The sequence below is a fragment of the Nocardiopsis sp. CC223A genome (assembly GCF_030766825.1).
Classification (GTDB): domain Bacteria; phylum Actinomycetota; class Actinomycetes; order Streptosporangiales; family Streptosporangiaceae; genus Nocardiopsis.
Genome location: NZ_JASFDV010000015.1, coordinates 57,488 through 100,342, shown reverse-complemented (window position 1 = coordinate 100,342; position 42,855 = coordinate 57,488). Strand labels below are relative to the sequence as shown.

At 71.5% G+C, this 42,855-nt stretch carries 37 protein-coding genes (1 of these 37 running past the window's edge); 25 read left to right on the top strand and 12 right to left on the bottom strand.

The genetic code is table 11. The annotated features are described in order from the left end of the window. A partial coding sequence (locus QJS33_RS08700) for a glutamate racemase (protein ID WP_306367359.1) occupies positions 1-662 on the bottom strand: 662 nt, incomplete at its 3' end. Between the two features lie 227 nt (positions 663-889). Between QJS33_RS08700 and QJS33_RS08695 the strand changes: the two genes are divergently transcribed. From QJS33_RS08695 to QJS33_RS08670, 6 genes are all read left to right on the top strand, one after another. Beyond that, positions 890-2,341: an FAD-binding oxidoreductase gene (locus QJS33_RS08695; RefSeq protein WP_306367358.1), complete on the top strand. Its 1,452-nt coding sequence runs from the start codon at positions 890-892 to the stop codon at positions 2,339-2,341. A 67-nt stretch (positions 2,342-2,408) separates the two neighbouring features. Further along, complete coding sequence (locus tag QJS33_RS08690) at positions 2,409-3,698, top strand: cyclopropane-fatty-acyl-phospholipid synthase family protein (RefSeq protein WP_306367357.1); 1,290 nt, start codon at positions 2,409-2,411, stop codon at positions 3,696-3,698. 101 nt (positions 3,699-3,799) lie between these two features. Next, positions 3,800-4,282: a hypothetical protein gene (locus tag QJS33_RS08685; RefSeq protein ID WP_372339617.1), complete on the top strand. Its 483-nt coding sequence runs from the start codon at positions 3,800-3,802 to the stop codon at positions 4,280-4,282. 251 nt (positions 4,283-4,533) lie between these two features. Next, the gene (locus QJS33_RS08680; protein ID WP_306367355.1) at positions 4,534-5,820 is read left to right on the top strand and encodes a sugar ABC transporter substrate-binding protein; all 1,287 of its coding nucleotides are present in this window, start codon (positions 4,534-4,536) and stop codon (positions 5,818-5,820) included. A 104-nt stretch (positions 5,821-5,924) separates the two neighbouring features. Beyond that, positions 5,925-6,824 (top strand): carbohydrate ABC transporter permease, encoded by a 900-nt coding sequence (locus tag QJS33_RS08675; protein WP_306367367.1) that lies wholly within the window; start codon positions 5,925-5,927, stop codon positions 6,822-6,824. Positions 6,825-6,979: 155 nt separating this feature from the next. Continuing rightward, the gene (locus QJS33_RS08670; protein ID WP_306367366.1) at positions 6,980-7,720 is read left to right on the top strand and encodes a carbohydrate ABC transporter permease; all 741 of its coding nucleotides are present in this window, start codon (positions 6,980-6,982) and stop codon (positions 7,718-7,720) included. Positions 7,721-7,805: 85 nt separating this feature from the next. Here the strand turns inward: QJS33_RS08670 and QJS33_RS08665 are convergent, their stop codons facing one another. Beyond that, on the bottom strand, positions 7,806-9,383 hold the full coding sequence (locus QJS33_RS08665) for a long-chain fatty acid--CoA ligase (protein ID WP_306367354.1): 1,578 nt from the start codon (positions 9,381-9,383) through the stop codon (positions 7,806-7,808). Positions 9,384-9,716: 333 nt separating this feature from the next. Here QJS33_RS08665 and leuS point away from each other — a divergent pair, with 333 nt between their 5' ends. The 3 genes from leuS (at position 9,717) to QJS33_RS08650 (ending at position 13,538) form a co-directional block, all read left to right on the top strand. Next, the gene (leuS, locus tag QJS33_RS08660) at positions 9,717-12,212 is read left to right on the top strand and encodes a leucine--tRNA ligase (protein WP_306367353.1); all 2,496 of its coding nucleotides are present in this window, start codon (positions 9,717-9,719) and stop codon (positions 12,210-12,212) included. Between the two features lie 79 nt (positions 12,213-12,291). After that, complete coding sequence (locus tag QJS33_RS08655) at positions 12,292-12,879, top strand: hypothetical protein (protein WP_306367352.1); 588 nt, start codon at positions 12,292-12,294, stop codon at positions 12,877-12,879. After that, a complete protein-coding gene (locus QJS33_RS08650) occupies positions 12,879-13,538 on the top strand; it encodes a hypothetical protein (protein ID WP_306367351.1) in 660 nt (219 codons plus the stop codon). Before QJS33_RS08655 ends, QJS33_RS08650 begins: the two co-directional genes overlap by 1 nt. 204 nt (positions 13,539-13,742) lie before the next feature. Here QJS33_RS08650 and QJS33_RS08645 read toward each other — a convergent pair whose 3' ends face one another. Both QJS33_RS08645 and lexA read right to left on the bottom strand, forming a co-directional pair. Further along, on the bottom strand, positions 13,743-14,819 hold the full coding sequence (locus tag QJS33_RS08645; RefSeq protein WP_372339616.1) for an alpha/beta hydrolase family protein: 1,077 nt from the start codon (positions 14,817-14,819) through the stop codon (positions 13,743-13,745). A 244-nt stretch (positions 14,820-15,063) separates the two neighbouring features. Then, on the bottom strand, positions 15,064-15,798 hold the full coding sequence (gene lexA, locus QJS33_RS08640; RefSeq protein ID WP_306367349.1) for a transcriptional repressor LexA: 735 nt from the start codon (positions 15,796-15,798) through the stop codon (positions 15,064-15,066). Positions 15,799-16,337: 539 nt separating this feature from the next. On the opposite strand from lexA, the gene nrdR reads away from it, so the two are divergent. From nrdR to QJS33_RS08610, 6 genes are all read left to right on the top strand, one after another. Next, positions 16,338-16,826 (top strand): transcriptional regulator NrdR, encoded by a 489-nt coding sequence (gene nrdR / locus QJS33_RS08635; protein ID WP_306367348.1) that lies wholly within the window; start codon positions 16,338-16,340, stop codon positions 16,824-16,826. Positions 16,827-16,918: 92 nt separating this feature from the next. Then, on the top strand, positions 16,919-19,714 hold the full coding sequence (locus tag QJS33_RS08630; RefSeq protein WP_306367347.1) for a vitamin B12-dependent ribonucleotide reductase: 2,796 nt from the start codon (positions 16,919-16,921) through the stop codon (positions 19,712-19,714). A gap of 49 nt (positions 19,715-19,763) precedes the next feature. Then, positions 19,764-20,075, top strand: a complete 312-nt coding sequence (locus tag QJS33_RS08625; RefSeq protein WP_306367346.1) for a hypothetical protein — start codon at positions 19,764-19,766, stop codon at positions 20,073-20,075. Positions 20,076-20,144: 69 nt separating this feature from the next. Beyond that, positions 20,145-20,561: a prevent-host-death protein gene (locus tag QJS33_RS08620; protein WP_306367345.1), complete on the top strand. Its 417-nt coding sequence runs from the start codon at positions 20,145-20,147 to the stop codon at positions 20,559-20,561. Beyond that, positions 20,558-20,983: a cytotoxic translational repressor of toxin-antitoxin stability system gene (locus tag QJS33_RS08615; RefSeq protein ID WP_306367344.1), complete on the top strand. Its 426-nt coding sequence runs from the start codon at positions 20,558-20,560 to the stop codon at positions 20,981-20,983. Before QJS33_RS08620 ends, QJS33_RS08615 begins: the two co-directional genes overlap by 4 nt. 256 nt (positions 20,984-21,239) lie before the next feature. Beyond that, positions 21,240-21,668, top strand: coding sequence for a CBS domain-containing protein (locus QJS33_RS08610; RefSeq protein WP_306367343.1), 429 nt, complete (start codon positions 21,240-21,242; stop codon positions 21,666-21,668). A gap of 14 nt (positions 21,669-21,682) precedes the next feature. Here QJS33_RS08610 and QJS33_RS08605 read toward each other — a convergent pair whose 3' ends face one another. Further along, positions 21,683-21,979 carry a hypothetical protein gene (locus QJS33_RS08605; RefSeq protein WP_306367342.1) on the bottom strand — a complete coding sequence of 99 codons (297 nt, stop codon included), beginning with the start codon at positions 21,977-21,979 and terminating at the stop codon, positions 21,683-21,685. Positions 21,980-22,253: 274 nt separating this feature from the next. Here QJS33_RS08605 and QJS33_RS08600 point away from each other — a divergent pair, with 274 nt between their 5' ends. Then, positions 22,254-24,020 carry an SPFH domain-containing protein gene (locus QJS33_RS08600; RefSeq protein ID WP_306367341.1) on the top strand — a complete coding sequence of 589 codons (1,767 nt, stop codon included), beginning with the start codon at positions 22,254-22,256 and terminating at the stop codon, positions 24,018-24,020. Beyond that, positions 24,021-25,463: an SPFH domain-containing protein gene (locus QJS33_RS08595; protein WP_306367340.1), complete on the top strand. Its 1,443-nt coding sequence runs from the start codon at positions 24,021-24,023 to the stop codon at positions 25,461-25,463. It abuts the gene before it with no gap. A 70-nt stretch (positions 25,464-25,533) separates the two neighbouring features. On the opposite strand, the gene QJS33_RS08590 is transcribed toward QJS33_RS08595, so the two are convergent. From QJS33_RS08590 to QJS33_RS08580, 3 genes are all read right to left on the bottom strand, one after another. Next, positions 25,534-25,725: a hypothetical protein gene (locus QJS33_RS08590; RefSeq protein ID WP_306367339.1), complete on the bottom strand. Its 192-nt coding sequence runs from the start codon at positions 25,723-25,725 to the stop codon at positions 25,534-25,536. A gap of 181 nt (positions 25,726-25,906) precedes the next feature. Continuing rightward, a complete protein-coding gene (locus QJS33_RS08585) occupies positions 25,907-26,563 on the bottom strand; it encodes a hypothetical protein (RefSeq protein ID WP_306367338.1) in 657 nt (218 codons plus the stop codon). Between the two features lie 81 nt (positions 26,564-26,644). Further along, positions 26,645-27,253 (bottom strand): DoxX family protein, encoded by a 609-nt coding sequence (locus QJS33_RS08580; RefSeq protein ID WP_306367337.1) that lies wholly within the window; start codon positions 27,251-27,253, stop codon positions 26,645-26,647. 185 nt (positions 27,254-27,438) lie between these two features. On the opposite strand from QJS33_RS08580, the gene QJS33_RS08575 reads away from it, so the two are divergent. The 4 genes from QJS33_RS08575 (at position 27,439) to QJS33_RS08560 (ending at position 32,379) form a co-directional block, all read left to right on the top strand. Further along, on the top strand, positions 27,439-28,149 hold the full coding sequence (locus QJS33_RS08575; RefSeq protein ID WP_306367336.1) for a ribonuclease HII: 711 nt from the start codon (positions 27,439-27,441) through the stop codon (positions 28,147-28,149). Between the two features lie 168 nt (positions 28,150-28,317). Further along, positions 28,318-30,759, top strand: coding sequence for an AAA family ATPase (locus QJS33_RS08570; RefSeq protein WP_306367335.1), 2,442 nt, complete (start codon positions 28,318-28,320; stop codon positions 30,757-30,759). A 58-nt stretch (positions 30,760-30,817) separates the two neighbouring features. After that, positions 30,818-31,549, top strand: coding sequence for a nucleotidyltransferase family protein (locus QJS33_RS08565; RefSeq protein ID WP_306367334.1), 732 nt, complete (start codon positions 30,818-30,820; stop codon positions 31,547-31,549). A gap of 50 nt (positions 31,550-31,599) precedes the next feature. Next, positions 31,600-32,379 carry a tyrosine-protein phosphatase gene (locus QJS33_RS08560; protein ID WP_306367333.1) on the top strand — a complete coding sequence of 260 codons (780 nt, stop codon included), beginning with the start codon at positions 31,600-31,602 and terminating at the stop codon, positions 32,377-32,379. Positions 32,380-32,429: 50 nt separating this feature from the next. Here the strand turns inward: QJS33_RS08560 and QJS33_RS08555 are convergent, their stop codons facing one another. Continuing rightward, a complete protein-coding gene (locus QJS33_RS08555) occupies positions 32,430-34,022 on the bottom strand; it encodes a hypothetical protein (protein ID WP_306367365.1) in 1,593 nt (530 codons plus the stop codon). A gap of 209 nt (positions 34,023-34,231) precedes the next feature. After that, positions 34,232-34,531: a hypothetical protein gene (locus QJS33_RS08550; protein ID WP_306367332.1), complete on the bottom strand. Its 300-nt coding sequence runs from the start codon at positions 34,529-34,531 to the stop codon at positions 34,232-34,234. A gap of 564 nt (positions 34,532-35,095) precedes the next feature. Here QJS33_RS08550 and QJS33_RS08545 point away from each other — a divergent pair. Together QJS33_RS08545 and QJS33_RS08540 are read left to right on the top strand one after the other, a co-directional pair. Then, the gene (locus tag QJS33_RS08545) at positions 35,096-37,135 is read left to right on the top strand and encodes a SpoIIE family protein phosphatase (protein WP_306367331.1); all 2,040 of its coding nucleotides are present in this window, start codon (positions 35,096-35,098) and stop codon (positions 37,133-37,135) included. Positions 37,136-37,450: 315 nt separating this feature from the next. After that, positions 37,451-39,172 carry an RNA polymerase sigma factor gene (locus QJS33_RS08540; RefSeq protein ID WP_306367330.1) on the top strand — a complete coding sequence of 574 codons (1,722 nt, stop codon included), beginning with the start codon at positions 37,451-37,453 and terminating at the stop codon, positions 39,170-39,172. Between the two features lie 280 nt (positions 39,173-39,452). Here QJS33_RS08540 and yaaA read toward each other — a convergent pair whose 3' ends face one another. After that, on the bottom strand, positions 39,453-40,277 hold the full coding sequence (gene yaaA / locus QJS33_RS08535; protein ID WP_306367329.1) for a peroxide stress protein YaaA: 825 nt from the start codon (positions 40,275-40,277) through the stop codon (positions 39,453-39,455). 129 nt (positions 40,278-40,406) lie between these two features. Between yaaA and QJS33_RS08530 the strand changes: the two genes are divergently transcribed. Beyond that, entirely contained in the window at positions 40,407-41,078 is a 672-nt protein-coding gene (locus QJS33_RS08530; protein WP_306367328.1) for a GNAT family N-acetyltransferase, read from the top strand. 81 nt (positions 41,079-41,159) lie between these two features. Here the strand turns inward: QJS33_RS08530 and QJS33_RS08525 are convergent, their stop codons facing one another. Beyond that, a complete protein-coding gene (locus QJS33_RS08525; RefSeq protein ID WP_306367327.1) occupies positions 41,160-41,366 on the bottom strand; it encodes a hypothetical protein in 207 nt (68 codons plus the stop codon). Between the two features lie 487 nt (positions 41,367-41,853). On the opposite strand from QJS33_RS08525, the gene QJS33_RS08520 reads away from it, so the two are divergent. After that, a protein-coding gene (locus QJS33_RS08520; RefSeq protein WP_306367326.1) for a type IIA DNA topoisomerase subunit B crosses the window boundary here: on the top strand, positions 41,854-42,855 show its 5' end (the start). The gene runs 1,107 nt beyond the window's last position; the window shows 1,002 of its 2,109 coding nt (coding positions 1-1,002); its start codon is at positions 41,854-41,856; its stop codon lies off the right edge, out of view.

Sequence of the window (42,855 nt, the reverse complement as noted above, 5' to 3'; positions counted from 1 at the left end):
ATGCGGCGCAGCGTCTGCGCGGCCACCGCGTCCGCCGCGGTGAACAGCTCCACCCCGCCCGCGGCGTCCGGCCGGGCCCGCAGGGCCTCGGTGATCGCAGCGCCGACCAGGTCGTAGTGAGTACACCCCAGCACGATCCCGCGCACCCGGCCCGGAGTGCGCTCCGCCGCGTAGGCGACCGCCTCGGCGATCCGCCCCGGGTCGGCCGACTCCACCGCCTCCGCCAGCCCGACGCACGCCACCGGGGTCACGTCCACTCCCCGGGCGAAGGTCTCCACCAGCCGCCGCTGGTACTCGCTGCGGGTGGTCGCCTCGGTCGACCACACCGCGATCGGCGTGCCCGCGGTCGCCGCCGGTTTGATCGCCGGGACCGTCCCCACCACCGGCACACCCGGCTCGAACCGCTCCCGCAACTCCGCCAGCCCGTGCACCGACGCCGTGTTGCACGGCACCACCACCGCGTCCACCTCGCCCCCCGCCGCGTGCACGGCGGCCCGCGCACCGGCCAGGGCGCGCTCGACGATCTCGTCGTGGGTACGCGGCCCCCACGGCATGTGGTCCGGATCCATGGACAGGTACAGCTCGGCGTCCGGCCGGGCGGCGAACAGCGCCGCGGCGGTGGACAGCATGCCGATTCCGGAATCTACGACAGCGATGCGCATGAACCCCGATCCTATCCGCGGGCCCCGCCCCCACCCGAGCCGCAGCTCGGGCCGGGGTCGCGGCCCCGGCCCGGACCGCTTCTGCGACGACACGACATAAATGGGGTGGTTTCCTTCGTTACCGCTAGGTAGAACTGAGGGGATCGGTCCCCTCCGGCCCACCACGACCGGATTCGACCGGTCCACGCTGTGCCTCACTCGCGCCACGACCGGGAACGGGATCAGGGATGAGTCCTCAACGGCAGGGAACGAACAGCGACACCGCCTCCGGCGGCGACACCGGCCTGGCCCGGCACATCGCGGCGGTCAACCGGTTGCGCCGCGACTACCGGTCCCTGCCGCCCGACGCGCCGGTCCGGCTCGCCAAACCCACCTCCAACCTGTTCCGGTTCCGCGAGCCCACCTCAGCGCCCACCCTCGACGTCTCCGCCTTCACCGGCGTCATCTCCATCGACCCGGTCGAGCGCCTGGCCGACGTCGGCGGCATGACCACCTACGAGGACCTGGTCGCCGCCACCCTCCCGCACGGGCTCATGCCCACCGTCGTCCCCCAGCTGCGCACCATCACCCTGGGCGGCGCCGTCACCGGGATGGGCATCGAGTCCTCCTCCTTCCGCAACGGCCTGCCGCACGAGGCCGTCCAGGAGATGGAGATCCTCACCGGTTCCGGCGACATCGTCACCGCCACCCGCGACAACGCCCACGCCGATCTCTTCCACGGCTTTCCCAACTCCTACGGCACCCTCGGCTACAGCCTGCGCCTGCGCATCGAACTGGAACCCGTCTCCCCGTACGTGCACCTGCGCCACCTGCGCTTCCACGACGCCGCCGAGGCCATGGACGCCCTGGCCCGGATCTGCGCCGACCACTCCCACGACGGCCGACCGGTCGACTTCGTCGACGGGGTGGCCTTCTCCCGTGACGAGCTGTACCTGACGGTGGCCCGCTTCACCGACCGGGCGCCCTGGGCGAGCGACTACACCGGGCAGGAGATCTACTACCGCTCCATCCGGGACAACGCCGACAACGGTCCGGGCGACTACCTCACCGTCCACGACTACCTGTGGCGCTGGGACACCGACTGGTTCTGGTGCTCGCGCGCCTTCGGCGTGCAGAACCCGGTGGTGCGCTCCCTGTGGCCGCGCTCCCTCAAACGCTCGGACGTCTACCGCAGGCTGGTGGCCTGGGACCGGCGCACCGCCTTCTCCCGGCTGCTCAACCACTACCGGGGCCGCCGCCCCCAGGAACCCCTCATCCAGGACATCGAGGTGGGTGTGGAGCGCGGGGCCGAGTTCCTCGACTTCTTCCACGGTGAGATCGGCATGACCCCGGTGTGGATGTGCCCGCTGCGCCTGAAGGAACCGCGCCGGCCCGACCTGGCCCCCGGCGACCACGTGTGGCCGCTCTACCCGCTGGAGAGCGACCGCCTCTACGTCAACTTCGGCTTCTGGGGCCTGGTCGACATGAAGCCCGGCCAGCGCCGAGCCCACCACAACCGGCGGGTGGAGGAGCGCGTCGCCGAACTCGACGGCCACAAGTCGCTGTACTCCGACTCCTTCTACACCGAGGAGGAGTTCTGGCGCCTCTACAACGGCTCCGCCTACGCCGATCTCAAGGAGACCTACGACCCGCAGGGGAGGCTGCTGGACCTGTACGCCAAGTGCGTACGCAACGGATGACACCACGCAGAAACGGGAGGCGACCCGTGGAGCGGGCCGCATCCGCGAGAGGAAGGGAAAGAAGAACATGCGGCTCGCCGAGATCTTCGAGCGCGTCGTGGGACCCGACGCGCCCATCCGCTTCACGGCCTACGACGGCAGTGCCTCCGGAGACCCGAACAGCGACGTCCACCTGCACGTGCGCACCCCGGTCGCGGTCAACTACCTGGCCCAGTCGCCCAACGCCCTGGGCCTGACCCGCGCCTACGTCTCCGGGCACCTGGAGGTGGAGGGCGACATGTACACCGTCCTGCGGCGGATGACCGACTTCGTCTTCGCGGAGGGGATCAACGTGTCCGCCCGCGACCTGGCGGCCATCGTCCGCTCCGTGGGCTGGGTCAAGTTCGTCAACCGGGTCGCCCCGCCGCCCCAGGAGGTGACGCGCGGCCGTCTGGCCGGGCTGGGCTGGCGCCACTCCAAGCAGCGCGACGCCGAGGCCATCCACCACCACTACGACGTCTCCAACGCCTTCTACGAGCTGGTGCTGGGCCCGTCCATGACCTATACCTGTGCGGTCTTCGACGACGCCGACGGAGCACCGGGCCGGGCGGAGGCGAACGACGGCGCCCTGGAGAGCGCCCAGTTCCGCAAGTACGAGCTGGTCGCGAACAAGCTCGGCCTGGAACCGGGCATGCGCCTGCTCGACGTGGGCTGCGGCTGGGGCGGCATGGTCATGCACGCCGCCCGCGAGTACAAGGTCAAGGTGCTGGGCGTCACCCTGTCCAAGGAACAGGCCGAGTGGGCGGCCAAGCGCATCGCCCAGGAGGGGCTGTCGGACCTGGCCGAGGTCCGCCACATGGACTACCGGGACGTCCCCGACGGCGGCTTCGACCGGATCAGCTCCATCGGCCTGACCGAGCACATCGGCGCCCGCAACCTTCCCGCCTACTTCTCGTCGCTGAACGACAAGCTGGTGCCGGGCGGCCGACTGCTCAACCACTGCATCACCCGGCCCCGCAACGACCTGCGCCCGATGGACACCGACGGGGTCATCAACCGTTACGTGTTCCCCGACGGCGAGCTGGAGGGGCCCGGCGAGATCCAGACGGCCATGAACGACGCCGGGTTCGAGATCCGCCACCAGGAGAACCTGCGCGAGCACTACGCGCTCACCCTGCGCCACTGGGGCGCCAACCTGGAGCGGAACTGGGACGCGGCGGTCGCCGAGGTCGGCGAGGGCACCGCCCGGGTCTGGCGGCTGTACATGGCCGGGTGCGTGCTCGGCTTCGAGAGGAACGTGGTGCAGCTCCACCAGATCCTGGGCGTCAAGCTCGACGGCACCGACGCCCACATGCCGCTGCGCCCGCGGTTCCAGTAGGAGACGGAGCCGGGAACGCCGTTCGCCCGCGGCGATCCCGGCCTGTCCGCGCCCCGCTGGGGCCCGCGGCACGGCATCATGGACACGAGACCTTACGAGGAGTGCCCGTGACCGAGAACGCCGAGGGGGAAGGCCCCCTCGTCCCGGACCAGCCGGACCACGTCAAGCGCACCGCGATCGACCTGATCGCGGCCTACGCCGACCGCAACCGGGACGAGCTGGAGCGGGTGATCCCGCGGGCGGCCGACGACGCCGATGCGGTGCAGTCGGAGCTGCGCGTCATCTCCGCGTTCCTGGGCCGCCGGGTCCAGGAGACCGGGGTGGTGTGGAAGCCCGCCGACTCCCGGGAGGCCGTGGCCCGCACCGTCGCGGAGATGCTCCCGCCGGAGCTGGAGTTCGCGGTCTCCACCGCCTGGGAGGCGCACACCGTGGGCGAGGAGGAGGCCGCCGAGCGCTTCACCCGCGGCGACCCCATGGTCTACGTCCACATGCTCGCCGCGTTCTCCGCCGCCATCGGCCTGGCGGTGTACAAGCGGGCCGAGCTCATCGCCATCCTGCGACAGGTGACCGGCCTGTCCGACTGACCGGTCGGCGAGGGCGCCCACGGGGTTCCACGGGTCCGGGGCGGAGGGGCCGGGGGAGGTGGACGATCACCTGTCGCACACCTCCCGCGGAGCCCGGAAACCCCTGCGGCCACGGGGGCCCGGGCCCGTCCGGCGGTGTCCTCTAACAGCTCAGACACAAAATGGAGTGGTTTACTTCACTCCTCGCCGTTCTTTACGTAGGTTTCCTACCAACCCCGAGGGGACCCACGACAGGAACGGGAGGCGAGCCGATGGCCCGCACACGAACCCGCAAGTACGTTCCGCTCCCCGCAGCCGCACTTGCCCTGACCCTGGCCGCGACCGCGTGCGCGGGGGGAGGCGGCACCGGCGGCGGTGACACCGACGGCCTCACCGTGTGGATCATGGAGGGCACCAACCCCGACGCCACCGGTTTCTTCGACGAGGCCAACGCCGCCTTCACCGAGGAGACCGGGACCGAGGTGGTGGTCGAGTTCGTCCCGTGGGACGGCGCCCAGGACAAGATCTCCACCGCCATCGCCGGCGGCACCATGCCCGACGTCATCGAGCTCGGCAACACCTTCGTCCCCGGCTTCGCCGACTCCGGGGCCCTGCACGACCTGTCCGCCTACGGGGTCGACACCTCCCTCTACGTACCCGGCCTCATGGACATGGGAGCCCTCGGCGAAGGGGTCTACGGGGTCCCCTGGTACGCCTCCATCCGCTCCATGGTCTACCGCACCGACGTGTTCGAGGAGCACGACCTGGAGGTCCCCGAGACCTGGGACGAGCTCCGCGAGACCGCACTGGAGATCAAGGAGGCCGAGCCGGACATGATCGCCCTGCCGGTGCCGGGCGACGCCCAGTACTCGGTCATGCCGTGGATCTGGGGCGGCGGGGCCGAGATCGCCGTCCAGGAGGACGGCGGCACGTGGGTGTCCGGGGTGGACTCCCCCGAGGCGCGCGAGGGCCTCGAATTCTTCACCGGCCTGGCCCTGGAGGACGGCACCTCCACCACCGGCGCCGTCAACTGGAACGAGATCAACATCATGGAGTCGTTCTCCGAGGGCGACGCCGCCATCGCGCTGCTCGGCAGCGCCAACCCCAAGGCCATCGTGGAGAACAACCCCGACCTGGAGGGCCTGCTGGGCTCCTTCCCCATCCCGGGCCCGGAGGCCGGCACCTACACGCCGTCGTTCGCCGGCGGCTCGCTGCTGTCGGTGTTCGAGGGCACCGGCAACGAGGAGGCCGCGTGGAGCTACGTGGAGCACCTCACCGGTGAGGACAACATGATGCTCTGGGCCGAGCAGACCGGGTTCTTCCCCGGCCTCACCGGGAGCATCGACCCGTTCACCGCCTCCGCCGACCCCGTCCTGGAGGCCTACGCCGTCCAGCTCGCAGAGGCGAGCAAGGGCGTGCCCACCGCCCCCGCCTGGAGCCAGGTCGAGGCCGAGAAGGTCCTGGTCGGCATGCAGCAGTCCATCCTCAACGGCACCTCGGTGGAGGACGCCACCACCCGGGCCGCCGACGACATCGAACGCATCCTCAACGGAGGTTGACACACGTGGGAACACCGGTCGGGCAGGCGCTCGGCGGCACGGCACCGGGGCTCCGGGCGCCGACCGGCCCGCCCGGCCGGGGGCGGCGCGCTCCCGCCCTCGGCCTGAGGCGGCGCCGCGCACTGCTGCCCTGGGTGCTGCTCGCCCCCGCCCTGGCGGTCATCGCCGCCCTGCTGCTCTTCCCGCTCGCCCGGATCGTGTGGCTGTCGTTCCGCGACTACAAGCTGCGCAACCTGGTGTCGGGGGAGTCGGACTTCATCGGTCCGGCCAACTACATCACCCTGTTCACGGACTCCTACCTGTGGCGGGTCGCCCTGCCCAACACCGTGGGGTTCGCCGTGGTCGCGGTGGTCTCCACCGTGGTGCTGGGCACCCTCGTGGCGCTGCTGCTGTCCCGGCTGCGCCCGGTCACCCGGGTCGTCGTGGTCTCGTGCATCATGGTCGCCTGGGCCATGCCCGCCGTGAGCGGCACCTACGTGTGGCTGTGGATCTTCGACGTCGACGACGGCGTCGTCGCCCAGGTCCTCAAGAGCGCGGGCCTGCTGGGCCCCGAGGGGTACAACTGGTTCGCCGACCGGCTGTTCTTCTACGCGATCGTCGTCCTCAACGTGGTCCACGGCGGGTTCCCGTTCGTGGCCGTCACCGTCCTGGCCGGGCTGCTCACCGTGCCCCGCGAACTGCACGAGGCCGCCCTGTTGGACGGCGCCGGGGCGTGGAAGCGGTTCTGGCACGTCACCTTCCCGGTCCTGCGCCCGGTGTTCGCCGTCGTCACCATCTTGTCCACCATCTGGGACTTCAAGGTCTTCGCCCAGGTCTACCTGATGCCCGGCGGCGGGGTCGGCGGCTCGGAGATGCTCAACCTGGGCGTGTGGACCTACGTGAGCTCCTTCGGGCAGAGGGACTACGGGACGGGGTCGGCCATCGCCGTGATCCTCACCCTGCTCCTGTTGGCGGTCACCGCGGTCTACCTGCGGGCCCTGTTCCGAGAGGACGAACTGCGTTGAGCGCCCCCGCCGACACCACGTCCGCCACCGCCGCCTGGGAGCGCCGGGTCCGCCGGGCCCGCCGCCGCGGCGACGCCCTGCGCCTGACCCGGTTCGGCGGGCGGGCCGCCGGGGTGACCGCGATCCTGCTGTTCACCCTGTTCCCCGTCTACTTCATGCTCTCCAGCGCGTTCTCCGACCGGATGACCTCCGCCGTCGGAACACTGGTGCCCCGCGACCCCACCCTGGACAACTTCGTCCACGTCCTGACCGAGGGCGACTTCGGGACGTACATGCTCAACTCGCTGGCGGTCGCCGGCATCACCGTCGCCGGGGCGTGCGTGCTGTCGCTGCTGGCCGCCGTGGCCGTGGCGCGTTTCCGGTTCCGTTTCCGCACCGCGATCCTGGTGCTGATCCTCATCGTCCAGATGGTCCCGCTGGAGGCGCTGGTCATCCCGCTCTTCCTCCAGGTCCGGGACCTCCACCTGCTCAACACCGTGCTGGGCCTGGGCGTCGTCTACATCGCCCTGTCGCTGCCGCTGGCGGTGTGGATGATGCGCGGGTTCGTGGCCGCGGTCCCCAAGGAGGTCGAGGAGGCCGCCTACATCGACGGCGCCTCCTGGCCGGTCATGTTCTGGAAGGTGCTGTTCCCGCTGGTCGCGCCCGGCCTGGTGGCGACCGCGATCTTCTCGTTCATCATCGCCTGGAACGAGTTCGTGCTGGCCCTGACGTTCATGCAGCAGAGCGACAAGTACACGGTCGCGGTGGGCCTGCGGCAGTTCTTCGGCGAGTACGCCAACGAGTGGGGGCACGTCATGGCCGCGTCCACCCTCATCACCCTGCCGGTCATGGTCTTCTTCGTCATCGTGCAGCGCTGGCTGGCCTCCGGGCTGGTCCAGGGCGCCGTCAAGGGCTGACCGCGTTCACCGAAGGACCCGGGGAGGGGAACGAGGGGGGCGGGGCCCGGCCGGGCCCCGCCCCCTCCGTGGGCCCCGCAAGGGGTCAGTCGCGCAGCTCGCGCTTGAGGATCTTGCCGGTGGCGGTCATCGGCAGGCTCTCGCGGAACTCGATCTCACGCGGGTACTTGTACGCGGCCAGACGCTCCTTGGACCACTCGGTCAGCGCCTCGGCGGTGAGTTCGGCGCCCTCCTTGAGGATCACGAACGCCTTGATCTCCTCGCCGTGGGTGTCGTGGGGGACGCCGACGACCGCCGCGAGGCTGACCGCCTCGTGCCCCATCAGGACCTCCTCGACCTCGCGCGGGTACACGTTGTAGCCGCCGCGGATGATCATGTCCTTGGACCGGTCGATGATGAAGTAGAAGCCCTCGTCGTCGCGGCGGGCGATGTCGCCGGTGCGGAACCAGCCGTCCCTGATCACCTCGGCGTTCACCTCGGGCCGGTTGTGGTAGCCCTTCATCACCAGGTGGCCGCGGACGGCGATCTCGCCGACCGGGTCCTCGTCGCCGGTCTTGACGACCTCGTTCCACTCCGGGTCGATCAGCTTCATCTCCACGCCCCACACCGGCTTGCCGATCGAGCCGGTCTTGGCCTTGACGTTGGGGTTGTTGAACGAGGCCACCGGGGAGGTCTCGGACAGGCCGTAGCCCTCCTTGATGCCGACGCCGAAGGTGTCCTGGAAGTCCTGGGCGAGCTGGGCCGGGAGCGCCGCACCGCCGGAGACCGCGTCGACGATGTTGTCCGCGATCGCCTTGAGGTCGTACTTCCCCTCACCGGCGGAGCGCACCGCGTTGAGCAGGCCCCAGTACATGGTGGGCACGCCCGCGAAACCGGTGACGCCCTCCTTCTCCATCAGGCGCAGGGCCTCGTCGCCGTCGAAGCGCGGCATCAGCACCAGGGTCGCGTGCCGGTACAGGGCGGCGTTGAGCATGACGGTCTGGCCGAAGATGTGGAACAGCGGCAGCACCACCAGGGCCACGTCGCGGCCGTCCGGGTGGGGGTTGACCAGGCTGGAGGAGCCGATCGCGTTCATCATCAGGTTGTTGTGGCTCAGCTCGGCGCCCTTGGGCTTGCCGGTGGTGCCGCTGGTGTAGATGATGACGGCGGTGTCGTCGGAGTTGGCCTGGACGGTCTCGAACTCGCCGGGCTGGCCCTCCAGGGCCTTCCAGAGGGTCTGGGCGCCCTCGATGGCGGACTCGGTCGCCCCCGGGGAGGCGGGCAGGTCGATGTAGGTCTCGCAGGTGTCCACCTGGTTGAACGCCTCGAAGGCGCGCTCGCCCAGCGGCAGTTCCGGGCTGCCGGTGAACGCGAAGATCGCCTTGGCGCCGGAGTCCTCCAGGTGGTAGGCGATCTCACGCGGGGTGAGCAGGACGTTGAGGGGGACGACCACCGCGCCCGCCTTGAGCGCGCCGTAGTAGACGAAGGGGAAGTACGGCAGGTTGGGGCTGGCCAGGGCCACCCGGTCACCGGGCCGGACACCTCGGGAGACGAGGAGGTTGGCGACCTGGTTGGCGATCATGTCGGTGATCGCGTAGTTCAGACGCAGATCGCCGAAGACCAGGCAGTCCTTCTCCGGGACGGATCGGGCACCGTCCTCCAGGACCACGGACAGGTTGAGCATGGGGCCTCCCGCAGGCAGATGTGTCCGGAGACGACAAGGCAACGGGACCCGGGTGTGACCCGGGTCGCGTGTTCTGCGCCACTCTCGGACTGAGTTGACGGCAGAGTAACAAACCGGGCGGTCGGTGTGGAGGGGAAAGGGGTCCGTAATCTCACGCAACGCGCGGTGACGCACGGTGACGAACGCGGGGCGTTCCGGTCGGCCGGGGGCGTCGTCCACAGGCGGGGAATCCCGTCCGCGCCCCGGCCCGCCAGCCGATAACCTGAGGGGGAATGGATCTTGCACACGGGTCCGCGGATCCCGTGTACGACCGAACCGAGGGAACAAGCAGCGATGACAGCGGTAGACGGCGACCAGACGACGGGCGACACCTACGACGCCCGCGCCCTCCAGGACAAATGGCAGGCGCGCTGGGCCGCCGAACTCCCGTTCCAGGCCGACGAGGACCCGGGTGACACCCGGCCCCGCAGCTACATCGTCGACATGTTCGCCTACCCCTCCGGCGACCTGCACATGGGCCACGCCGAGGCCTACGCCATCGGCGACGTCATCGGCCGCTACCGCTTCCAGCGCGGCGACAACGTGCTGCACCCCGTCGGCTGGGACTCCTTCGGCCTGCCCGCCGAGAACGCCGCCATCAAGAACAACTCGCACCCCGCCGAGTGGACCTACGCCAACATCGAGACCCAGGCGGCCTCCTTCCGCCGCTACGGCATCGCCGTCGACTGGTCCCGGCGCATCCACACCAGCGACCCCGAGTACTACAAGTGGAACCAGTGGCTGTTCACCCGGTTCTTCGACCGCGGCCTGGCCTACCGCAAGGACGGCCAGGTCAACTGGTGCCCCAAGGACCAGACCGTGCTGGCCAACGAGCAGGTCGTCCAGGGCCGCTGTGAGCGCTGCGGCACCGAGGTCGTGCGCCGCAGCCTCAACCAGTGGTACTTCAAGATCACCGACTACGCGCAGCGCCTGCTGGACGACATGGACCAGCTGGAGGGCGGCAACTGGCCGGACGAGATCCTGGCCATGCAGCGCAACTGGATCGGCCGTTCCACCGGCGCCGACGTCGACTTCGCCATCGAGGGGCGCGACGAGCCGGTCACCGTCTTCACCACCCGGCCCGACACCCTGTACGGCGCCACCTTCTTCGTGGTGGCCGCCGACGCCGACCTGGCCGACGAGCTGTGCGCCCCCGAGCAGCGCGAGGCCTTCGAGGCCTACCGCTCCGAGGTCGCCAAGCTCTCCGACATCGAGCGCCAGACCACCGAGCGCCCCAAGACCGGCGTGTTCCTGGGCCGCTACGCGGTCAACCCGGTCAACGGCGAGCGCATGCCCGTCTGGGCCGCCGACTACGTCCTGGCCGACTACGGCCACGGCGCCATCATGGCGGTCCCCGCCCACGACCAGCGCGACCTGGACTTCGCCCTGGCCTTCGACCTGCCCGTGCGCGTCGTCGTCGAGACCGGCGAGCCCGACCCCGCCGAGACCGGCGTCGCCACCACCGGCGAGGGCAGCCTGCGCGACTCCGGCCCCCTGGACGGCCTGTCCAAGGCCGAGGCCATCGAGCGCATCATCGGCGTCCTTCAGGAGCGCGGCACCGGCAAGGGCACCGTCAACTACCGTCTGCGCGACTGGCTGCTGTCCCGTCAGCGCTACTGGGGCACGCCCATCCCGATCATCCACTGCCCCGCCTGCGGCCAGGTGCCCGTCCCCGACGAGCAGCTGCCCGTCACCCTGCCCGAGCTCAAGGGCGCCGAGCTGGCCCCCAAGGGCGTGTCCCCGCTGGCCTCCGCCACCGACTGGGTCAACGTCGACTGCCCGTCCTGCGGCGGCCCCGCCCAGCGCGACACCGACACCATGGACACCTTCGTGGACTCGTCCTGGTACTTCCTGCGGTACATCTCGCCGCACCTGGACACCGCGCCCTTCGACTCCGACCTGGTCAACGAGTGGGGCCCCGTCGACCACTACATCGGCGGCAAGGAGCACGCGACGCTGCACCTGATGTACGCGCGCTTCTTCACCAAGGTCCTGTACGACATGGGCATGCTGTCCTTCACCGAGCCCTTCCGCCGCCTGACCAACCAGGGCCAGGTCATCAACCAGGGCCGGGCCATGTCCAAGTCCCTGGGCAACGGTGTCGACCTGGGCAAGGAGATCGACGCCTACGGTGTCGACGCGGTCCGGCTGACCATGCTGTTCGCCAGCCCGCCGGAGGAGGACGTCGACTGGGCCGACGTGTCCGTCGTCGCCGCACAGAAGTTCCTCAACCGGGCCTACCGGGTGATGAACGAGGCCGGTGCGGCCTCCAAGCCCGGCACCGACCCGGCCACCGGCGACGCCGCGCTGCGCCGCGCCACCCACCACGCCATCGACCAGGTCACGAACCTGATCGAGGCCAAGCGGTTCAACGTGGCCATCGCCCGTGTCATGGAACTGGTCTCCGCCGCCCGCAAGGCCATCGACTCCGGCCCCGGCGCCGCCGACCCGGCGGTGCGCGAGGCCGCCGAGTTCGTGGCCGTCTCCCTGTCCCTGTTCGCCCCCTACGTGGCCGAGGAGGGCTGGGAGCGACTGGGCCACGTCGGCACCGTCGCCGTCGGGAACTGGCCGCAGGCCGACCCCGCCCTGCTGGTCCAGGAGACCGTGACCTGTGTCGTTCAGGTGCAGAGCAAGGTCCGTGACAAGCTGTCCGTTGCGCCCGACATCGACCCGGCCGAACTGGAACGGCTCGCGCTGGCGTCAGAGAAGGCGCAGGGCTTCATCGGCGACAAGCAGATCCGCAAGGTGATCGTGCGCGCGCCGAAACTGGTGAACATCGTCGTCGGCTGACCACCGCGACGGCGGCCGCGGGTAGCGGCCGCCGTCGCACCTCGGCCGATCGGCGACCGGACAGGGAGGCGGTGACCGGTTGGGTCCCCTCGCACGGGCGGGTGTGATCGCGGTGGGCGCGGTGGTGGTGTCCGCGTTGGCGATCGGCGGCGGCCTGTGGGCCGCACAGGACGACCCGGACCGACCCCACCCGGGGGACGTCCACACCGCCGCACCCGAGTGCGGCGACCCCGGGGAGCTGCTCGACGAGCACCTGCCCGGCGCGGTCCGCGACCTCGCCGACCGCGGGCCGCTCACCGGCGGTGCGGGCACCGTGTGCCGGTGGACCTCCGCCGGGACCTCCGACACCCCCCGCCAGGGCGTCCTGCGGGTGGAGTACTCCGCCCTGTTCACCGACCCCACCGCCGAGGAGCCCGTCCCCGGTGCGGACCGGGCGAGCGCGGCCGCCACCGCGCTGGCCCCCGCCACCGCCGAGACCGTGGACCTGTCCACCGGCCGGGGACTGGTGTGGCGCGGCGGGCCCGGCGGCACCGAACTCGCCTTCTGGGCCGACAATCTCCTGGTCCGGGTCTCCTACACGGCCGTGACCGGTGGCGAACCCGTCTCCCCTGACGAGGGACGGGCCACCGCCGTCGCCTTCGCCGAGCGGATCGGAGCCTCCCTGTGATGCCCCCCGGGCACCCGCCCGAGACCGTGCCCTCCAGCCAGCCGCAGAGCCGGGGCTGCGCCACCGTCGGCGTGATCGCCCTCGCCCTGCTGCTGCTCTCCGCCGCGGGCGGCGCCGTCTGGTACGTGCTGACCCGCGAGGACCCCGAGACCGGCGTGTACGACGCGGCCCCGGGCTGCGAGGTCGGCGAGACCGAGGCCCTGGACGCGCGGGTGCCCGAACGCGAGCTCACCCTGGAGGAACCCATCGGCGGCGCCGCCGACCCCTTCGGCCAGGGCTGGCAGTGCCGCTGGGCCACACCCGGCGGCGACGGCGACTCCGTCCCCGCCACCGCCACCCTCGTCATGGTGGCGGCGCCCAACCCGGGCGGGGTGGTCACCGCTCAGGAGAGCTTCGCCGAGACCACCGGCGCCCACCGCACCTCCCCGGTCGACGACCTGGGGGAGCAGGCCGCGACCTGGATCGACGAGACCGGCTACACCGCTTCCTGCGTCGCGGTGCGGGTGTCCAACCTCTACCTGGAGACCTGCTACTCGGCCGCCGCCGGGTACGACGGCCGCGAACCCGCCGACGAGGAGCGCCTCGCCGCCGGAGCCGAGGAGATCGCCCGCGCCACCGTGGACGCCCTCCCCGCGGAGATCGTCCTGGAGGACGACTGACCGTGAGGACGTGCGGCGGCTGCTCCGGCGAGTCCGATCCGTCGGCCGACCGATACCCACAGGTCGTTCTTGGGACGATCCGCCGGCCTGTTCGGAGGAGCCGCCGCACGCGACCGGACGGGCGCCCGTGACCCCGTAGGGGCATCCGCCTCCACGGGGTGCGTGGCGATGCCGTACGCGGCGTCTCCGGAGCCGCGCCGCCGGTCACCAGGCGGTGTCGACGAACTCCGTCAGGGCGGGGGCGATCTGCGGGGCGAAGGGGCGCTCGGCGTCCAGCACCGTCGCACCCGGCTCGTCCTCGTAGACGCGGAGGACGTGGTCGGCGTCGGGGACGTCCACCCGCTCGGCCTGCGGCAGGCCGGTCATCAGCCGGTCCACCTCCTCGCCGGTGATCTGGGCGTCGGCCTCGCCCCACAGCACCAGGACCGGGGTGCCCTCGGGCAGCTCGGCGGCCAGTTCCACCGGGTCCAGTTCGTCCATCCGGGCCAGGAACGCGGCGTTCTGCGGCGAGTACAGGGCGCCGACCATCTCGGTGAGGTCGCCGGGGATCTCCCGGCCGCCGCGCAGGGCGGCTCGCGCGGCGCGGGCGTCGGAGAGCAGGGTCACCGCCTCCGTCCCGGTGAGCTGACCCGCCGCCTCGACCGCACGCACCTGCTCGGTGAGCTGGCGGTCCAATACGTCCAGGTAGCGGTCGCCCACCGGTGCGGCCAGTACCAGGGCCGGTGCGGCGTCCACCAGCGTGTGGGCGCGCAGTGCGTAGAGGGAGCCCTCGCTGTGCCCGACCACCGCGGTGCGGGCCGGGTCCACCTCGCCCTGCCCCACCAGCGCCTCGTAGGCCGCGGCCGCCTGGGCGTCGAACACGCCCGGGTCCACCGGCGCGTCCGGGTCGAGGCCGCCCAGACCGGTCTCGCCGCTGCCGAGCTTGTCGTAGCGCAGCGAGGCCACCCCGGCTTCGGCCAGGAGACGTGCGAAGTTGAGGTTGGTGTCCGCGTCCGGGCGCAGGTCGCTGTTGCCGTCGCGGTCGGTGGGGCCGCTGCCCGAGACGATCAGCGCACCCGGTACCGGGCCGGACGTGTCCTCCGGCAGGGTGAGGGTGGCGAACACCTCGACCCCGTCCACGGTGAAGCTCAGCTCCCGTTCGGACCCCGCCACCCCGGGCGGCGGAGCGGCATCCTCTTCGGCCGGGGTGCAGGCGGAGGTCAGCAGCAGGGTCGCGGCCGCGGCGGCCGCCACGGTGCGCCCACGGGCACACGAGAAGACGAGGGAAGCGAACACCCCCATAGCCTAGGCGCCCGGGACGGTGCCGAAGGCCCCGGGCGGCCCGGAGCGGCGGGAGGACGAAGAGCGGGGGTACCGCGTTCGGGGCGGTCCCGTTCCTTCGCCCCCGTCACTGCGGCCCGTGGGCCGCACCCGTGTGTCCGCACAGGTGCGACCCGCCCCCGGTTCCGGTCCGTGAGGGCTCTGCCCTGCGCAGTTCCGTGCCCGGTCCCGCCCCGCGGGGGCGGGCCGGGGTGGACGTACCGGTTCAGACGCGGCGCATCACGGTGACGACCTTGCCCAGGATGGTGGCGGCGTCACCGTTGATCGGCTCGTAGGCGTCGTTGCGCGGCATCAGCCACACGTGCCCGTCCTCGGTGCGGCGCAGCACCTTGACCGTGGCCTCCTCGTCCAGCAGCGCCGCGACGATGTCCCCGTTCTCGGCGTCCGGCTGCTGACGGACCACCACCATGTCCCCGTCGGTGATGGCGGCGTCGGTCATCGAGTCGCCGACCACGGTGAGCATGAACAGCCGGCCCTCGCCGACCAGCTGCCGTGGCAGCGACAACACGTCCTCCACCGACTCCTCGGCGAGGATGGGGCCGCCCGCCGCGATCCGTCCCACCAGGGGCACCCGGGTGGCGTGCGCCGGGTCCGATCCCTCCGCTCCCTCGGCGGGGAACAGGGCGCGCACCCCGGGGCGGCCCGGCTGACGCAGCTCCACGGCCCGCGGCCGGTTCTGGTCGCGGTACAGGTAGCCCTTGCGCTGGAGCACCTTGAGCTGGTGCGCGACGCTGGAGGGGCTGGACAGGCCGACCGACTCGCCGATCTCCCTTATCGACGGCGGGTAGCCGCGCTCGCGCAGGTACCGCTGAATGCAGTTCAGGACGCTCTGCTGGCGGGCGGTGAGCTTGGGCGGCTCCTCGGTTGCGCCCGCGTCGCCCGCGGGCGAGAGAACGGTGGTGGTTCCGGAATCCAGGGGTCCGGGATTCTCCTCCGGCACGGCCGGCCTCCTCGGCATCGGTTCGGTCAGGGCCTGCTTGCACGACTGGCCACCACCGGTCTGCGACCGCTCCGGACCTTGCGTCCACGTGATGGCGAAACCGGCGTGAAATCAAGGCCAACGTTAGTCGTTGCGCACGGTGATATCAAACAAGCGTTCGAGGTCTGTGGACAATTGCCGAGGGGGTTTCCGCGGCGCTTTTCCGGCCTCACTTACGTGTGTACACGTGTTCACGTCGCGTCGCCCACGAAATGGCGGAAGATGTGCCGTCGGGTTCGAGAACGGGGGATGCGGGGCGGATCTCCCCCGGACAAGGGGTCGGCCGAAATCCCGGAGCCGCGCGGTGGAAGGGGATTCGCGGCGATATCCTGGGCGGCGCACGGGTGTGACACGCGGGGCGCGTGAAAGTTGCGGTTCGTCCGACCCTCCGACTAGGTTCGACCACAACATCTGGTGTCGCTGTTTGAAGCGCCGACCCAGGAGTTGTGGTTAAGTAGACCCAGGGTTGTCAGTTCGGCGAGGGAAGCAGGTGAACCTGGATGCACTGTCCGTTCTGCCGCCATCCGGACACCCGGGTGATCGACAGCAGGTCCACCGACGACGGCGCGGCCATCCGCCGCCGCCGCTCCTGCCCGGCCTGCGAACGCCGTTTCACCACCCAGGAGACCGTCCTGCTGATGGTCGCCAAACGCTCCGGCGTCACCGAGCCCTTCAGCCGGACCAAGATCATCGCCGGGGTCCGCCGCGCCTGCCAGGGCCGCCCGGTCTCCGAGGACGCGCTGGCCAAGCTCGGCCAGCAGGTCGAGGAGGAGATCCGCGGCCGCGGCGTCGCGGAGGTCCCGGCCCACGAGATCGGTCTGGCCATCCTGGGGCCCATGCGCGACCTCGACGAGGTCGCCTACCTGCACTTCGCCAGTGTCTACCGCGGTTTCGAGAGCCTCGCCGACTTCGAGGCCGAGATCGCCAGCCTGCGCAGCGACCGCGAGGCCGAGGCCCGGGCCAGGGAAGAGGCCGACACCAAGGCCTGACGCACCGCTCCCCGGGGGCGCCGAGGGAACGCCCCCGAACAACGGTTCCGCGCGGGCCCGAGCCCGCGCCACACCTTCGGGGGGACTCCGCCATGACGGAAACCACCAGCGGATCGACGGGACGCAAGGGCAAGGGGAGGCGCAAAGGGCTGAAGATCCCGCGGATCTTCACCACCGAAGGCGTCCACCCCTACGACACCCTGGAATGGGAGCGCCGGGACGTCGTCATGACGAACTGGCGCGACGGAACGGTGAACTTCGAACAGCGCGGGGTCGAGTTCCCCGTGACCTGGTCGATGAACGCCACACAGATCGTCACCGGGAAATACTTCCGGGGCGCGCTCGGCACCCCGGAACGGGAGTGGAGCCTCAAACAGCTCATCGACCGGGTCACGGGCGTCTACACCCGCACCGGACGCGAACACGGGTATTTCGCCACCGGGGCCGACGCCGAGGTCTTCGACCACGAACTCAAGTACGCGCTCGCCCACCAGTTCTTCAGCTTCAACTCCCCCGTCTGGTTCAACGTCGGAACCCCGGCGTCCCAGCAGGTCTCGGCGTGTTTCATCCTGTCGGTCGACGACACGATGGAGTCGATCCTCGACTGGTACAAGGAGGAGGGGATCATCTTCAAGGGCGGCTCGGGGGCGGGGGTCAACCTCTCCCGGATCCGCTCCAGCAAGGAGCTGCTCTCCTCCGGCGGGAGCGCCTCGGGGCCGGTGTCGTTCATGCGCGGCGCCGACGCCTCCGCGGGCACCATCAAGTCCGGCGGGGCCACCCGGCGGGCCGCCAAGATGGTGGTGCTCGACGTCGACCACCCCGACATCGGGGAGTTCGTCGACACCAAGGCGCACGAGGAGCGCAAGATCCGGGCACTGCGCGACGCCGGGTTCGACATGGACCTGGGCGGTGCCGACATGGCCAGCGTCCAGTACCAGAACGCCAACAACTCGGTGCGGGTCTCGGACGCCTTCATGCGCGCGGTCGAGAACGGCGAGCGCTTCGGCCTGGTCGCCCGCACCTCCGGCGAGATCGTCGACGAGGTCGACGCCAAGGCCCTGTTCCGCCGCATGGCCGAGGCCGCCTGGGAGTGCGCCGACCCGGGCGTCCAGTACGACGGCACCATCCAGGACTGGCACACCACCCCCGAATCCGGACGCATCACCGCGAGTAACCCGTGTTCGGAATATCTCCATCTGGATGATTCGTCCTGCAACCTGGCGTCGATCAACCTGCTCGCGTTCCTGCGCGAGGACGGCACGTTCGACGTGGCGGGGTTCACCCGGCTGACGGAGCTGGTCATCACCGCGATGGACATCTCCGTGACCTTCGCCGACTTCCCCACAGAGAAGATCGCCGAGATCACCCGGGCCTACCGCCAGCTCGGCATCGGCTACGCCAACCTCGGCGCCCTGCTCATGGCCACCGGCCACGCCTACGACTCCGAGGGCGGGCGCGCCGTCGCCGCCGCGATCACCTCGCTGATGACCGGCGTCGCCTACCGGCGCAGCGCCGAGCTGGCGGGCGTGGTGGGCCCCTACGAGGGCTACCGGCGCAACGAGGCGTCCCACATCCGGGTCATGCGCAAGCACGCGGCCGCCAACGACGCCCTGCGCACCGTCGGCACCCTGGAGGAGCCGATCCACGCCGCCGCCACCCGCGCCTGGGCCGACTGCCTGGAGACCGGCGAACGCCACGGCTGGCGCAACGCCCAGGCGAGCCTGCTCGCGCCCACCGGGACCATCGGCTTCATGATGGACTGCGACACGACGGGGATCGAGCCGGACTTCTCGCTGGTGAAGTTCAAGAAGCTGGTCGGCGGCGGGTCCATGCAGATCGTCAACCGCTCGGTGTCGCGGGCCCTGGGCCACCTCGGGTACCAGCCCGAGCAGGTCGAGGCGATCGTCGAGTACATCGCCGAGCACGGGCACGTGGTCGACGCGCCCGGGCTGCGCGAGGAGCACCACGCTGTGTTCGACTGCGCCATGGGCCGCCGGTTCATCGAGCCCATGGGCCACGTGCGCATGATGGCCGCCGTGCAGCCGTTCCTGTCCGGGGCGATCTCCAAGACGGTGAACGTTCCCGAGGGGGCCGCCGTCGAGGACTTCGAGCACATCTACTTCCAGGGCTGGAAGCTCGGCCTGAAGGCGCTCGCCGTCTACCGGGACAACTGCAAGGTCGGCCAACCGCTGTCCACCGCGAAGAAGGAGCCGCAGGAGGCGGGGGCGCCGCCGCGGCCCGTGCGGCGGCGGCTGCCCAAGAAGCGCCCCAGCGAGACCACGTCGTTCTCGGTGGGCGGCGCCGAGGGGTACATCACCGCGGGGTCCTACCCCGACGACGGGCTGGGCGAGGTGTTCATGAAGCTCGGCAAGCAGGGGTCCACCCTGGCCGGGGTCATGGACGCGTTCTCCATCGCGATCTCCATCGCCCTCCAGTACGGGGTGCCCCTGGACACGTACGTGGAGAAGTTCACCAACATGCGGTTCGACCCCGCCGGGATGACCGACGACCCCGACATCCGCATGGCGCAGTCGGTGATGGACTACATCTTCCGCCGCCTGGCGCTGGACCACCTGCCCTACGAGGAGCGGGCGGCCCTGGGGGTGTTCTCGGCGGCCGAGCGGCAGGCGCAGCTGGCGGGGGAGGACTCGGCCCAGGTCGCGGCGCAGGTGGAGTCCTACGCCCAGTCGGCGCCGACCGGCGAGCGGGAGCCGCGGGTCGCGCCGTCCGCGCGGGAGACCGGGGCGCACTCCACGGCGGAGGTGGTCGAGCGCACGCAGGGGTTCGTCGCCGACGCCCCGCTGTGCGTCACCTGCGGGACCAAGATGCGCCCGGCGGGGAGCTGCTACGCCTGTGAGGGCTGCGGTTCCACCAGCGGTTGCAGCTGAGCCGGGGGCGCTCCCGCCGCTACGCCCGCGATGAACGGAGGGAGCGCCCGTGGCACGTACCGCCCACCATGTGAAGGCCCACCGGGAGGGCAGGCCGCTGGTCGGCCTGCGGTACGCCCGCGGCCGTCCGCCCGAGCGGGTGGTCCGCCGAGTACGGGTGCACGAACTCGCCCGGGTGCTCTTCGGCTCCCCGGGCCCGGAGGCGGCCGTCGCCGAGCGCCGCGAACGCCGCCGCGCCCGCCGGGCCGCCGACCTGGCCCGCCGCGCGGTCACCGCCGCCGGGAACCTCGCCCCCGACGCCGCCGAGGAGGTCGTGTGGCCCCCCGGCCGCCACCGCCGCGGCGCCCTCCGGTCCGCCTGAGCCATGTCATGTACGTGACGTACGTCGAGTACTTATGATGGGGGTTCGGCGATACCACCGGAGGTCTTCATGGGTGCGGTCCACTACGACAGCTACACCGAAGCACGGGATCACCTGAAGGCCCTGCTGGACGCCGCGGAGCGCGGCCGGGTCGCGACGGTGCGCAGACATTCCGCCAGATCGGCCGTCGTCGACGTCGAGCGGCTGCGCCGCCACCTGGCCGCGGTCACCACGTGGCGGGCCGAGGTGGTGTCGGAGAACGACGGATTCTCGGTGTTCATCCCCGGAGTGCCGGTCGCGGCGGACGGGGCCACTCTGGAAGAGGCCGTCGCCGAGATGGCCGAGGCGCTGCGCGAATACGCGCAGGACTGGCAGGACCGTCTCCTCGACGCCCCCAACCACCGGGAGAACTGGGCCCTGGTCCAGCTCGTCGAGCTCAGCGACGATCGGCAGTTGCGTGCCTGGCTCCTGGGGGAGGCACCGTGACCTGGCCTCCTCCCACACGCGACGACCACGAGCGGTTCTGCAGGACCGAGGGGTGGTCACCGGTCAGTGACGCCCGCGGCCGGACCGGGACCCACCACGTCACCTACGAACTGGTGCTCCTCGACGGGCGTGTGCTGCGGACCCGCGTCTCCCGTCCCGTCGACCGCACCGATTACGGCGGGAGTATGTGGGCGCACATCCTCCGGGACCAGCTGGAAGTCGACGAGGGGATGTTCTGGGCGTGCGTCCGTGACGGGACACCGCCCGATCGCGGGTTCCCCGCCGAGGCCGCGGATCCGCTGCCCGTCGAACTGGTCCACCTGCTTACCACCCGGGCCGGTGTTCCCGAGGCCGAGATCGCCGGTATGGGCAAGGAAGAGGCGGTGGCCCGCATGCAGAGGTATTGGCTCGAAGGCGCGTGAGCCGTACCCGGAACGCCCTGTCCGGGGCGGGGCGAGGCGGGAGCATCTCCGCCGGGATCAACGGAGACGGGTCCCCGAACGCGTGGTGGACCCGGCGCGGTGCCGGGACCCGGGGCGGGTGCGCCGCCCGGGGCGTGCTGCCGGCGGAGCGGGCCGGTCCCACCGAACCCGTCCCGTGGGGCGGACACCGGTGGTTGGGCGTGCGGGGCGGCGGGTAGCCCTTCAACAGCGACACGCCCGCGGGAAGGTGGACCCCATGCTGATCGCCGCGATCCTCCGGACGAAGGGACCCGACGTGGTGCGCGTCCCACCCGACGCGACCGTCGCGCTGCTGCTCACCGAGCTCGCGCGGCACAACATCGGCGCCGTCGTCGTCGCCGACGGCGACCGGCTGCTGGGCATCGCCTCCGAACGCGACGTGGTGCGCGGCCTGGAGCGGCACGGCGCCGACCTGCTGGCCGCGCCGGTCTCCTCGATCATGACCGCGGACGTGGTCACCTGCACGCCGCGCGACACCGTGGAGGAGATCGGCGAGACCATGACCCACCGGCGGTTCCGGCACGTCCCGGTGGTGGAGGACGGCCGGTTGGCGGGCATCGTCAGCATCGGCGACGTCGTCAAGAGCCGGGTGCGGGGCCTGGAGTACGACCGCGCCCAGCTGGAGGCCTACATCCACGGCCGCTGACGCCCCGCTCGCGGTCAGTCGCGTTCGGCGGCGACCGCGACGGCGGCGGTGGCGGCGGTCACGCCCAGCACGGCCGGCCAGGAGCCGATCTTCTTGGCCAGCGGGTGGGACAGCCCGAACGCCGCCACGTAGACGCCGGTGAGGGCGACGGCGGTGCCCAGCCCGGGGCCGCGGCGCCAGGTCTCGAACGCGGCCGCGCCGAACCCGGCCAGGACGGCGCCGCCCAGCGGCCGGTTCCCGGTGGCCCTGGCCACGGCGTAGCCGCCGATGAGCCCGGCGGTGGTCAGGACGGCGCTCGGTACGGAGGCCATGGGAACTCCTCGTGTTCGGGGCGGGTGGGTGCGGAAACGACGTTATCGCCCGTGTCCCGGGGGTGCCATTCGGCGCGCTTCCGACGCTGAGGGATCACCGTCCGGCCACGCTCCGGGAGCACCCCTGGGTTCCGGGCATGACATATGCGAAGGTCGAAGCCATCCGCTATGGCGTTCGTCCGGCGGGGACCGCCGCCGACCTGGAACCGGTCCCCGGTACGCGGCGTCGAAGCAGATGGTTCCCACACATCTCCGAACCTAGGAGTTCCCGCCCATGTCGTTCGCGCAGACGGTGCGCGGCGCGGCCGCAGCGGTCGCCCAGGGAGGCGATCCGCGGCAGGCCGTGACCGATGTCCTGCAACAGACCTCCAGCCAGGTCACCGAAGGCGGTGGACTCGACCCGAGCGACTTCGTCGCCGCCCGCGACCAGGGCGGTTCCGTGGGCACTCGGATCGAGCAGAAGACCGCCTCGCTCAACAACGCCGGTGAGGCCATCAACCGCAGCAGCTACGAGCGCGGCCCGGACGGCCCGGTGCACGTGGTCTGCCCGATGGTCATCCCGCGGGGCCGCACGTTCGTCACCATGCTCCCGGCCGTCGCGCTCATCGCGCTGGGCCTGGTCGGCGTACTCTTCATCCTCCTGCCGTATTCGCTGGCCGGCGGCAACGCGCTGCTGAACCCGTTCTTCGGCGTCCACTACTGGATCATCACCATCGCCGTCACGGCCTTCATGTGGTGGCGCCAGGGCATGGTCATGGTGCCGGAGGGCTGCGTCGCCATCGTCACCCACTTCGGGCGGATGGAACGCATCTACCCGCCGGGCCTGGTGACCCTGTTCAACCCGTGGAAGCGGGTGTCCTACATCGTGAACGTGGTGCGCGAGTACCCGTTCAACGCGCCGATCCGCTCGGCCCCCACCAAGAGCGGGGTGCAGGCGTCGGTGGACCTGTTCGTCCAGTTCCAGATCAAGAACCCGGAGGGGTTCGTCTACACGCTGGGCGGCGTGCACGGCTTCCAGGAGAAGCTCAACAACGCGATCAGCGAGACCACCCGCAGCCTCATCTACGAGCAGGAGGCCTCGGCGATCTACGACCTGGTCGGTGAGAGCACCCAGGGGCTGCTGGCCCAGCTCAACCGCCAGTTCAGCGACATCGTCGTGCTGACCAGCGCCAACATCACCCACGCCGAGCCCTCCAGCCAGGAGTACCGCATGGACCTGGCGGCGCCGGAGATGGTGCGGGTCGCCAAGGACGCCTACACGTTCGAGTACGAGCTGCAACTGCGCAAGGAACAGAACGAGGGCGACCTGAACAAGGAGCTGGCGACCCTCAACGAGACGCTGTCGGCGATCCAGGCCGACATCGCCCAGTACCAGGCGCAGATGGACACCGCCCTGGAGCGGGAGACCAACCGTGCCCGCGCACTGGCCCGCCAGCGGTTCGTGGAGGCCGAGTCCGAGGCCAACGCCAACGCGGCCCTGTTGCAGGCCCAGGCCCTGGACATCCGCGCGGTCAGCGCGGCCGAGGCCCCGGAGATCCTCAACTACCGGTTCCGCGAGTCCCTGTTGGAGAAGCTGTCGGACGTCGCCGACAGCCTGCCGCAGGTGCTGCGGATCGGTTCGGGCGACGCGGCCAGCGTCGACTACCTGCGCATCGCGCAGGAGATCATCGGCCAGGCCGACGCCGCCCTGTTCTCCCAGGAGGACATGGACGCGATCCGCGCCCGCCTGGGCGACATCAACGCCCGCATCTCCGAGCGTCAGGACGAGATCGACGCCCTGCTGCGCGCGGACGGCACCGAGCCGGAGCGGGCCGCCGCCGCGGACGAGCAGGCCCCCGGTGAGGACCTGGTCGAGGAGATCCGCCAGTCGGTGTCCGACCAGGCCATCGACGAGCGACTGGCCGAGGCCCGCGACGCGGGGCCGGCGTCGCAGGAACCGGGCCCGGACGCCCCGCCGGCGGGCGAACCCTACGCCGGTCCGCAGGATCCGCCGCTGCCGCCGTGGTCCCAGGGGCCCGGCCCGTTCGAGGGAGGTCGCTAGATGAGCCAGCCGGTCAATGGCAGGAGCGGCTCCAGCATCAAGGAGTCCCTCTCCTCCTGGGGCGATCTCGCCGGGCTGCTGCGCGGCGGCGACCAGGGCGCCGTGGTGCCCGTGGTCATCCCCAGGGACAACCGCGGCCTGCGGTGGATGGTCCTGGTGTGGATCGGGCTGTTCGCCCTCACCTCGGGCCTGGTCATGTCCGTCAACGTGGCGGTCGAGGGCGCGCTGTCCGCACCGATCAACGCGGTGCTGGCGCTGCCCTCCCTGTTCGTCGGCGTCGTCTCCATCGTGGTGGCGGTGCTGTGGTGGTGGCGCGGTTCGATCATCGAGATCGAGCACGGCACCCAGGGCATCCTCACCAAGTACGGCAAGGTGCAGAAGGTCATCGCCCCGGGCCGCCACTACCTGTGGCACCCGTGGAAGCGTGTGGACTACGTGGTGGACACCAGCACGGAGATCCCGTACACGGCGCCGGTGGTGGCCTGCCCGACCCGGGAGAACGTGCCGCTGAAGTCGATCGAGTTCTTCCTGAAGTTCCGCATCCACGACCCGCAGCGGTTCGTGCTGACGATCGGCGCCAGCAACTTCGACCTGGTGCTGTCCAGCGTGGTGCAGGACGCCATCCGCCAGCGCAGCCGCATGGTGCGCACCGAGGCCGCCTACGACCTGCGCGGGTCCAACGTCGAGGACATGCGCAACCTGCTCAACCAGCAGTTGGAGAAGTACGGCGTGCACATCACCGGCTGCAACATCCCCGATGTGCAGCTGCCCAACCAGTACCAGCAGCACCTGGCCACCCGGGAGCGGGTGTCCAAGGAGCTGGTGGCCTACGAGCAGGAGTGGGAGCTGACCCGCAAGCGCCGCATCGACACCCTGCTGATGGACATCGAGCGGTCCAAGAAGGTCCGGGACGCCAAGATCGTCGAGGTCAACGCGTCCCTGAACAAGGCCCGCAAGGACGTCGCGCAGATGCTCCAGGAGCAGGAGACCGAGGCACAGCGGGTGCGCTACGAGATCGAGACGCGCGGCCGGGCCGACCTGGTCGCCGCCGAGAACGAGGCCAAGGCCCAGCGGCGCCTGGCCACCGCCTACCGGGACAACCGGGCGGTGCTGGAGTACGAGCTGGCCCGCCGCCGCCTGGACGTGGGCGCGACGCTGGCCGAACGCGCTCCGCGTCCGGTCGTGGTGCAGACCGAGGCCGGGTCGGGGGATTCCTCGGCGCTGTCGACGCTGCTCACCGCACAGCTGCTGCCGCAGGTGCTGAACGGCTCGCGGACCTCGGGCCCGTCGGCCAAGGCGGCCGAGGGCCTGGAGTCGGCCCGCGGCGCGGTCGCCGCCGCTGCCGCCCGCCAACAGCAGCTGGCGGAGGAGTACCAGGAGCAGCAGGACGTCGCGATGCGGCGCCAGTTCGAGAACGGGGAGGGGTACGGCGGCCGCCGCTGACCCGTCCTCTCCCGTGAACGCGGAAGGGCTCCGCGGCCGTCGTGGTCGTGGAGCCCTTCTCCGTGTCGGGTCAGCCGCGGGGGGAGAGGTCGGCGTAGCCCGCCCCGATGTCGATGCCGTTGCGGGCGGCCAGTTCCACCAGGTCCTCGATCTCTCCGGCCTGGCCGAGGGCCAGGTCGTCGTCGCCCCGGGCGTGGGCCCGGCGCAGCGCGGTGATCGAGTCGTGGATGCGCAGGTGAAGGGTGAGCGTGAATTCGCGCATGAGTCCTCTCCTGAAGGGTTCGCCGTCGGGCCGGGGTCAGGGGGACCCCTCCCGGGCGCTTCCCTGTCTACACGGCCAAGGTGAGAACCACATTGGAGGAGCACAAGCCGCGGCAAAGGCACGAGGAAGGGCCGGGGGTATCCCCGGCCCTTCGGTGATCCGTTCCCGCGCGGTCCGGTGCCTAGTGCTCCACCCACACGTACCAGTCGTCGGTGACGTGTTCGTAGATGCGCGTGCCCTGCCCGCTGACGAACACGCCCTCGGGGAGGGTCTCGCCGCTGTGCGCCAGCCCGGCGCGGCCCACCAGCCCGGCGCCCTCCACCTCGTAGTGGAGCACCCCGTCGGCCACGCTGAGGCTGCGCAGCGAGTACAGCCCGGCCCGCTCCCCGTTGAGGGGGATGGCGGAGGACTCGTCGGCCCGGTCGGACAGGGCCAGCAGGTCCTCGGCGGAGGCCTGCACCCGGGCGCTCAGCGGCACGTCGGCCGCGGAGACGCCGATGGCCAGGGCGGCGATCAGCGGGGCGGAGATCCAGCGCAGCCAGTAGTGGCGGATCATCGGCCGGGCGACGGCCAGGGCGATGCCCAGGCGCAGCGCGCCCATCCCGGCCAGCAGCAGCCCGCCGACCAGGCCCACGACGAAGGCGGTGAGGTTTCCGGAGGGGACGCTGTCCTCGAAGAGGATGATCAGGGCCACCACCGTGCAGGAGGGGATGTAGAGCCGCCCCGGAGGCCGGGAGGCCCAGCTGATGAGCCGCCGCCCCAGGGTGGGCTTCTCGGCGATCTCGATCAGTTTGGCCACGGACCCGTCAGGGGTCGGGCCGGAACCTACGGCGGACATGGTGTTCCCCTCACCGAATCCATGCTGGTGACGGACGCGGTCCCGGGAAGGCGCGGGAAGGAGGAGCCGGAACGGGCCGCGTCACAGTTGATACGGCCGACGTACAGCGGCCTGTCCCACAGGATAGAGCAGTGGCGGAGCGTGTTCGGGTCGACGCGTGGAAATGGCGGGGGGTTTCCCCGCCGCCCGGTCCGGGTGGGGGCGGGGCGTCCTGCGGCGTTCGGGACGCTCGGAGGATTCGGGGGCCAGGACGAGGTGGTCCCAGGACCACCGTCCGCCGTTGACCGCCATGAGCAGGCACACCGCTGTGACCAGCACCGTCACCGGCCAGGAGTCGAACGGGGAGAGCCCGGGGGCGGCGGGGGAGAGGGCGCCCAGCACCGCGCACAGGGCGAGCAGGGGGCCGGCGAGCCATGTGAGCAGGCCCACGGCGAAGGACAGCGAGGTGGCGACCATGAGGGCGGGTAGGAGGTGGACCGCCAGGGTGGGCAGGGGTGTCCCGGACTCGGCCAGGTGGGCGGCCAGCCGCGCCTCCTGGCCGCGCAGGGCAAGGCCGTGGTCGGCGAACACCCAGCCGACGCCGATCCGGGTCAGTGCGGCCCCGATGTCGTACAGGCCGCGGCGGCGCAGGCGGACGCGCGATCGGGGGCGTGGCCTCTGGCTCCGGGGATGCCGGGTGGGGCGCTGCATGTCCATTCCTCCGGGTCACACCTGTGCGCGATCCTGACAAGCGGAAACTACCCAAAGTCATGGGCGCTGACTCGTTGTGATGAGCGGCGAGTCGCGCAAAGACCCGTTCCGGACGTCCGCTCCCGGGATCGGGCGGATGCGGTGCCCGTACCCCGCGGGCGTCCTCGGCCCCCTAGTCTGGGAGCGTGTCGATCTCCGAGCCCGCCGCCAAGGCGCCCGCCGCACCTCCCGCCGCGCCCACCTACGAGGTGGAGGACCGGCTGCGTGCCGCCGGAGCACGGGTCGTCGCCGGAATGGACGAGGTGGGGCGCGGGGCCTGGGCGGGGCCGCTGCTGGTCTGCGCGGCCGTTCCCGGCGAGGGCGAACCGCCCGCGGGCCTGACCGACTCCAAGCGCCTGACCCCTGCGCGCCGCCGCGACCTGGCCGCCAGGCTGGAGCCCTGGGTGGCCGATCACGCCTTCGGCTGGGCCGAGGCGACCGAGATCGACGAGGTCGGCATGACCGAGTCCCTGCGCCGCGCCGCCCACCGTGCCCTGGCGGGGCTCACCGTCCGCCCGGACGCCGTCCTGCTGGACGGCTCCCACGACTTCATCGGCCGCCCCTGGCGGGTCCGCACCCAGGTCAAAGGCGACCTCACCTGCATCAGCGTCGCCGCCGCCGCGATCCTGGCCAAGGTGCGCCGGGACGCGTACATGGCCGAACTCGCCGAGCAGCACCCTGGCTACGCCTTCGAGAGGGCCGCCGGCTACCCCTCGCCCGTCCACCGCGCCCACCTGGCCGAGCACGGCCCCACCCCGCAGCACCGGATGAGCTGGTCCTACCTCGACGACCTGCCCCGTTGGAGCCACCTGCGCAGGCCCAGGCCCGGCCCCGGGGGGCAGATCCCCCTGCTGTGACCGCCCCGGCCGTCCGGTGCGCGGGGGCGACACGCCGCCCCGCACTGGACAACCGGGGGCGGTTGCGGCAAGGCTGAAGGCGTGGCCGTCGACCCCTCGACCGCCCCTCCGGCCAGAGACCCCCGGTCGGAGGCACGCCTCCGGACCCCCACGCAGGAAGGGGCACCGATGACGCGCGACACGCGCCCCGGTACCGCGGTCCCCGGACCTTCCGGGCTGGAACGCCTGCGCACCCGATACCGGGCGGTCCCCCTGGCCAGGCGGTTGATCGCCGGGCTGGTCGCGCTCACCGTCGTCGCGGTCGCCGCCCTGGTCACCCCGGTACCCGTGAGCACCGCCGTCTCCGTCGCCCTCGCCCTGATCCTGCTCTTCGCCGCGCTGATGCGCTCGGCCGACGCCCTGGTCACCGTGGTCGTCTGCCTGGTCTGGACCGCGGTCGCCTTCCCGCTCTTCCAGCTCCCGCTCGCCGGGGAGCCGGTCACCCTGCTCGTCCCGGTGCTGCCGCTGCTCGTCGTGGCGGCCGGCACCGCCGTGCGCGAGTTCCCGGTCTGGCACACCGCGGCGCTGTCCCTGACCGCGGGCCTCATCTTCGGCTTCTCCCTTGCCCTGGTCGGCATGGTCGCCCCCGCCCCGCCCTCCGCCTGGGGGATCGGGGCGCTCTACGCCGCCGCCGGCGCCTGCCTGCTGTGGCGGCTGTCCTCCTCCCGGCAGATCCGCCGGGAGTCCGAGGCCGCCCGGGAGAGCGCCCGGTCCGACACCCGTCCGGTCTCCCGCGGCACCCCCGCCGAACGCGTCCAGGGCCGCGCCGACACCGCCCGCCCGGCCGCCGCCCCGGCCCGCGGGCGCCCGGCCGCCGAGGACGACTCCGAACCGGTGCCCGTCGACGAGGCCCTGGCCGAGCTGGAGGCGATGATCGGCCTGGACCCGGTCAAGCAGCAGGTCCGCGGGCTGGCCGCGTCCATCGAGGCGGCCCGGCTGCGCGCCGACGCCGGGTTCCCGGTCGAGCGGCCGTTGCGCCACCTGGTCTTCTCCGGTCCGCCCGGCACCGGCAAGACCAGTGTGGCCCGCACCCTGGCCACCATCTTCCACTCCTTCGGACTGCTGCCCACGGCCCGCGTGGTGGAGGCCCAGCGCGCGGACCTGGTGGGGGAGTACCTGGGGGCCACCGCCATCAAGACCAACGGGCTCATCGACGGCGCCCTGGGCGGTGTGCTGTTCATCGACGAGGCGTACTCCCTGGTCAACGAAGGCGACGGGCAGAGCGACCGGTTCGGCAACGAGGCGGTGCAGACCCTGCTCAAGCGCGCCGAGGACGACCGGGAGAACCTGGTCATCGTGCTGGCCGGATACGACAAGGAGATGGACGCCTTCCTGTCGTCCAACCCGGGCCTGGCCTCGCGCTTCTCCACCCGGATCACCTTCCCCAGCTACACCGCCGACGAGCTGTTCCGCATCGCCGCGACCCTGGTCGCCCAGCGCGGCGACGTCCTGGACGCCGAGGCGGAGCGGACCCTGCGGCGAAGACTCGACCAGGCCGTGCAACGTGAGGCCGTCGACGAGTTGGGCAACGGCCGGTTCGCCCGCTCCCTGGTGGAGAAGGCCGCCCAGGCCCGCGACGTGCGTGTGGTCACCTCCGGGATGGAGGGCGACCGGCCCGCGCCCCGGCCCGAGGCCGAGGAGCTCATCACCCTGCGGTCCGCCGACGTGATCGCCGCCTACGACGAGCTGACCGCGCGCCTGCCCGGGTTCGGCGAGGCCCCGGGCATCGAGGAGGCCCTGGCCGAACTCGACGCCATGATCGGTCTGGAACCGGTCAAGGCCCAGGTCCGCTCACTGGTCGCCCAGCTGCGGGTGGCCCGGCTGCGCGAGGAGCAGGGCCTGCTCAACCACGCGCCCATGCGGAACTTCGTCTTCACCGGGCCGCCCGGCACCGGCAAGACCACCGTCGCCCGGGTGCTGGGCCGGGTCTTCGCCGCCCTGGGCATGCTGGCCCGCGCCGACGTGGTGGAGGCCCAGCGCGCCGACCTGGTGGGCGAGCACCTGGGGGCCACCGCCATCAAGACCAACCGGCTGGTGGACCGGGCCCTGGGCGGTGTGCTGTTCATCGACGAGGCGTACTCGCTGATCAACCCGGGGTACGGCGGCGGGGACGCCTTCGGCGCCGAGGCGGTGCAGACCCTGCTCAAACGCGCCGAGGACGACCGCTCCCGCCTGGCGGTGGTGCTGGCGGGGTACCCGGCGGAGATGGAACGGTTCCTGGCCTCCAATTCGGGGCTGGCCTCCCGGTTCAACGTCCGGGTGCGCTTCCCGTCCTACAACGCCGACGAGCTCACCGCGATCGCCGAGGCGCTGGCCGCCCGCACCGGCGACGCCTTCGACGAAACCGCGGTGGAGGACCTGCGCAGCATCTTCTCCCACGTGTGCGCCGAGGGGTGGATCGACGAGCTGGGCAACGGGCGCTTCGCCCGCTCCCTGTTCGAGAAGGCGTGCTCCCAGCGGGACCTACGGGTCTCCCAGGAGGTCGGTGACGCGGCGACCGCCGCGGAGTTGACCGTCCTCACCAGCGCCGACGTCCGCTCCGCCTACGCCGAGGCCACCCAGCAGAGCTGACCTGGAACCGCCGACGGCGCACCGGGCAACGGATTCCACGTGCTGCTAGTGTCCGGTCATGACCGCTTCACCCTCAACCTCCGCGTCGCCCGTCACCCAGGCCCTGATCCTGGCCGGCGGGCAGGCCACCCGGCTGCGGCCCTACACCGACACCCGCCCCAAGGCGATGGTGGAGGTGGCCGGACGGCCCATCATCGACTACCAACTCGAATGGCTGGCGGGCCACGGCGTCGAACACGTCGTGGTCTCCTGCGGATACAAGGCCGAGGTATTGCGCGAGTACCTGGCCTCCCGCGGCGACGGCCCTGAGATCACCCTCCTGGTCGAGGACGAACCCCTCGGCCGGGGCGGCGCCCTGCGCTACGCCTCCCAGGGGCTGCCCGCGCAGGACGCGCCCTATTTCGCCCTCAACGGGGACGTCCTCACCTGGTTCCCGCTGGACGAGATGACCGCCCACCACCGGGCCAAGGGCGGCCTGGCCACCCTGGCACTGGCCCAGTTCCGCACCACCTGGGGCATCGTTGACGTCGACGACCAGGACCGGATCGAGGGGTTCACCCAGAGCCCGCTGCTGCCGGTGTGGATCAACGCCGGCGTGTACCTGTTCGAACCCGGCATCACCCCGCTGCTGCCGGTCAAGGGCGACCACGAGTCGTCCACCTTCCCCGACCTGGCCGGACAGGGGCGGCTCACCGCCTACCGCATCAGCGGGTTCTGGCGCGGGGTGGACACCGCGAAGGACGTCAAGGAGGCGGGAGAGGAGATCACCGCCATGCGTCAGGGGGTCTGACCCCGAACCGGGCTCGGGGCGCCGGGGAGGCGGTCGGTATCGTCGCTTTCGTGACGAACAACGGCTTCATCCTCTCCAGCGCCCCCAACTTCCGCGACCTCGGCGGCCACCGGACCGCCGGGGGAGGCACGGTCCGCCACGGCATGCTGTACCGCTCCGACGCCCTGCACACCATCTCCGAGCCGGACCTGCCCGTCTACAACGGCCTGGGCATCCGCCAGCTCATCGACCTGCGCACCGCCCACGAGCGGGAGAGCCTGCCGGACATCACCCCGGAGGGCGCCGCCTACACCGCCATCTCGGTGCAGGACCCGACCGCGGCCGGGGCCAACTTCTCCCAGGCCCTGCTGGACCGCGAACGCGCCCGGGCCATGTTCGCCGACGGCGCCGCCGAGCGCTTCATGTTCGACGTCTACCGGGAACTGGTCACCGACGAGGCCGCCCTCACCGGTTACCGAGACCTGGTCGAGCTCGCCGCCAAGGGTCCCACCGCCCTGGTCTTCCATTGCAGTGCGGGCAAGGACCGCACCGGCTGGGGCGCCGCCCTGCTGCTCACCTTGCTCGGTGTGGACCGGGCCACGGTGATCGCCGACTACCTGGCCAGCAACGAGCGCCAGGAGAACACCGACAAGTGGATGCGCCGGCTGTCGGAGCACAGCGGCCTGGCGTGGGAGGAGGTCGCCCCGATGACCAGGGTGCGCGCCGAGTACCTCCGGGCCTCGTTCTCCCACATCGACGAGGTGTACGGCTCCTTCGACGGCTACGTCTCCGATGGCCTGGGCCTGTCCTCGGCCACGGTGGACGCCCTCCGCGCCCGCATGGTCGGCTGACCCGCCGCACACGGCCCGGAACGGCGTCGTCGTCGGAACGGTGCGGGTCCTCAGAGCGCGTCGAGGCGACGGCGCAGGTCGGTGCCGTCCGTGGCGGCGTCCAGCACGTCGCCCAGTTCGGCCAGGACCGAGGCCCTGTCCCGGCCCCGGTCGAGCAGCCGCCGGGCGGCCGACCACAGCTCGGCCGGACGCCCGGACCACAGCCGCTCGGCCAGCCGCTCGTGCCGGTCCAACGCCCGCTCCCGGCCCGGGTCGTCCCCGGTCACCGGCCGGTACCAGTGGTCCTGGCCGGTGGAGTGGCGGCCGGTGGGCGGGGTCGCGGCCTCGTACTCGCCGAAGTGGTCCAGCCGCAGCAGCGCCCGGCGGCCCCGCGGGGTCGCCGGGTCGAACTCCTCGGGGGCCCAGGAGATCAGGTCGCTGGCCAGCAGCGGGAACGCGAACATGCGCCGGGCCAGCGCCGAGAAGTCGCCATCGGGCAGTAATCTGCGCACCGCCTCCTGGCGCAGCCCCAGCGGCCGGGCGGGGTCCCGGTAGACCTTGGTGAACTCGGTGGTCGACTCCCACACGGCGTCCAGGGTCGCTCCCACGGCGACCTCGGGCAGGCCGGTGCGCGGACCGGCCCAGCGCACCCACGCCGCCAGCACGTGCGGCATGGCCTCCTGTTCCTCGGGCAGCAGCACCACCCGGCCCGGCAGCCAGCGCAGCAGGAACGCCTCCACCTTGCGGGGGCTCACCCGCGTCGGCCGCCCGGCGTCCACGTCGCAGCCGTAGGCGATGATGTGGTCGACGCAGCGGCTCGCGGTGTAGGAGTCCGACAGTTCGGCGGCCTCGTCGGAGGACAGGAAGCGGGCGGCCAGCACCGCCCGGCGGTCGCGACGCCACACCGGGACGCCGTCCTCCACGTCCCGGCCGAAGCGCTCCGGCAGTGTCCGCACTCGGGCGTTGGCCAGGGCGAAGTGCGCGGCCAGGGAGCCGCCCGCCAGGTCGGCGGCGGTCGGGCCGACCGGTGGCGGGGCGGCGCCGTCGCTCCCGCGCGTGATCACCTGTTCGGTCACGCGCAGGGCGCGGACCAGGCGGCTGCGTGCCTGGGCGGGCTCCAACTCGGCGAACCGGGTGAACTCGTCGGCGGCCGCCCGCTCCCGGCACCCCTGCAACAGCTTCTCCACCTTGGTGGTGACCCAGGCGTCGCGCAGCACGCCGCCGGCGTTGTGGTCCACCACCAGGATGAGCGCGTGCTCGGGGACGGTCGCGGCGCCGCGCTCCCCGCGGCCGAACACGCACACCACGTCGTCGGTGTCCCCGAACAGGTCGCTGTTGACATAGGCGCCCAGGGGCACGACCCGGCCCAGCTGGGACGCCCACTCGGGGACCTGGAGCCCCTGCTCGCGCAGCGCGATCATGCCCTGTTCGGCGAGGCGGCGCTGGCCGGGCGAGGTGCCCAGGGCGGCGACCGCGGCCAGCACGCCCAGCCCGGCGGGTTTGCCGGAGGCGGCGGCGTGGGTGATCAGCCCTTCGCCGAGTACCCGCTCGACGTCGAGTCCGGGCACGCGCTCGCCCCACCAGGTGCCGAGCAGTTCGCTGAAGGCCAGCTCGGCGTCGAGGGGGTGCCGCATGGCGAGCATCGCCCTGGCGGCGCGCAGCATCTCGTCGAAGGCGGCGCCGGGAACCGGTTCGGGGTTCGCGGATGAGGGAGGCGTAGGGGAGGGCACGGTCCGAGCGTATGACAGCCGGGGGCCCGGGATTCACGGTCCGGGGGTTTCGCCTGGTTCCTCCAGGAGTGTCCGCCGCTCCGGAAAGGGGTGGGCGGGGTGCGCCCGCCGGGGCGCGCCCCGCTCCCGGCGGACACGGCGGATCACCGCGGCCGGGGTATCACCCGGTGTCCGGCGAACAGGGTCGCCCCCTGGGCCCGGGAGGCCACCGTGGTCGCCTTGCGCGGGACCTGGGAGGGCGGTACCGAGTTGACCATCGCCTCCAGGTGCTCACGGGCCACCCGTTCGACGAGGTGCGGTGTGACCGCGATGCCCAGGTGTTCGACGCAGTTCCAGGTGTCACTGACACACCGTTCGACACAGCGGTGGGACAGACCGCTGAACTCGTCGTGCAGACGCGCCGAGATCCGTCGGAGATCCTGGACCGGGAAGGTCTGGAGCATTCTCGCTCACACTCCTGGTTGATGATGGCCTGGACGGTGACCTCCACCCATTCCACTTGTTCTGAGCGGGCTGTCAACCCCTGTCCCGGCACGCTGTTGATAAAACCTGGAGTGGCCATCGTTTACTCGCGCACCACCATCACCCCAGGTCAACAAGGCGAAAAGGACGTTTCGGGCATATAACGGAGCTGTTTCCAAGCTATGATCCCAAAGCGGACAAGTATCCCGATGCCTGGGAATTCGGCGGAAACCTCCTGGGGAAAACCAATGGTCTCCTCGGACGATGGCCGCAGGTGGCCTACTATTTACCTTCCCGTCCTCGCCCGTCCCGCTCACCGCGGGCCGTTGCACCCGGACGGGCGTGTCCTATGCTTGAGCCGTGACAGCGGCCGAGAGGAGTCGTGGGAGTGACTCCCGAGGGCCGTGGAACCCCCCGATCCCATTTCGGCACCGCGCCGCAGACCTTCACCACCCCCGGCGCGGTCCGATCCCCGGATCGACGGGGTCCGCGTGCTCGGTCGGTCGGGTCGGGAAATCCGAGGGTTTAGCGGAGGTGTCGAGCAGGTGAGCGCCGAGACGTCCATTCCTCCGCCCCGTTCCGACGGCGATGCCGTTCCGGGCGATGCGGTCCGTGCACTTCTGGACGATTCCCCCATCGGATTCGCCCTGCTGGATTCCACCGGGCGGATCGTCGCCGCGAACCGGCTGGTCGCCGAGGTGTTCGACTGCGCACCCGAGCCGTGCCCGGGGCACGACCCCGCCGAGCTGATGCGCGCCTGCGGCGTCCCGGCCGCCGGGACCGAGGCCGCCGAACGCGCCGAGGACCGGGTGGTCCGCGGCCGTCACCGCACCGACGACGGCCGGTTGTGGGACCTCACCTGGTTCCCCGTCGCCGACCCCGTCACCGGCGACTCCAGGCTGGCCCTCATCGCGGTCCGCGACGGCGGCGAGGTGCACCGCGAGGAGCAGCGCCTGCGCGCCCTGCTCCAGGTCGGCAACCAGGTCGTCTGGACCGCCGACGCCCGGGGCGAGGTGCACGAGGACAGCCCGCAGTGGCGCAACATCACCGGCCAGAGCACGCAGGACTACCTCGGCCGCGGCTGGCTCAAGGCCCTGCACCCCGACGACCGCGCCTCCGTCGAGCGCGCCTGGAACGACGCGGTCCTGGACGGCACCCCGTTCGACGCGCTGTTCCGGGTGCGCACCCGCTCCGGCGGCTACGACCACTTCCGGGCCCGGGCCAAGCCCGTGACGGAGGGCGGCGCGCCCGTGGAGTGGGTGGGCAGCCTCGTGGACGTCACCACCGAGCGCGAGGCCGACGAGCTGCGCCGGCGGCTCAACCAGCAGCTCAGCGAGGCGGCCATGCGCACCGCACGCCTCCAGCAGGCCACCTCCGACCTGGCCGAGGCCCTCACCGTCGACGAGGTCGTCGCCGCCATGTCCGAGATCGGCCGCTCCGGTGTGGGCGCCGACCACATCAGCGTGGTCCTGCTCGACCGCAACGGGGCGCGGCTGGACACCGTCGTGGCCGCCGGAGCCCACCCGCTGCCCCGCGGGTCCTTCCCGCTGGGCCACCCCGAGATCAGCGCCCTGGCGATCGCCGAGCGCGCCTCCCGCACCGCCGCCGACCCCGCCGAACTCGCCGCCCTGCTGGAGGACGCGCCCGAGGTCGAGGAACTGGTCCGCCTCACCCCCGAACGGGCCTGGGCGGCGCTGCCCATGATGGTGGCCGGCCGCCCCATCGGGGCGCTGCGCCTGGCCTTCACCGCACCGCGCGAGATCGGCGACGAGGAGCGCGTGTTCCTGGAGGCCCTGGCCGGGCAGTGCGCCCTGGCCATCGGCCGGGCCGCCCTCTACGAGCAGGAGCACAACACCGCCGAGGAGCTCCAGCGCAGCCTGCTCCCCGAGGAACTGCCCGACGTGCGCGGGGTGCGACTGGCCGCGTACTACCGCTCCGGCTCCCGCCACGTCCAGGTCGGCGGCGACTGGTACGACGCCTTCCCGCTGCCCGACGGGCGCATCGCCGGGGTGCTCGGCGACGTCATGGGCAAGGGCATTCCGGCCGCCGCGGGAATGAGTCGCATCCGCAACGCGTTGCGCGCATTGGCGTTCTCCATGCCGGAGCCCGCCGATGTCCTCACCGGACTGGACCGCATGTTCAGCGCCACCGAGGCCATGGACCAGGTCACCACCCTGGTGTACTTCGTCCTGGACCCGGTCACCGGCCAGCTCGACCTCAGCAACGCGGGGCATCTGCCGCCGCTGGTCGTCGCGGGCGGAGCCCGGCCCTCACTGCTGGACACCGACCCCGACACGCCGTTGGGGATCACGTCCGTGCGGGGGCATCACAAATTCTTCGTCCAACCCGGTAACACCGTGGCCCTCTACTCCGATGGACTGGTCGAGAACCGCAAACGGTCCGTCGACTGCGGGCTCGACGAGCTCGTCGACGTGGCGTCCTCGGCCCCGCCGGAAGTGGTGGGCGATCCACAGCAGATGCTGGAGTACCTTGTTGAGAGCATGCTCGAAGGGTATGAGCAGGACGATGACGTCACTCTGCTCGCCGTCCAGCTCCCGGTGATCGAATCCGTCGCGGACCGATGAGTCGCGTACGGAGGAGGCCACCGTGAGGAGGAGCGGTGGACCGTACGAACAAGTCCATTCCTTTGCCTACAGTGAAGAAGCCGTTCCGCCCCGCACGGGGATGATTCCGCGCAGCCGCCCGGAGAGCCGACCGCTCACCGTGCGTCTCCTGCGGGGAATGATCTCCGAGAGCGCATACGCTTGAAAGACAAACGGCTTCCCCGCCCCGGCGGGGACGATCCCAGGCCGCAGGCGGGAGAGGGCGCGGTGCCCGGTCCCGGCCAGGCGGACCACCGGGTCCGACAATCTCGCCACACGTCCGTTCGAGAGGTGTTTGTGTCATCTGCCAGTTCGACTCGCTCGAAGCAGTCCGAGTCACTGCAAGAGCCCGTCATTCAGCAGCTGATCGAGCGTGGGCGGTCCCAGGGCTATCTTGAGCCCGAGGACGTGCGCCGTGCCTTCGAAGAGGCCGAAATCCCGATGTCGCAGGCGCAGTCCGTGCTCCGCAGCCTCGCGAAGGAGGGCGTGACCGTACTCGTTCCCGAGTCGGCGTCCTCCCGGCGCAAGACCACGCGGCGCAAGACGGCGGCCACGCGGTCCACCTCGACCAGGTCCACCAAGGTCACCACGACCTCCACCACGACCCGGGCCGCCAAGCCGGTGCGTGCCGCGGCCGCCCAGGAGCAGCCGGAGACGGTCACCGCCGTCGTCGACTCCGCCGAGGCCGCCGCCGACAAGAAGGCACCCGCCCGCAAGGCCGCCGCCAAGAAGACGACGACCGCGAAGAAGCCCGCCGCGGCCGCCGCCAAGAAGACGGCCACGGCCAAGAAGGCCACCGTCGCCAAGGACCCCGCCGCGGCCAAGAAGACCGCCGGTCGCAAGACCGCGGGCAAGAAGGACCTGGAGCTGGCTCCGGAGGCGGACGCGGAGGAGTTCGACGAGGAGGACCTCGACGACGACCTCGAACACACCGGCGCCGAGCTGGAACTGGTCGAGGACACCGCCGAGGAGGCGCCGGAGAAGGACACCAAGCCGGTCCGTCCCGAGGCCGTCGGCTCCCCCGTCAAGACCGGGAACGAGGACGAGTCCTTCGTCCTGTACGACGATGACGACGACGCCCCCGCCGCCCAGGTGGTGGCCGCCGGCGCCACCGCCGACCCGGTCAAGGACTACCTCAAGCAGATCGGCAAGGTGCCGCTGCTCAACGCCGAGCAGGAGGTCGAGCTCGCCAAGCGGATCGAGGCCGGCCTGTTCGCCGAGGAGAAGCTCGCCGAGGAGTCCGACGGGCTCACCTTCGAGCTGCGCGACGAGCTGGAGTGGATCGCCGAGGACGGCGGCCGCGCCAAGAAGCACCTGCTCGAAGCCAACCTCCGCCTGGTCGTCTCGCTCGCCAAGCGCTACACCGGCCGCGGCATGCTCTTCCTGGACCTGATCCAGGAGGGCAACCTCGGTCTGATCCGCGCGGTGGAGAAGTTCGACTACACCAAGGGCTTCAAGTTCTCCACGTACGCCACGTGGTGGATCCGCCAGGCGATCACCCGCGCGATGGCCGACCAGGCCCGCACCATCCGCATCCCGGTGCACATGGTCGAGGTCATCAACAAGCTGGCCCGCGTCCAGCGCCAGATGCTCCAGGACCTGGGCCGCGAGCCCACCCCGGAGGAGCTGGCCAAGGAACTCGACATGACCCCGGAGAAGGTCGTCGAGGTGCAGAAGTACGGCCGTGAGCCGATCTCGCTGCACACCCCGCTGGGCGAGGACGGCGACAGCGAGTTCGGCGACCTCATCGAGGACTCCGAGGCGATCCAGCCGGGCGAGGCGGTCAGCTTCACCCTGCTCCAGGAGCAGCTGCACTCGGTGCTGGACACCCTGTCCGAGCGCGAGGCCGGCGTGGTCTCCATGCGCTTCGGCCTGACCGACGGCCAGCCGAAGACTTTAGACGAGATCGGCAAGGTCTACGGGGTCACCCGCGAGCGCATCCGGCAGATCGAGAGCAAGACGATGTCCAAGCTCCGCCACCCGTCGCGTTCCCAGGTGCTCCGCGACTACCTGGACTAGGGCGTCCCGAGTACGCCGTGGTCTGAAACGGACCGAACCCGTGTGCCCTCCCGTTCGCAGAACGGGAGGGCACACGGCTTGCGCGGTGCCTTCGTCGGTCGACGGGTGTGGCGACGCCCGCGTTCCGCACCGTCGGTCCGCGCGTTCCCACACGCGCGGACCGGACCGGGTACCGCCCGGCCGCGGTGATTCGATCCCAGGTGTGTTCCGTCGTCCATCCGACACCGCCCATGCTCGCGCAGCGCCTGTAGGTGCGGGATAAAGTCGCGACGTCGGCTCGTTATCCCACGCAGGGCGACATCGGGGCCCGGGCTCGGTCGCGCACGACCACGTCGAGGACCCGCGGGGCCCCGGGCTTCGCCTCCGGTGTCTCCACCGTGTGCCCCAGGTCCCGCAGCGCCGCGGCCAGCTCCGCCACGTCGGCCGCCTCGACCCCGTCGGCCAGCAGTGACCGGGCGATGTCGCCCCGGGTGGCCTTGGCCATGTGGCTGACCACCGAACGCTCGACCCGTCCGCCGACGACCTGTTCGCGCAGCACCCGCACCGACACCAGCCGCTCGGCGGCGGCGCCCCGGGGCCTGAACGCGGCGGCGTAGGTCGCCGACCGGCAGTCCACCAGCAGCCGGTCCGCGGCCAGCTCGCCCAGCGGGGCGGCCATGGCCTTGCGCCAGTAGGCGCCCAGCCCGCCCAGCGGCGGCAGCTTCACACCCATCGACAGCCGGTAGGGCGGCAGTGCGTCGCCGGGACCGACCACGCCCCACAGCCCGGAGAAGACCAGTACCCGCTCCCGGACGCGGTCCGGGTGCTCCCGGAGCAGCTCCGGCAGGCCCAGGCGGTCGTAGAGGACGCCGGTGTACAGGTCGGCGGCGCGCAGGGTCGGCGCGGTGGCCGCGTCCAGGTCCCGCTTGATCGCGTCGGCCTGCCCCGGGCTGAGCCCCAGCACCTCCAGGGCCGTGTCCTCCGGCCCGGAGCACAGCTCCTCCAGCGCCGCCAGGACCTCCCGGCGGGCGGGGGCCAGCGCGGGCAGTACCAGGGACTCCGGGTCCACGGCGGGTCCGGTGCCGGAGGTGGCCTTGCCCTCGGACGGCGGCAGCAGGATGAGCATGATCGAACGGTCTCCAGGTTCGGACGGGGTGGTCGGTCCACATGCTAGGTCGTCGGGATCGCCCCGGTGGCCGGAGCGGGGCCGCGGCCCGCTAGGATCGCCGCTTTCGGCGGTGAAGGGACGGCGGGCATGCACGAGTGGGCGGCGCGGGTGGCGCGGGACTGGCCCGCGTTCGAGGTCGTCGAGCGCGGCGGGTGGCGGTTCGGTACCGCAGAGGGTGTGACCAAGCGCGCCAACAGCGCCCTGCTCCTGGCCCCCGACGCGGACCCGGCCGGGGTCACCGCGTTCTACCGGGGGCGGGGGCTCACCCCCTGCGCCCAGGTGTGGCCGGGGGAGGAGGACGCGGACGCCCGCCTGGAACGGCACGGGTACGCGGTGGTGGAGCCCGCCCTGGTGCTGGCCCGGGAACCGCGGGAGCGCCCGGCGGCCCCCGGCACCACGGTGGTCGCCACCGCGCCCGGGGCCGACTGGCTCGCCCACGGTCCGGCCGGGGCGGACGTGATCGCCCGCATCCTGCGCGGGACCACCGCGCTGTACGGGACCGCGCCCGACGGTGCGGGCCGGGGCTGTGCGGTGCTGTCGGGTGGTTCGGCGGCGATCTGCGCCATGGTCACCGCCCCCGCCGCCCGGCGCCGGGGCGTCGCCTCGGCGATCCTGGCCGATCTGCTGGCGCAGGCCCACGACAAGGGCGCCACCGACGCCTACCTGTGCGTGGTGACGGAGAACACGGCGGCGCGCCGCCTCTACGAGGGCTTCGGGTTCGCCGAAGTGTCCGGGTACCACAGCCGCGTCCTGGCCTGAGGGCGGACCGGGGTCCGGGCACGCGACGGGCGGCGGCCCCCGATGGGGACCGCCGCCCGTGCCCGTGTCGTGTGACCGACGCTACTTGTCGTCGTTGAGCTTGTCGGTCTCATCCTGGATGTCCGAAGCGATCTTTCGGAGGGAATCGTCGTGCTTGCGCATGTGGTGCGCGCAGAACAGCAGCTCGCCACCGGAGTTCAGCAGCACCCGAACGTAAGCCTGTGCACCACAGCGGTCGCAACGGTCAGCAGCCGTCAGCGGCTGGGTGGGGGCAAGGGTTCCAGTCACTTCGCCATCCTCAATACTCGGCGTCGGTCACCTCAGACAACATCTAACCCGACCCAGACGTTCCCAACCCGGGGCCGTGTACGCCGACAGCGGAATCCGCCTGATTGGTGCCTGGATATCTCCCTTTGGGGCCTTTGAGGCCGCTCGTCGTTTCTACTCCTCGTTGTACCCCCTGAACGCCCGACGCATCCCCGGAAAAGGGGAGTATCCAGGTCGCATCCACCGGAGGTGGTAGTCTCGCGCGGGGCAGGACCCTGCCGACCGCCGTCACCCGCTCTCCGCGGTGTTCCCGGTCGCCGCGGACCCGCCCCGGGCGACCGTCCGGCACCGCTGCCGGACCCGTACGAACCCGCCCGAACCTCCCTCGGTGCACGAGGTGAACCGACCCGTACGCCGTGGCCTGGACCTTTTCGTCGGTGCGGCGCGGTACAAAGGGCACGCACCGTATCCGAGCCCCGATGGCCCTCAAGACGCAGGAGATGTCCGAGTGACCGCCTTGACCGCAGCCGTCCACGACCCCGAGGACTATTCCGCCCGACACCTGTCGGTCCTCGAAGGTCTTGAAGCGGTGCGCAAACGGCCGGGCATGTACATCGGCTCCACCGACAGCCGCGGCCTCACCCACTGCATGTGGGAGATCATCGACAACTCCGTCGACGAGGCCCTGGGCGGCTACTGCACGCGCATCGACGTCGTCCTGCACAACGACGGCTCGGTGTCGGTGGCCGACGACGGCCGCGGCATCCCCGTCGACATCGAGCCCAAGAGCGGGCTGTCCGGTGTGGAACTGGTCATGACCAAGCTGCACGCCGGCGGCAAGTTCGGCACCGGCTCCTACACCGCCTCCGGCGGTCTGCACGGCGTCGGCGCCTCCGTGGTCAACGCCCTGTCCGCCCGCGTCGACGTGGAGGTCGACCGCCAGGGCCACACCCACGGCCTCTCCTTCCGCCGCGGCATCCCCGGCCGCTTCGCGGGGGCCGGGCCCGACGCCGAGTTCACCGCCGTCTCGGGCCTGGAGCAGTTCCGCAAGATCGCGAAGAAGCTCACCGGCACCCGCATCCGGTTCTGGCCGGACATGCAGATCTTCATCAAGGGCGCCGAGATCGCCCGGGAGTCCCTGCTGGAGCGGGCACGCCAGACCGCCTTCCTGGTGCCGGGGCTCACCATCTCCGTGCGCGACGAGCGCGTGGAGGGCGAGGACCAGCCCTTCGAGGAGGAGTTCCGCTTCGACGGCGGAATCAGCGAGTTCTGCACCTTCCTGGCACCCGATGATGCGGTCAGCGACGTGCTGCGCATCCAGGGCAGCGGCAACTTCACCGAGACCGTTCCCGTGCTCGACGACGCCGGGCACATGGTCCCCGCCGACGTGGAGCGCCGCCTGGACGTCGACGTCGCCCTGCGCTGGGGCACCGGCTACGACACCACGGTCCGCTCCTTCGTCAACGTCATCGCCACCCCCAAGGGCGGCACCCACATCACCGGGTTCGAG

Bases quoted from the DNA above. Each gene is read 5' to 3' on its own strand.
- QJS33_RS08695 (WP_306367358.1), top strand. From the start codon at position 890: ATGAGTCCTCAACGGCAGGGAACGAACAGCGACACCGCCTCCGGCGGC.
- QJS33_RS08690 (WP_306367357.1), top strand. From the start codon at position 2,409: ATGCGGCTCGCCGAGATCTTCGAGCGCGTCGTGGGACCCGACGCGCCC.
- QJS33_RS08680 (WP_306367355.1), top strand. From the start codon at position 4,534: ATGGCCCGCACACGAACCCGCAAGTACGTTCCGCTCCCCGCAGCCGCA.
- QJS33_RS08670 (WP_306367366.1), top strand. From the start codon at position 6,980: ATGCTCTCCAGCGCGTTCTCCGACCGGATGACCTCCGCCGTCGGAACA.
- QJS33_RS08665 (WP_306367354.1), bottom strand. From the start codon at position 9,383: ATGCTCAACCTGTCCGTGGTCCTGGAGGACGGTGCCCGATCCGTCCCG.
- leuS (WP_306367353.1), top strand. From the start codon at position 9,717: ATGACAGCGGTAGACGGCGACCAGACGACGGGCGACACCTACGACGCC.
- QJS33_RS08650 (WP_306367351.1), top strand. From the start codon at position 12,879: ATGCCCCCCGGGCACCCGCCCGAGACCGTGCCCTCCAGCCAGCCGCAG.
- QJS33_RS08645 (WP_372339616.1), bottom strand. From the start codon at position 14,819: ATGGGGGTGTTCGCTTCCCTCGTCTTCTCGTGTGCCCGTGGGCGCACC.
- nrdR (WP_306367348.1), top strand. From the start codon at position 16,338: ATGCACTGTCCGTTCTGCCGCCATCCGGACACCCGGGTGATCGACAGC.
- QJS33_RS08630 (WP_306367347.1), top strand. From the start codon at position 16,919: ATGACGGAAACCACCAGCGGATCGACGGGACGCAAGGGCAAGGGGAGG.
- QJS33_RS08620 (WP_306367345.1), top strand. From the start codon at position 20,145: ATGGGTGCGGTCCACTACGACAGCTACACCGAAGCACGGGATCACCTG.
- QJS33_RS08610 (WP_306367343.1), top strand. From the start codon at position 21,240: ATGCTGATCGCCGCGATCCTCCGGACGAAGGGACCCGACGTGGTGCGC.
- QJS33_RS08605 (WP_306367342.1), bottom strand. From the start codon at position 21,979: ATGGCCTCCGTACCGAGCGCCGTCCTGACCACCGCCGGGCTCATCGGC.
- QJS33_RS08600 (WP_306367341.1), top strand. From the start codon at position 22,254: ATGTCGTTCGCGCAGACGGTGCGCGGCGCGGCCGCAGCGGTCGCCCAG.
- QJS33_RS08595 (WP_306367340.1), top strand. From the start codon at position 24,021: ATGAGCCAGCCGGTCAATGGCAGGAGCGGCTCCAGCATCAAGGAGTCC.
- QJS33_RS08590 (WP_306367339.1), bottom strand. From the start codon at position 25,725: ATGCGCGAATTCACGCTCACCCTTCACCTGCGCATCCACGACTCGATC.
- QJS33_RS08585 (WP_306367338.1), bottom strand. From the start codon at position 26,563: ATGTCCGCCGTAGGTTCCGGCCCGACCCCTGACGGGTCCGTGGCCAAA.
- QJS33_RS08580 (WP_306367337.1), bottom strand. From the start codon at position 27,253: ATGCAGCGCCCCACCCGGCATCCCCGGAGCCAGAGGCCACGCCCCCGA.
- QJS33_RS08570 (WP_306367335.1), top strand. From the start codon at position 28,318: ATGACGCGCGACACGCGCCCCGGTACCGCGGTCCCCGGACCTTCCGGG.
- QJS33_RS08565 (WP_306367334.1), top strand. From the start codon at position 30,818: ATGACCGCTTCACCCTCAACCTCCGCGTCGCCCGTCACCCAGGCCCTG.
- QJS33_RS08555 (WP_306367365.1), bottom strand. From the start codon at position 34,022: ATGCTGCGCGCCGCCAGGGCGATGCTCGCCATGCGGCACCCCCTCGAC.
- QJS33_RS08550 (WP_306367332.1), bottom strand. From the start codon at position 34,531: ATGCTCCAGACCTTCCCGGTCCAGGATCTCCGACGGATCTCGGCGCGT.
- yaaA (WP_306367329.1), bottom strand. From the start codon at position 40,277: ATGCTCATCCTGCTGCCGCCGTCCGAGGGCAAGGCCACCTCCGGCACC.
- QJS33_RS08530 (WP_306367328.1), top strand. From the start codon at position 40,407: ATGCACGAGTGGGCGGCGCGGGTGGCGCGGGACTGGCCCGCGTTCGAG.